General features: G+C 53.2%; 54 protein-coding genes and 1 pseudogene (1 of these 55 only partly in view). 30 read left to right on the forward strand and 25 right to left on the reverse strand.

Features of this window, described 5'->3' with window-relative positions; all coding sequences use genetic code 11:
- Positions 1–40: 40 nt before the first annotated feature.
- The 4 genes from treY to LBW88_RS14390 form a co-directional block, all read right to left on the reverse strand.
- The gene (gene treY / locus LBW88_RS14375) at positions 41–2536 is read right to left on the reverse strand and encodes a malto-oligosyltrehalose synthase (RefSeq protein ID WP_224932946.1); all 2496 of its coding nucleotides are present in this window, start codon (positions 2534–2536) and stop codon (positions 41–43) included.
- Positions 2533–4317, reverse strand: coding sequence for a malto-oligosyltrehalose trehalohydrolase (treZ, locus tag LBW88_RS14380; RefSeq protein WP_224932947.1), 1785 nt, complete (start codon positions 4315–4317; stop codon positions 2533–2535). The genes treY and treZ overlap by 4 nt, the downstream gene beginning before the upstream one ends.
- A gap of 245 nt (positions 4318–4562) precedes the next feature.
- Positions 4563–6002, reverse strand: a complete 1440-nt coding sequence (gene proP / locus LBW88_RS14385) for a glycine betaine/L-proline transporter ProP (protein WP_224932948.1) — start codon at positions 6000–6002, stop codon at positions 4563–4565.
- Between the two features lie 333 nt (positions 6003–6335).
- The gene (locus LBW88_RS14390) at positions 6336–6578 is read right to left on the reverse strand and encodes a hypothetical protein (RefSeq protein WP_224932949.1); all 243 of its coding nucleotides are present in this window, start codon (positions 6576–6578) and stop codon (positions 6336–6338) included.
- Between the two features lie 191 nt (positions 6579–6769).
- Here LBW88_RS14390 and LBW88_RS14395 point away from each other — a divergent pair, with 191 nt between their 5' ends.
- Positions 6770–7243 carry a DUF1203 domain-containing protein gene (locus LBW88_RS14395; RefSeq protein ID WP_224932950.1) on the forward strand — a complete coding sequence of 158 codons (474 nt, stop codon included), beginning with the start codon at positions 6770–6772 and terminating at the stop codon, positions 7241–7243.
- Between the two features lie 327 nt (positions 7244–7570).
- Positions 7571–8911, forward strand: a complete 1341-nt coding sequence (locus tag LBW88_RS14400; protein ID WP_224932951.1) for an MFS transporter — start codon at positions 7571–7573, stop codon at positions 8909–8911.
- Positions 8912–8974: 63 nt separating this feature from the next.
- Here LBW88_RS14400 and LBW88_RS14405 read toward each other — a convergent pair whose 3' ends face one another.
- Positions 8975–9706 carry an IclR family transcriptional regulator gene (locus LBW88_RS14405; protein ID WP_224932952.1) on the reverse strand — a complete coding sequence of 244 codons (732 nt, stop codon included), beginning with the start codon at positions 9704–9706 and terminating at the stop codon, positions 8975–8977.
- A gap of 168 nt (positions 9707–9874) precedes the next feature.
- On the opposite strand from LBW88_RS14405, the gene LBW88_RS14410 reads away from it, so the two are divergent.
- The 4 genes from LBW88_RS14410 to LBW88_RS14425 all read left to right on the forward strand — a co-directional run bounded on the left by LBW88_RS14410 (position 9875) and on the right by LBW88_RS14425 (position 13829).
- The gene (locus tag LBW88_RS14410) at positions 9875–10567 is read left to right on the forward strand and encodes an RraA family protein (RefSeq protein WP_224932953.1); all 693 of its coding nucleotides are present in this window, start codon (positions 9875–9877) and stop codon (positions 10565–10567) included.
- Positions 10567–11517 (forward strand): hydroxyacid dehydrogenase, encoded by a 951-nt coding sequence (locus tag LBW88_RS14415; protein WP_224932954.1) that lies wholly within the window; start codon positions 10567–10569, stop codon positions 11515–11517. The genes LBW88_RS14410 and LBW88_RS14415 overlap by 1 nt, the downstream gene beginning before the upstream one ends.
- Positions 11514–12446 (forward strand): SMP-30/gluconolactonase/LRE family protein, encoded by a 933-nt coding sequence (locus LBW88_RS14420; protein WP_224932955.1) that lies wholly within the window; start codon positions 11514–11516, stop codon positions 12444–12446. The genes LBW88_RS14415 and LBW88_RS14420 overlap by 4 nt, the downstream gene beginning before the upstream one ends.
- A 63-nt stretch (positions 12447–12509) precedes the next feature.
- Positions 12510–13829: an MFS transporter gene (locus LBW88_RS14425; protein ID WP_414004088.1), complete on the forward strand. Its 1320-nt coding sequence runs from the start codon at positions 12510–12512 to the stop codon at positions 13827–13829.
- A 43-nt stretch (positions 13830–13872) separates the two neighbouring features.
- On the opposite strand, the gene LBW88_RS14430 is transcribed toward LBW88_RS14425, so the two are convergent.
- The 7 genes from LBW88_RS14430 to LBW88_RS14460 form a co-directional block, all read right to left on the reverse strand.
- Positions 13873–14547 (reverse strand): fimbrial assembly chaperone, encoded by a 675-nt coding sequence (locus LBW88_RS14430; RefSeq protein ID WP_224932957.1) that lies wholly within the window; start codon positions 14545–14547, stop codon positions 13873–13875.
- 10 nt (positions 14548–14557) lie between these two features.
- Positions 14558–15844, reverse strand: coding sequence for a fimbrial usher protein StbD (stbD, locus tag LBW88_RS14435; protein ID WP_414004089.1), 1287 nt, complete (start codon positions 15842–15844; stop codon positions 14558–14560).
- A gap of 36 nt (positions 15845–15880) precedes the next feature.
- Positions 15881–18445 carry a fimbrial outer membrane usher protein gene (locus tag LBW88_RS14440; protein ID WP_414004084.1) on the reverse strand — a complete coding sequence of 855 codons (2565 nt, stop codon included), beginning with the start codon at positions 18443–18445 and terminating at the stop codon, positions 15881–15883.
- Positions 18417–19154 carry a fimbria/pilus periplasmic chaperone gene (locus LBW88_RS14445; protein ID WP_224932959.1) on the reverse strand — a complete coding sequence of 246 codons (738 nt, stop codon included), beginning with the start codon at positions 19152–19154 and terminating at the stop codon, positions 18417–18419. The genes LBW88_RS14440 and LBW88_RS14445 overlap by 29 nt, the downstream gene beginning before the upstream one ends.
- Before the next feature lie 60 nt (positions 19155–19214).
- The gene (locus tag LBW88_RS14450; protein WP_224932960.1) at positions 19215–19757 is read right to left on the reverse strand and encodes a fimbrial protein; all 543 of its coding nucleotides are present in this window, start codon (positions 19755–19757) and stop codon (positions 19215–19217) included.
- A 19-nt stretch (positions 19758–19776) separates the two neighbouring features.
- Positions 19777–20475 (reverse strand): LuxR family transcriptional regulator, encoded by a 699-nt coding sequence (locus LBW88_RS14455; protein ID WP_224932961.1) that lies wholly within the window; start codon positions 20473–20475, stop codon positions 19777–19779.
- A gap of 649 nt (positions 20476–21124) precedes the next feature.
- Positions 21125–22024, reverse strand: coding sequence for a LysR family transcriptional regulator (locus LBW88_RS14460; RefSeq protein ID WP_224932962.1), 900 nt, complete (start codon positions 22022–22024; stop codon positions 21125–21127).
- A 146-nt stretch (positions 22025–22170) separates the two neighbouring features.
- Here LBW88_RS14460 and LBW88_RS14465 point away from each other — a divergent pair, with 146 nt between their 5' ends.
- From LBW88_RS14465 to LBW88_RS14485, 5 genes are all read left to right on the forward strand, one after another.
- Positions 22171–22890 (forward strand): CoA transferase subunit A, encoded by a 720-nt coding sequence (locus tag LBW88_RS14465; RefSeq protein ID WP_200572685.1) that lies wholly within the window; start codon positions 22171–22173, stop codon positions 22888–22890.
- Complete coding sequence (locus tag LBW88_RS14470; protein WP_224932963.1) at positions 22877–23545, forward strand: CoA transferase subunit B; 669 nt, start codon at positions 22877–22879, stop codon at positions 23543–23545. Before LBW88_RS14465 ends, LBW88_RS14470 begins: the two co-directional genes overlap by 14 nt.
- On the forward strand, positions 23542–24726 hold the full coding sequence (locus LBW88_RS14475) for an acetyl-CoA C-acetyltransferase (RefSeq protein ID WP_224932964.1): 1185 nt from the start codon (positions 23542–23544) through the stop codon (positions 24724–24726). The genes LBW88_RS14470 and LBW88_RS14475 overlap by 4 nt, the downstream gene beginning before the upstream one ends.
- 66 nt (positions 24727–24792) lie before the next feature.
- Entirely contained in the window at positions 24793–26184 is a 1392-nt protein-coding gene (locus LBW88_RS14480; RefSeq protein ID WP_224932965.1) for a GntP family permease, read from the forward strand.
- Positions 26185–26198: 14 nt separating this feature from the next.
- Positions 26199–26969 carry a 3-hydroxybutyrate dehydrogenase gene (locus LBW88_RS14485; RefSeq protein WP_224932966.1) on the forward strand — a complete coding sequence of 257 codons (771 nt, stop codon included), beginning with the start codon at positions 26199–26201 and terminating at the stop codon, positions 26967–26969.
- A 4-nt stretch (positions 26970–26973) separates the two neighbouring features.
- Here the strand turns inward: LBW88_RS14485 and LBW88_RS14490 are convergent, their stop codons facing one another.
- Positions 26974–27645 (reverse strand): TetR/AcrR family transcriptional regulator, encoded by a 672-nt coding sequence (locus tag LBW88_RS14490; RefSeq protein ID WP_224932967.1) that lies wholly within the window; start codon positions 27643–27645, stop codon positions 26974–26976.
- Between the two features lie 211 nt (positions 27646–27856).
- On the opposite strand from LBW88_RS14490, the gene LBW88_RS14495 reads away from it, so the two are divergent.
- From LBW88_RS14495 to LBW88_RS14520, 6 genes are all read left to right on the forward strand, one after another.
- Positions 27857–29008 carry a Gfo/Idh/MocA family protein gene (locus LBW88_RS14495; RefSeq protein ID WP_034827454.1) on the forward strand — a complete coding sequence of 384 codons (1152 nt, stop codon included), beginning with the start codon at positions 27857–27859 and terminating at the stop codon, positions 29006–29008.
- A 10-nt stretch (positions 29009–29018) separates the two neighbouring features.
- Entirely contained in the window at positions 29019–29852 is an 834-nt protein-coding gene (locus tag LBW88_RS14500) for a sugar phosphate isomerase/epimerase family protein (protein WP_224932968.1), read from the forward strand.
- Positions 29853–29911: 59 nt separating this feature from the next.
- Positions 29912–31153: an MFS transporter gene (locus LBW88_RS14505; protein WP_224932969.1), complete on the forward strand. Its 1242-nt coding sequence runs from the start codon at positions 29912–29914 to the stop codon at positions 31151–31153.
- Between the two features lie 16 nt (positions 31154–31169).
- Positions 31170–32339 (forward strand): dihydrodipicolinate synthase family protein, encoded by a 1170-nt coding sequence (locus LBW88_RS14510; protein WP_224932970.1) that lies wholly within the window; start codon positions 31170–31172, stop codon positions 32337–32339.
- Between the two features lie 273 nt (positions 32340–32612).
- The gene (locus LBW88_RS14515) at positions 32613–32903 is read left to right on the forward strand and encodes a DUF1778 domain-containing protein (protein ID WP_224932971.1); all 291 of its coding nucleotides are present in this window, start codon (positions 32613–32615) and stop codon (positions 32901–32903) included.
- Positions 32891–33415, forward strand: coding sequence for a GNAT family N-acetyltransferase (locus LBW88_RS14520; protein ID WP_224932972.1), 525 nt, complete (start codon positions 32891–32893; stop codon positions 33413–33415). Before LBW88_RS14515 ends, LBW88_RS14520 begins: the two co-directional genes overlap by 13 nt.
- 78 nt (positions 33416–33493) lie before the next feature.
- On the opposite strand, the gene LBW88_RS14525 is transcribed toward LBW88_RS14520, so the two are convergent.
- On the reverse strand, positions 33494–34384 hold the full coding sequence (locus tag LBW88_RS14525) for an oxidoreductase (protein ID WP_224932973.1): 891 nt from the start codon (positions 34382–34384) through the stop codon (positions 33494–33496).
- Between the two features lie 154 nt (positions 34385–34538).
- Positions 34539–35288, reverse strand: coding sequence for a DeoR/GlpR family DNA-binding transcription regulator (locus tag LBW88_RS14530; RefSeq protein ID WP_224932974.1), 750 nt, complete (start codon positions 35286–35288; stop codon positions 34539–34541).
- Between the two features lie 82 nt (positions 35289–35370).
- On the opposite strand from LBW88_RS14530, the gene LBW88_RS14535 reads away from it, so the two are divergent.
- The 5 genes from LBW88_RS14535 (at position 35371) to LBW88_RS14555 (ending at position 38787) form a co-directional block, all read left to right on the forward strand.
- Positions 35371–35961, forward strand: coding sequence for an NUDIX domain-containing protein (locus LBW88_RS14535; RefSeq protein WP_224932975.1), 591 nt, complete (start codon positions 35371–35373; stop codon positions 35959–35961).
- The gene (locus tag LBW88_RS14540; RefSeq protein WP_224932976.1) at positions 35958–36317 is read left to right on the forward strand and encodes an NUDIX hydrolase; all 360 of its coding nucleotides are present in this window, start codon (positions 35958–35960) and stop codon (positions 36315–36317) included. Before LBW88_RS14535 ends, LBW88_RS14540 begins: the two co-directional genes overlap by 4 nt.
- A gap of 199 nt (positions 36318–36516) precedes the next feature.
- Complete coding sequence (locus LBW88_RS14545) at positions 36517–37218, forward strand: transcriptional regulator (protein WP_224932977.1); 702 nt, start codon at positions 36517–36519, stop codon at positions 37216–37218.
- Positions 37205–38125, forward strand: coding sequence for a pyridoxal-phosphate dependent enzyme (locus LBW88_RS14550; protein WP_224932978.1), 921 nt, complete (start codon positions 37205–37207; stop codon positions 38123–38125). The genes LBW88_RS14545 and LBW88_RS14550 overlap by 14 nt, the downstream gene beginning before the upstream one ends.
- Before the next feature lie 14 nt (positions 38126–38139).
- Positions 38140–38787 carry an alanyl-tRNA editing protein gene (locus LBW88_RS14555; RefSeq protein WP_224932979.1) on the forward strand — a complete coding sequence of 216 codons (648 nt, stop codon included), beginning with the start codon at positions 38140–38142 and terminating at the stop codon, positions 38785–38787.
- Between the two features lie 13 nt (positions 38788–38800).
- Here the strand turns inward: LBW88_RS14555 and LBW88_RS14560 are convergent, their stop codons facing one another.
- Together LBW88_RS14560 and LBW88_RS14565 are read right to left on the reverse strand one after the other, a co-directional pair.
- Positions 38801–39343: a carbapenem self-resistance protein CarG family protein gene (locus LBW88_RS14560; RefSeq protein WP_224932980.1), complete on the reverse strand. Its 543-nt coding sequence runs from the start codon at positions 39341–39343 to the stop codon at positions 38801–38803.
- A gap of 271 nt (positions 39344–39614) precedes the next feature.
- Positions 39615–40364: an SDR family oxidoreductase gene (locus LBW88_RS14565; protein WP_224932981.1), complete on the reverse strand. Its 750-nt coding sequence runs from the start codon at positions 40362–40364 to the stop codon at positions 39615–39617.
- A gap of 132 nt (positions 40365–40496) precedes the next feature.
- Here LBW88_RS14565 and LBW88_RS14570 point away from each other — a divergent pair, with 132 nt between their 5' ends.
- Positions 40497–41402 (forward strand): LysR family transcriptional regulator, encoded by a 906-nt coding sequence (locus LBW88_RS14570; RefSeq protein WP_224932982.1) that lies wholly within the window; start codon positions 40497–40499, stop codon positions 41400–41402.
- 209 nt (positions 41403–41611) lie between these two features.
- Positions 41612–42484, forward strand: a complete 873-nt coding sequence (locus LBW88_RS14575; protein WP_224933015.1) for a DMT family transporter — start codon at positions 41612–41614, stop codon at positions 42482–42484.
- 43 nt (positions 42485–42527) lie between these two features.
- Here the strand turns inward: LBW88_RS14575 and LBW88_RS14580 are convergent, their stop codons facing one another.
- The 4 genes from LBW88_RS14580 to LBW88_RS14595 form a co-directional block, all read right to left on the reverse strand.
- Positions 42528–43421, reverse strand: coding sequence for an SDR family oxidoreductase (locus LBW88_RS14580; protein WP_224932983.1), 894 nt, complete (start codon positions 43419–43421; stop codon positions 42528–42530).
- A gap of 269 nt (positions 43422–43690) precedes the next feature.
- Positions 43691–43861, reverse strand: a complete 171-nt coding sequence (locus tag LBW88_RS14585; RefSeq protein ID WP_034827492.1) for a KGG domain-containing protein — start codon at positions 43859–43861, stop codon at positions 43691–43693.
- A gap of 236 nt (positions 43862–44097) precedes the next feature.
- Entirely contained in the window at positions 44098–45198 is a 1101-nt protein-coding gene (locus LBW88_RS14590) for an ABC transporter substrate-binding protein (RefSeq protein WP_224933016.1), read from the reverse strand.
- 49 nt (positions 45199–45247) lie between these two features.
- A complete protein-coding gene (locus LBW88_RS14595) occupies positions 45248–47377 on the reverse strand; it encodes a TonB-dependent siderophore receptor (protein ID WP_224932984.1) in 2130 nt (709 codons plus the stop codon).
- 418 nt (positions 47378–47795) lie between these two features.
- On the opposite strand from LBW88_RS14595, the gene LBW88_RS14600 reads away from it, so the two are divergent.
- Entirely contained in the window at positions 47796–48683 is an 888-nt protein-coding gene (locus LBW88_RS14600; RefSeq protein ID WP_224932985.1) for a MurR/RpiR family transcriptional regulator, read from the forward strand.
- A 2-nt stretch (positions 48684–48685) separates the two neighbouring features.
- Here the strand turns inward: LBW88_RS14600 and LBW88_RS14605 are convergent, their stop codons facing one another.
- Positions 48686–49603 carry a DMT family transporter gene (locus LBW88_RS14605; RefSeq protein WP_224932986.1) on the reverse strand — a complete coding sequence of 306 codons (918 nt, stop codon included), beginning with the start codon at positions 49601–49603 and terminating at the stop codon, positions 48686–48688.
- A 118-nt stretch (positions 49604–49721) separates the two neighbouring features.
- On the opposite strand from LBW88_RS14605, the gene LBW88_RS14610 reads away from it, so the two are divergent.
- The 3 genes from LBW88_RS14610 to LBW88_RS14620 all read left to right on the forward strand — a co-directional run bounded on the left by LBW88_RS14610 (position 49722) and on the right by LBW88_RS14620 (position 51827).
- A complete protein-coding gene (locus LBW88_RS14610; protein WP_224932987.1) occupies positions 49722–50267 on the forward strand; it encodes a GNAT family N-acetyltransferase in 546 nt (181 codons plus the stop codon).
- On the forward strand, positions 50251–50694 hold the full coding sequence (locus LBW88_RS14615) for a GNAT family N-acetyltransferase (protein ID WP_224932988.1): 444 nt from the start codon (positions 50251–50253) through the stop codon (positions 50692–50694). The genes LBW88_RS14610 and LBW88_RS14615 overlap by 17 nt, the downstream gene beginning before the upstream one ends.
- Before the next feature lie 218 nt (positions 50695–50912).
- Positions 50913–51827, forward strand: coding sequence for an alpha/beta fold hydrolase (locus LBW88_RS14620; RefSeq protein WP_224932989.1), 915 nt, complete (start codon positions 50913–50915; stop codon positions 51825–51827).
- Here the strand turns inward: LBW88_RS14620 and LBW88_RS14625 are convergent.
- The 3 genes from LBW88_RS14625 to LBW88_RS14635 all read right to left on the reverse strand — a co-directional run bounded on the left by LBW88_RS14625 (position 51824) and on the right by LBW88_RS14635 (position 56324).
- Positions 51824–53005: a Gfo/Idh/MocA family protein gene (locus LBW88_RS14625; RefSeq protein ID WP_224932990.1), complete on the reverse strand. Its 1182-nt coding sequence runs from the start codon at positions 53003–53005 to the stop codon at positions 51824–51826. The two genes, LBW88_RS14620 and LBW88_RS14625, sit on opposite strands and share 4 nt — an antisense overlap.
- Before the next feature lie 10 nt (positions 53006–53015).
- Complete coding sequence (gene iolE / locus LBW88_RS14630; RefSeq protein WP_224932991.1) at positions 53016–53939, reverse strand: myo-inosose-2 dehydratase; 924 nt, start codon at positions 53937–53939, stop codon at positions 53016–53018.
- A gap of 204 nt (positions 53940–54143) precedes the next feature.
- The gene (locus tag LBW88_RS14635) at positions 54144–56324 is read right to left on the reverse strand and encodes a TonB-dependent siderophore receptor (RefSeq protein WP_320442534.1); all 2181 of its coding nucleotides are present in this window, start codon (positions 56322–56324) and stop codon (positions 54144–54146) included.
- A gap of 329 nt (positions 56325–56653) precedes the next feature.
- On the opposite strand from LBW88_RS14635, the gene LBW88_RS14640 reads away from it, so the two are divergent.
- Positions 56654–57064, forward strand: a complete 411-nt coding sequence (locus LBW88_RS14640; RefSeq protein ID WP_224932992.1) for a hypothetical protein — start codon at positions 56654–56656, stop codon at positions 57062–57064.
- A gap of 27 nt (positions 57065–57091) precedes the next feature.
- Positions 57092–57109 (forward strand): annotated as a pseudogene (locus LBW88_RS14645) (glycoside hydrolase family 5 protein); its annotated part runs 735 nt beyond the window's last position; the annotation flags it as partial.

A 57109-nucleotide genomic window follows, 5' to 3' on the forward strand; every position in this document is an offset into this window, starting at 1 on the left:
GATCCCTCTCCATCCCATGAACAGAAATACAGGCTTGTTATTAACTGGCAATCAGCACCAGTGGCGCGTAAGGCGGTAAGTTATCTAATGAAAGTTGTTCGTTAAGCGCTAAGGTTTCACCACTCAACAGATTGCGATAATGCCGATGGGCCAGCGACTCAGGCAGGGGTATGGATGTTTCAGCCCAGGATGTGCCTTCGAGCATCAACCGAGGCGCTACAACGATAAGGCTGTTTTCACTGTCCTGTCGCGCATAGGCAATCAGATGCTCTGGATGCGTGCCTGTGGCGTACAACGGTTGATACTCGCCCAAACGGAATAGCTGCGGCTTATCCAGACGCAGGTGTAATAAGGTCGCAATCACCTGCTGTTTCAGTTTACCGCTGCGCCAGTCAGAGGGCTGAGTGAAATCAGGACGGCTGCGATCAACGAGTTGTGCATCCAGCGTGGCGAAATCAGGCTCGCGGCGGTTATCGGGATCGACAAGGCTGAAATCCAGCGCTTCGCTGCCCTGATAAATATCCGGTACGCCTGGCGCGGTAAGTTTGATCACGGTCTGGGTCAGGCTATTGATCAGTCCGGCATCCACGAACGGTTGGATGGCCGCGCAGAAGTCGGTCAGGAATGCCTGATTTTCGGCTGATAGCAGATGTTGTGCATATTCTAGTACCGCCTGTTCGTAAGCTTCATCGCCTTCAGCCCAGTTAGTGCGCAGCTTGGCTTCACGCAGCGCTTTCTCCACGAAGGGTATAAAACGCGTTTCAAGGGCACGCAATCCATCGCTGTCGTTTGGCTGTAACGTGGTGGGCCACGCGCCTGCCAGCGCTTGATACAGCATCCATTCTACCGCCGGTTCGGGTGCCGGGCCTTCGTTCAGGGTGAGCACTTTGGATTGATTCAGCTCCCGCCAGCGCGTGACATTCTCTGCCCAAAGTGCGGGCGCTTCACTCAACGTATACAGTCGGGCACGGGCATCTTCCCCGCGTTTGGTATCGTGTGTTGACGTCGTCGAGAGTGCGTCGGGTTGATGATGCAACCGGGTTTGCATCTGCTGGTGGAAGTGTTCCACAGAGAAAGGATGCGGCAGCGGCTCTGCGCCCACTTCGTTGATGGCCAGAATGGCGTGATTACGGAAGAACAGCGTGTCTTCAACGGATTTTGCCATCAACGGTCCGGTGAGCTGCTGGAAGCGCGTGCGGAATTCAGCGGCATCCTGTTCACTTTGTTCCGATAGCGCGCCGAGTAAAATGGCCTGCAGGAAACTGAGTGCAGGTGGGGAGGCACTGAACTTCACCATTTCCAGCACTTGCTGGAGAAGTGCCTCACCGCCCAGTGGCATACCCGCCGATCGGCCATAAGTGCGGTAAACCGGGAAGGCGATCAACATCTCGCGCAGCGCGACATGCAGTTCTGCTTCGCCAAAATTGCGCTGCTCTGAATGCGCCACGTCAGTCGCTATCGCCAGCAGGCGTGAGAATTCACCGGCAAAATTACGATCAACCATCAATTCACGGGCGGCGCGCAGTCCGGCACTGACATCATTCCGTTCTTCGGTAACGGCTTCATAGGCCAGATGCAACGCATCAATCTGGGTATCGTCGATCAGCGCATGTGAAAGCGCGGCGATAAACTCATAGCCGGTGGTGCCGGAAATCGGCCATTCAGACGGAATTTGCTCCTCTTCCGCCAGAATCTTCTCCACCGTGATATAGCAATCCTCACCTGCGGCTCTGCGTAAACGCTGAAGATACCCCTGCGGATCGGCCAGGCCATCAACGTGATCGACACGCAAACCACTTACTGCACCGCTGTGAACCAGCTCCAGAATCAGTGCGTGCGATGCGTTGAATACCGCTTCATCCTCGACGCGAACGCCGACCAGCCCGGTGATTTCAAAGAAGCGTCGGTAGGAAAGGTCTTTACGCGCATCGCGCCAGTTGATCAGCTGCCAGGGCTGCTGTTGATGCAATTCAGCAATCGCTGCGCGATCGTCGATGGCCAGCACCTCATCGGCGCGCCCTTGCCAACTGGCCGGCGTCAGCGGATAAAAGCTGTCGTAGTAAGCCAGCGCCGGATGCCCGGTTTCTGGATGGGGCTTAATGCTCAATTCGTCGTTTTGCAGGACGCGCTCAAAGTCATCGCCGAGGAACGGTAACGTCAGGCGACGCGACCAGTCGATATCGAAATAGCGCGCATACTGACTGCTCTCGCCATGCTCGATCACATCACGCCACCACACATTTTCCAGTGAAGCCGCCATATGGTTTGGCACGATATCCAGAATTAAACCGAGATTGGCCTGCTGTAACGCTGCTGACAGGCGGTTGAAGCCTTCACGTCCGCCCAGCGCAGGGTCGATCTCGTTGGCATTGGTGACATCATAGCCGTGCGTAGAGTCCGTGGTGGCAGTGAAAATAGGCGAGGCATAGAGATGGCTGATACCGAGCCGCTGCAAATAAGGCAGCAGACTGATGGCGCGATCAAAGGTCATGCCGTTGCGGAACTGAATACGATAGGTCGCTGAAGGAATCGTCATGCTTTTTCTCCCTGTGCCAGACGCACCACAATGGCATGTTGCGGCAACACATCGTTCTCCTGTGGCCAGGCAAAGAGCGTTTTGCCTGGCATGGTTGGCAGAGGCTGCGCCTGCTTACTGATATTCAGCGCTAACGAGAGTTCACCCTGCGGGAACTGCCAGCTCACCGCGATAAAACCTTTGGCGGTTTTCAGCACTTTGCCACTGTGACCGCCTGCCGTGGCGAGCAGCGGCACAATGTGGCGCTGACGCAATGCTAGCAATTGCTGGGTGAACGCCAGCCAGGCTTTACCTTCTTCACTTTCCAGCTTGCTCCAGTCGAGTTTCGAGCGGTTAAACGTTTCTTCCGCATTGGGGTCGGGCACACTGTCGTCATGGCCCGCATGGCCGGTAAACTCGCGTGCGCGTCCTTCACGTACCGCGTTAGCCAGATCGCCGTGGAAATCGGTGAAGAACAGGAACGGGTTGGTTTCGCCATACTCCTCGCCCATAAACATCAGCGGGATATGCGGTGACAGTAACAGCGTGGCCAGCAGCACTTTGGTGCGGTCGGCGCCTGCCAGCGTAATCAAGCGATCGCCTTGCGCGCGGTTGCCCACCTGATCGTGGTTCTGAATGAAGTCGACAAAAGCAACCGGTGGTTGTGCTGCACTGGGCACGCCACGCCGTTGACCGCTCTGTGGCGAGATCTCTCCCTGATAAGCAAAGCCTTCAGTCAGGATGCGCGCGATGAGCTTTTCAGGCACCTCGGCGAAATCCTGGTAGTAGGCATGGGTTTCACCGGTAGCAAACACATGAATGGCATTGTGAAAATCGTCATTCCATTCGCCGGTAAACAGCGGCGCATGGCCCTGTTTGTCACGCGGGTGCAGGAAAGTGACATTACGCGAATCTTCAGTGGTGAGATGGATAGGGCGATCTGTAATCTCACGGCGGATGCGTTCAGCGATCTCAATCAACGCATGTGTGCTGGAGGTATCTTCGATCTGATCGATGGCGTCAAAGCGCAGGCCATCAAGATGATACTCCTGCACCCAGTAAAGTGGCGCTTCCACAATGTAACGACGTGCGGCATCAACATCATAAGCGATGCCCGCGCCCCAGGGCGTCATGCGTTCCTTATGGAAAAATTCGGGCGCCAGCAGCGGCAGATAATTTCCTTCCGGGCCAAAGTGATTAAGCACAATGTCGAGCACCACCGACAGGCCATGTCCATGTGCGGCATCAACAAAGGCTTTGAAATCATCCGGCGAGCCGTAAGCGGAATGAGGTGCATACAACAGCACGCCGTCGTAGCCCCAACCGCGATTCCCCCCAAACTGCGAGACCGGAAGCACCTCAATCATAGTGATGCCGAGTGCCTGCAAATGCGGCAATCTGGCAATGGCGGACTGAAAAGTGCCTTCGGAGGTAAAAGTACCGATATGCAGTTCGTACACCACCGTTTCTTGCCAGGCGTGCCCGCGCCAATCCGTGTGCTGCCACGCATAATGACGAGGATCGATCACCACTGAAGGGCCATTGACCTCGGATTGCTGCGCGCGCGCGGCAGGGTCAGGCACTTCCGTGCCATCCGCCAGGACAAAATGGTATGTCGCTCCGGGTTGTATGCCGCCCAGTTGCAGTTGATACCAGCCATCGTCGGAGGCTGACATAGGTTGATCGCCATCGGCGAGACGCAAGGTAATCTGTTGCTGACCCGGTGCCCACAAGCGGAATAGCACGCTGCCATCTGCCTGAATCTCAGCTCCCCAGGATTTCTCAAATGATCTGAATTCCATTCAATTGCCTCGTTTAACCCTCGCAAGGGCAATGGACGACATCAAGCGGTACACGTTCCGTTTAAAGATGCAGGCTGAGTACGATTTACAGTGGGACGACACGAAAAGACTGAGAACAGATCATAGTCGATATTTTGGTCTTTTCTGGCGCGAACAGATGGGTTTAGGAAATTATCGACGCCTTGCGCTTCGCTAATCAGCGGGAAGTAAAGAAGAGAAGGGCGGCCTGATGGCCGCCCTCGAGCTTACGCAGGTTTGTGTTGCTGGGCCTTGCGGCCGCGCTGCTTACGCAGTCTATCTATCAGTTTGTGGGCTTCTGCTTTGGTGGCGACAGCAGGAGACGAGCCTTTCAACGGCTTACGCGCCGTTTCACTCAGCGTTAACACGGTAATCAGGCCTACAACCCCGGCGCCCATCATGTAATAAGCGGGCATCATGGCATTGTGCGTGGTGTCCACCAGCCAGGCAGTGATCAACGGTGTGGTTCCGCCAAACAACGACACTGACAAGTTAAAGCCAATCGCTAATGCGCTGTAGCGAATATCGGTGACAAAAAGCGCCGGTAACGTTGCAGGCATGGTGCCGCTAAAGCAGGTATGCAATAAACCTAATACGGCCAACCCGGCAAATACCAGCATCATATTGCCGGATCCAATGAGCATATAGCTGGGAATAGCCAGTAAGATTAAGCCCAATGCACCCAAACCAATCACCGGCTTACGACCAATACGGTCGGTTAAATGTCCCCACATTAAGGTTAATGGCATCATAATAAACATAATTACCATCACCAACATGAGCCCTGACAATTCACTCATGCCCAATACGCCGGTTAAATAACTTGGCATATAAGCCGTTAACATATAATTAGAAACGTTAAATAACAGTACCAGACCAATACATTTCAGCAGCGGTTTGCTTTGCACACGCAGCATTTTGAGCAAAGTTAACTGCGGCTTATTGTGCTCAAGCTCTTCGCGCTTATCCATATGCTCTTTAAACGCCGGTGTTTCTTCGAGTTTCAGGCGAATATAGAGGCCAAATAAACCTAAGGGTGCAGCCAGGAAAAAGGGAATACGCCAGCCCCAATCCATCATTGCCTGATGCGGTAATAGCGCAATCATGCCGGTCACCAGGCTCGCACCGAGCAGGTAACCCGCGAGTGTGCCGAATTCCAGGAAGCTGCCCATAAAGCCACGACGCTTATCGGTGGAGTATTCCGCGATAAAGGTTGCTGCACCACCGTATTCGCCGCCGGTGGAGAAACCCTGCAGCAGGCGCGCGGCCAGCAACAGGATCGGCGCGGCAATACCAATGCTGGCATAGCTGGGAATCAGGCCGATACAGAAGGTTCCGATGGACATCATGATCATGGTGAAGGCGAGAACCTTCTGCCGTCCAAAGCGATCGCCTAATGGCCCAAATACCATGCCGCCAATTGGACGCACTAAAAACGCAGCAGCAAAAGTACCGAAAGAGGCGATTAATTGCGCGGTATTACTGGCACCAGGAAAAAAGACCTGGCCAATAATCACGGCAAGATAGCTATATACGCCAAAATCGAACCATTCCATGGTGTTGCCTAATGCAGCAGCACCGACGGCGCGTTTTAGTAATTTTTTATCTATAACCGTAATATCATCAACGGTTAAGTCAGATTGTTTAGAAATCGTTCCGGTGCTCATAAACCTCCATGAGTAAAATTAGAGCGATCTTATAGCTTTCGCAGCCGAACAATTCACCAATGGAAATGAAAGCTATAAGAGGCTGAAAGGCGGACACCTTAGGAAATATTTTAAAGATGTGCAAGTTTGTGACATATATCCTTGCATAAAAGCGTAGCGATGAAGGTATATTCTGTCAAAGTGCTCTTGAGGTGAAATAATTGATTGTGTCGTGATGGGCGGGGTTGGTTTTATTCTGCACCATATTATGCGGTGACAGTTAGTCAACCAGGTAATTATGCTGCAGCAATTCACGCCGCATCAACTTCAGCGGCGGAACTCAGGGTGAGTCAATCATTTGAACAAGGCACTGACGATTGAGCTTAATACCGAACCCGTGACGAAAGCATGATGCGTGACGTTGTCTTGATTTTGTATATCCGCTAACCGTTTTAACGCCGCTTCCGGACTTGCCGCTTCGACTTCTTCATCTAACTTCTTATAGCCTTTTGAAATCAACAAGACGGCGCTCTCGACATCGTTTCTTTCGACAGTGGCGACGACCTGATCATTTCGATAGAAGATGTAATCTGGCATGGTCATTTTCCCTATAAGCAAGCACATACTGCATTTCAAAGTTGTCTACTGTATCAAATCCTGCTTCAGGACGTTAAGGCGGTAATCACAATTGCGGCTATGAAACATAATCCACTGTCCGTTTCCAGCGAGCAACGATTTGCGCGATCGCGTTTACTGCAGAACGACCCATATTTTAAGCAGGAGACGGTATGCACTATGTCATTAGCGGATTGAAAAGCAGCGATTTTGCCCATTTGTACGGCCGGGATGATGAATATCTGGCACAGCACAACGCACGACGGGTGCTAGCCAGTCCTGACTCCGCTTTACCTGACCGTATTGGGTTGAAAGATGTGCCCTCGGGCGAGAATGCAATCTTGCTCAATCACACTTATCAACCTGCGCAATCGCCTTACCATGGGCAGCACGCCATCTTCATTCATGAAGGTTGTATAAAGTCTGGCCTCTTCTACAACGAGATCCCGGAGTATCTCGCCAAGCGTCAACTCTCACTGCGAGCATTCAATATTGAGCATTGCATTATCGCGGCGGAGTTGGCGACAGGTGAAGATATCGAGCCTATGGTGTTAACGCTGTTGCAGATGCCTGAAACGGCTTATATCCATGCCCACACTGCGCGGTACGGCTGCTATCTGGCGGCGATTCGTAAGCAAGAGGGTTAACTTATTCTTTAGAGGCCTATTTTTATATTTTTAGCGCTAAACCTGTTGTGGCGTAGCCGAAAGCCAATAGCATTTTCCGCCCTTACCCGCAGTGCCGACCTGCTTAGCCTTCCAAAGGAGTGAAGCAGGTTTTTTCGTTTTAAAGACCTGCCTTCGATCACAATTCAATCTACAGTCATCGGCGATTTTGTGATTCGCTCCTCATCCCAGGTTACGGGGCAGTTTGCTTTGCAGCGTTTCTGATAGTTTATATTGTACAACCTGGTTTTACACAATAAAACAAAGCGTCTTTTCCTGATAATCCTAATCAGCCCCTGCGAGGAAAGAATGACTGAACAAACACTGAAACAGACGCCGGTCTCGGCGCTGGAACGCGAAACCATGCGGCGAGTAATCTGGCGCATCTTGCCGTTCCTGGTGGTGAGCTATCTGGTGTCCATTATCGATCGCGGCAATATCGGCATGGCCGCGCTACAGATGAACGAAGATCTTGGCCTAAGCAAAGCCGCCTTTGGTTTTGCCAGTAGTCTGTACTTCGTGGCGTATTTCCTGTTTGAGGTACCCAGTAACCTGGCGATGCAGAAAGTCGGCGCGCGTTTGTGGATCCCGCGCATCATGATTAGCTGGGGCATCGTGTCAATGTGCATGGCGCTGGTGGAGACCTCTTCCTCATTGTATGTGCTGCGTTTTTTACTCGGTGCCGCCGAAGCTGGATTCTTCCCTGGCGTGGTGTTGTATCTGACCTGGTGGATCCCTGCGCGTTATCGCGCGCGTATTATTGCCTCGTTTATGGTGGCGATCCCGCTGGCAAACTTTATCGGTTCACCACTTTCTGGATTGATACTCACACTCGACGGATGGATGGGACTGCGCGGCTGGCATCTGCTGTTCATCATTGAAGGATTGCCTGCCGTATTGCTCGGCATTGCCGCTTATTTTGTCCTGAGCAATCGCCCACACGAAGCGCGTTGGCTCAGCGGTGAGCAGAAGCAGTGGCTGGAAGGCACGCTGCAGGCCGAACGTCAGCAGCAAAAAAACATCGGTCATATCTCAACCTGGCAGTTGCTAAAGCACAAGCATATCTGGCTGATGGCACTGATCTACTCAGGCGCGTCTGCGGCCGGCACGACGCTCAGCGTCTGGTCACCTCAGCTGCTGAAGTCATTCCAGCTCGATAATCTCACCACCGGGATGCTCAATGCGATCCCCTATGGCCTGGCGTCGGTATTGATGGTTGTGTGGGGACGTAGCTCGGATCGTACTGGCGAACGACGCTGGCACACGGCGTTAACGTTGTTCATGATCGCTGGAGGTATTTTCGCCGCCTTTATCAGCCTGTCGTTACCAGCAACCATCATTATCATGAGCCTGATTCTGGTCGGTGCTTATTCCATGAAAGGGCCATTCTGGGCACTGGCGGCAGGATGGATGAGCAGTCAATCCGCTGCAGCAGGGCTGGCGGCGATAGGGGCGATCGCCAATCTGATTGGTGGTGCGGTGATGGTGAATGCTTACGGCATCATCAATGAAAAGACCGGTAGTCATACTTTGGCACTGTTGCCTTTGGCCGCGCTGTGTCTGGCGGGAGGGATTGCCGTGGTGATCATGGGGCGTAATCTTTCGCAGGGCCAGAAGGCGGAAGGTAGCTTGTCGAGTCACTCATCCTGAACTGACTCAATGTGAGACTTCCGGGCACACTGTGGTGAGCCCGGAAGCTATCTGTCACAACCATCAGTTATCGGTTGTCAGTACGTCCTCACCGTATTGCGCACTGCAAAACAACTTTGATGCACCTAATTTCAAAGAGAGTCGCGCGGCACTCTGGCTCATTTGCTGGGTCAGGCCATCGTCACGGCGCGATTCAATCAGGCGCGAGGCCGGGCCGGTTAACGCTAGGGCTGCAATCAATTTATCGTTCACGCCGAATACCGGCATCGCGAAGGCGGCAGTGTGGGGATCGCGTGCGCCAGAGGTATACAACGGCAGGCGCGGATTCTCATCAAACACGGCTTCGTTCTGTCCCCAGTAGCGCAGCACCTGGCTAATCGCAGACTGATCGAGCGGAAATATCGTGCCAGGCAAACGACTGTGCCGCAAACCTTCCGAAGCCTCGGCGCGGAATAAGCACATGCGTTGACCACCTTCAATCACATACCAACTGGCGCTCTCATGGGTAGCCAACGCCAGTTGCTGCAACTCGGGCTGCACCACACTAGCCAGATGGAAAGATTGCTCATACAACTTGCCCAGATAAAGCAAGCGTGGCCCCAGTCCATAGCTACCGTTTTCATGGCGCACCACGTAGTTCATTCGTTCGAGAGAATTCATCAGGCGATAAACCGTGGTTTTGTGGTAACCCGACGCCTGCGACAACGCAGTCAGCGTCAGGCTATCGTCGCCTGGACGGAAACAGTCCAGCAGCGCTAACGCCTTTTCCACCGCAATAACGCCTTCATTTCCCATGCATTCCTCCTGTTTTGAACGACAACGAGTGTACCTGAATTTTTGTGAGTCACCTCGTGTTTACGTCACAAACGCCGTTAAGGCTATGGCTAAATCTGCCTCGCCCTGGCTATAGTTGTTTTATATTGTACACATGTGTTTTACACAGTAAAACAAAGCGAGGAAGAGATGAGCATTCACACTACTGCAATGATCCAACGAAATATCAGCCGCGTGACCCCGGAAGAAGTGCAACAAGCTGCTGAGTATCAGGCGGCGATACTGGCGGATGTTGCCGGGCGTCGCGGCACGCTGCACGGCAGAATCAAACCGCTCTCACCGCAAATGAAAGTGGCGGGTCCGGCCATCACCGTTGAGGTACGTCCGGGTGACAATCTGGCCATTCATGCTGCACTGGCCATTGCCCAACCTGGCGATGTGATTGTGGTGGATGGCAAGGGCGACCTCAGTTGCGCGTTGCTAGGGGAGATTATGGCGACCCAGGCAGAGGCTTCCGGTATTGCAGGCATCATCATTGATGGTGCAGTGCGTGATGCCGACATGCTGAGCAAACAACCCTATCCAGTGTTCGCTGCAGGGTTGAATCCTTGTGGCCCCACCAAACTGATTCCGGGCCGCGTCAATCATCCTATTTCCGTTGCCGGGGCACAGATTCAGGCCGGTGATTTGGTGGTGGGTGATGTTGATGGCGTAGTGGTGATCCCACGTGATGAAGTGCAGGCCATCATTGCCTTAGCGAAGAAAAAGCTGGACGGCGAAACCCAGCGCATTGCTGCCATCCGTGCCGGTGATACGCGCGCGCCATGGCTTGAGAACGCACTGCGCCAGGCGGGCATGCTGGCAGAAGGGGAGACGCTGTGATGGTGAAACCACCGGTCATTCTGATTACCGGCAGCGATCTCGCTGCCGAAGCGGTAGCCATACTCCGTGGATTTGAGTTGGTATATGCGGGTAAACAACCCACAGAAACGCAGTTGATTGCCCTGTGCCACCAGCACAATCCGGTGGCGATTTTGGTGCGTTACGGAAAAATCAACGCAGCAGTGATGGATGCCGCCCCGGCCTTGCGGGTGATCTCCAAACACGGCAGTGGTATTGATGTCATTGACCAGCAAGCCGCCGCCGCACGCCAGATACGTGTCTGTTCTGCGCCGGGTGCTAACGCCGCGGCCGTAGCAGAACACACCTGGGCATTGATCCTGGCCTGTGCCAAATCGGTGTTGCCGCTGGATGCGCGCCTGCGTGCAGGCTTTTGGGATAAATCGACACACAAATCGATTGAACTGGAAGGGCGAGTATTAGGGTTAATTGGTTTGGGGGCGATCGGCAGTCGCGTGGCTCGGATCGGGAATGCATTGGGCATGCGGGTCGTGGCTTATGATCCTTTCGCGCGTGAATTACCACCGGCCTGTGAATCGGTTAATAGCCTTGAAACCCTGCTGGCGCAGGCTGATGTGGTGTCGCTGCACTGCCCACTGACAGAGTCCAATCGTGAAATGATCAATGCCGATACGCTGGCGAAGTGCAAGCCCGGCGCAATCCTGGTTAACACCGCGCGAGGCGGGTTAATCAACGAGGCGGCGCTCGCTGATGCGCTGCAGTCCGGCAGGTTACATTGGGCAGCATTGGACAGTTTCAGCGTTGAGCCGTTGACAGCACCGCACCGCTGGCAGGGCATCAGTAACGTGATCCTTTCTCCACATATTGGTGGCGTGAGCGATGCCTCCTACATCCGCATGGGAACGGTGGCGGCACAGAATATTTTGCAGGCGCTGGCAGATACGCCGCTGGAAGAGGGTGTGTCACCATGATCAGCCTGACTCAACCGGAAATCCGCCAGGCCGAGGTGTTCAGCCGCTTGCCCGACCATTTCAGAAAACCCGATCCGGCGAATGCCTGGTCAGCAGCCAATCGCGGTGGTCAGGCTGTTGACTCCTTTCTGGAAGGGCCTGTCTGGCATCCTTCAGGCTGTCTTTACCTCACCGATATCCCCTACGGCAGAATCTTTCGGGTGGATATGCAGGGCGAGTGGGAGTTGATCGTTCAGTATCAGGGCGAACCCAACGGCATGAAGTTGCTGGATGAAGACACGTTGCTGATCACTGATTACCAAAACGGATTGATGAAACTTTCTCTCATCGACCGAACCGTCACGCCATGGCTGACGCGTCGCAACAGCGAAAGTTTCAAAGGCGTCAACGATCTGACGTTTGACCGTCAAGGCAATCTCTATTTCACCGATCAGGGGCAAACGGGTCTGCATGATCCTACCGGACGCGTGTACCGCTTATCGGTGGAAGGTCGTCTCGATTTGTTGCTGGATAATTGCCCAAGCCCAAACGGACTGGTGTTATCACCGGATGAGAGTCTGCTGTATGTGGCGATGACGCGCGGAAATTGTATCTGGCGCGTACCGCTGCAAAACGACGGTTCGGTTAGCAAGGTCGGGCAGTTCTTCACTTCACATGGCCCGAGCGGACCCGATGGACTCGCCATCAATACCGAAGGCGAATTGCTGATTGCCAATCCCGGGTTAGGCCGCCTGTGGTTATTGAATGCGCTCGCGGAACCCATCCAAATCATTACCAGCCCAGCGGGGCGCTCGACCACCAATGTCTGTTACGGCGGTGCCGAGCGCCGGCAGCTGTTTATCACCGAGTCGGTCACCGGCTCAATCCTGACCTGCGACATGGCCCATCCCGGTGCAGTGCTGTCAGGCCGTTCCACTCCAGCAAGCTAACAATAACAGGTGCCACAGAGCACCATGGAGCATCACATGACCCTGCATACCTTACCTGATGCCATGCCAGGCGCGCCCGCTGCGCCTGAGAAAACCCTGAATCCCCAAGAGATGGATCGCAGCGAACACGCGGCGGCCAAAGCATTCAGGCGAATTCTGCCGTTCATTTTCATCTGTTATGTGATCAGTTACCTGGACAGAACCAATGTTAGCTTTGCCGCGCTGGGTATGAATGCCGATCTAGGGATAACGGCGGAGCAGTTTGGTTTTGGCGCAGGGATGTTCTTTATCGGTTATTTCCTGTTTGAGATCCCCAGTAATTTGATAATGCAAAAAACCGGGGCTCGCATCTGGATTGCCCGCATCATGATTTCGTGGGGATTGATTTCGATGGCGACGGCGTTCGTGACCGGCCCAACCAGCTTTGCCGTCGCGCGTTTTTGTCTCGGCATGGCCGAGGCAGGCTTTACGCCAGGCATCTATCTGTTTTTCACTTACTGGTTTCCTGGTACCTGGCGTGCAAAAATCACCGCCGCATTTTTGGTGGGCATCCCGGTGGCAAACATCATTGGCGCCCCTATATCGGGTGCAATCATGCAGATTACCAGCCATGAATATATTCGTAACTGGCAGTGGCTGCTTTTGATTGAAGGTGTGCCAGCCGTGTTACTCGGCATAGCCTGTTTGTTTTTCCTCGACGACAAACCGGCTAAGGCAAAATGGCTGACTGACGATGAAAAAAGCCTGTTGCAACGCCGACTGGATGAAGAACAGCAGCGCATCGCCGCCAAACATGGCGCCACTATGCGTCACGCAATGCGTAATCCGCTGCTGTGGCTGCTGGCATTGATCAACTTTTGCGGGATCGTCGGTTCGATTGGAGTCGGCTTATGGATGCCACAGATCATCAAACAGATGGGCGTCAGTCACACAGCGACGGGTTTTCTCACCGCGTTGCCCTACGTTTGCGGGGCACTGAGTATGTTGTTCTGGGCACGAAGAGCAAACCATTCGCCGCATCGCATTCGTTGGATCAGTGGCGCATTAGTGATCGCTGCCATTGCGTTATCTTGCAGCGCGGTGGTGTCAGAGCCGGTGCTAAAAATGCTGGCACTTTGCATCACTGTCAGCGGCATTCTGGCCTTTCAGGCGTCGTTCTGGGCGCTGCCATCTGGTTTTCTGACCGGCAATGCCGCAGCGGCTGGGTTAGCCGTGATTGTTTCGGTGGGCAATCTGGGCGGCTTCTTTGGCCCATCTTTGATTGGTTACGTTAAACAGATGTCAGGCGGCTTTATGTGGGCACTGTTAGCGGTATCGGTAATATTGCTCTTTGGCGCACTGGCGGTATCTCAGGTTCGCGATCCATACAAAAACGCTGCGTGAATGACGCAACATTGCCGTGCCCATCAGGGCACGGCAATCTAACTTATATGCCGGTATGGCTCTGATAACTCACCGGGTTACCGTTATCGTCAAACACCTCGTACGTGACGCTTTCACCCACCTTAACCGGTTGCGTTAAGGGGAGGGTGAACGAACCAAACGGCGCCACCATCACATCATCCACCTTAACCTTATTGGCAATATTCAATCGCAGGCTCATAGACCACGCCGTCGGATTCTCCACCTTGAGCTGACGATCGTGCACCACAAAACGCAGCTTCTGAACATCTTCAGGCTGGGGTGCACCCAGCGCAGCAGGTCGAACAAAAACCTTAAGCCGCAACCGCAGCGGCAACAGAATTTTTTGTTCAGCGCCGCCGGTGTGCCGGGTTAAGGCGGGAATCTGATAAATATTCAGCCAGTAAAGGCTTTCACGATCTTCGGGCAACGACTGCCGCGAAGTGAGCACCAGACGAATCGCACGTTGCTCATCGGGAGCGAGTTTCATCATCGGCGGCATGGCAAAAATGGGCGCAGTACTCAGTTCCGGAGACTGCATCAAATCTCCGTCATCGCTCCAGATCTGCACCACGGAGGGATATTCCGCACCATTTTTTAAATTCAGCGTCTGGTTGCTTTCACCGGCATTAAAAACGATACGTGTTCTATCCACATTCACCACGGCCAGGGCGTGAGCAGCGAATAACAGGCTGCTCATTGCCAACGCGCTACTGAAAACTGACCACAACTTGCAACTGCGCATTGACTGTCCCTGCTGTTACTGTTTGTCCACTTAAGGCTTCGAGCGAAGCCAAAAAATCACCGCTGTAAATATTGCTGCTGCCGGAAGAAACCAGCGAGGTGAGATCCGTATAGGCATACCAGCCGCGTGTATTCCCGGTGCCGGTGCTGGCGAGGTTAGGCAATAAGTTAATGGCAGCACCACTGGCGTTATAAATTTTGATGCCCACACCCGAGGCCACGCCGCTGCTGCCATAATGATTATCCAGCAGCCAGGTCAGTCCGCCGCCGCTGGTGGTCAAACCCAACTGCGTCGCCTGTGACACCGCATTGGGCTGATTCACCAGCAAGCCCATCGCGACATTGGCGGCACTGCTGGTGGAGGTGCTGGTACTGGATCGCGCGCCCGATTCGCACTGCAATGAGATGGAAAACGGCACCTGACTGCTGCCGCCTGCTTTGAGCGCGTTCACGCTGATGGTTGGCAGCAGCACCACAGAAGGGTAGTTCTGGACTTCACAGAGCGCGCCTCGCACATAGGTCACGTTACGATACGTACTCCAGGCGGCGGGCCAGTTACCGTAAAACCCGTACCAATAGCTGGCGCTGTCTTGTCCCACTGCCAGACTGTTGGTATCCAGACCTGGGCCTTTGAAAGCAATGTAGCCGCGCGGCTGCGTCCAGAGATCGCTGTAACGGTTATCGCCATTGGCGTAATAGCTGGTTGAACTGATTTTGAACATCTCGTACAGCACGTTGCTAAACGCGCTGGCCGGAATATAAATGTAGGTGCCGTCGGAGTACCAACTGTCAGCGGTAAACTGGCGTGACTTCCAGTAGCGGCTGTAATACTCGCCGGTGGTTAGATTGGTCATGCGCACTGCCACGTTTTTCGCCACATCGTAATAAGCGCCGCTAACCTCACTGCTGGCATACATGCCAGCATAAGCACTGTCACCGTTGGTGGCGTACATCTCATACAAACTGCCTGCATCCGCCACCGCACAGCGGTAGAGGATTTGATTCGGGCTGTAAGCGGTGTTGCTGGCGGCGCTGAGAAACGAACCTACCGAGCTCGCCAGCAACGATCCTGCAGGCTGAAAGGATGTCCCGCTATTAATGCTGATCACCGAAGGCAAGCCCAGATTGCCGGAGCAGGTATCACAGGCACCCGCCCAGGATGATGCGGTATAGCCTGCTGCCAGTGCGGCAGCAGAGAGTGATGAGGTGCTGGTGACTTTGATGCAGTTTGCCCATAACGTCAGCGGCAGCATCAGCAGCACAACTAGGAGATATTTAATTTTCACGAGTTATAGCGTCCTGCAAATACCATTGAGGAGGATAAGCGCCTGTTGCGACTTTCCGGTGATTTGATAAGTGACGGCACAGCGTTGGGCATGACCATCCCAACTGATTTGCAGAGTGCCGGAGTCATGGGGAACGCGCGCATACAGTTGGCTTCCCTGACCCACAATGCCGATCACCGTGTTGGAGGCATCGCGCACTTCAGCGCCCATCGGCGGTGCCAGACCTGCGGTGGTATCTAGTGAAATCAACACGGCAGTGCCGCGTAAGGTGGCAAAGCTTATCTGACTCACGGCACCAGCATAGGGAACCACACGCTGACTTCCGCCGTTTAATTCGGCATCAGCGCGCATGTGTAGCGTATCAAGGCTGACGGTGTTTTCACGATAAGGGGTGAGCGAAGGCAGCAGTGCATAACCATTGCCGTCAATCACTGCGCCTTGTCCGTTTTGCACCGCCGCACCTTGCGCGCCCTCAGCATGGATCAACGCGAACGTATCGCTGGTGTAAGGACCTGCGGTGAGACCACCTCGATGCAGCAGTAACGTTCCCGAAGTGCCTAAACCGACTTGTCGATAGTGATCCCCCTGGCCGTAGTTGGCGCGGATGGCGCCGAAACGGGTGTTTTGCTGCAGGTTGCCACCAAAAGAGTTAGCTTCTCCGCTGATGCCATTGCGGTAGTGTTCGGTTCCGCCATAAAGCGAATAAGAGAAATCACGCTGTTCACCGGCTGACCCCGTCAGTGAAACCATCGAAGACTGACTCTGCTTCGACTGGTTATAGTTGTAGGCCACAGACGAAAGACCCGCGCCCCAGTTAAGCGGCACAGAAATATTGAATGACAGGGTATTTTCGCTGTATCGCTGTTGGCGGCTGCTGTCGACATTATCGTTGACGCTCACGTTGCCTTGCTGGGTATTCCACCAGGTGCGTTGACGCGCCACGTTGATACCGTAACTAATATTGCGCCAGCTGTTGGTATAGCCGAGCTGCAGTTGGGTGATGCGCGACTGATTATTGTAATAGTCGGCGGTGCTGGCGCTTAAACTCACCAGACCATATTCATCCAGTGATTGGCTGAGGGTGGCCGATAAGCGATTACGTTGATTAAGCGAATCAGAGTAGTAACTAATGCCCGCTTGCTGCTGACGCCGTACTCCAAATACATCCTGCAGGTCGCGAAAACCACGGGTGGAATAACGATAGGCGGCCAGCACCAGATTGGTGCCGGTCTGAAAGGTTTTGCTGTAACTCAACTCCGCACGCCAGCCGGAGGTGCGCTGATCATTTTCAGCCTTAGCCTGCGAAAACGTGGTGTTCAGACCCACCGCACCGATTCCGGAAGCCCAGACGCCGCCCAGTAGCCAGGCCTGGTAATTTTCTGCCAGCCGTGAGCCGACGGTTGCCGTCAAGCTGTTGCTTACGCCGCGCTGCATCACGCCCTCAAAAAAAGCGTTATTCACGGCGTAATATTGGCGCACACGGCCCAGCGCCAGCGAGTAATGCCAGTTGCCCGGACGCACCGAATCAGGAACCGAGGAGTAGGGTACCGTAAAGGTAGCAATTTTACCGTTGGCTTCAATCACCTCGACGTCAAAATCCCCCTGGCTGCGGGTATTGTTCAGATCATCAATGATAAAGGGGCCAGGCGGCACCACGGTTTCATAGATCACCTTATTCAACTGTTTCACCACGACACGGGCGTTAGAGGAGGCGATACCACGAATTTCCGGGGCGTAACCGCGTCTGCCTTGCGGCCACATACGTTCGTCAGTGGCGAGTTTAATGCCATTAAACGGCAGGCTGCCAAACAGCGAACTGTCCGTGTAGCTATCGCCAAGGGAAAGCTGGCTATTGATCGACGTCAATGGGCGTTGCACCCAGGTTCTTACCTTGTTGTAGCGATAGCTGCTGCCACCCACACTGCTGCTGAGATAGCGTAGATTGCCCTGATGACGTAACTGCCAGTTGGCGACGTTGGTGCCTGCGGTGATCCCACTCCACAAATATTGATAGCGGTAGGCGGCCGCGCTGTTTTCCGTCCAGGTGTAGTTGGTGTTGTGCCGCAGAAATAACGCGGTCATCCCGTCATCCCACTGTTCGGGCGGAATATAACCGCGCGGCGTGCGGTTAAGCGCTGACATGGGCAGCGTGATATTCAGGCGTAACGCGGCGGCATCAAAATTCCAGTTCCCATGTGGCGTCCAGTCAGCAAGCGGGGCGCACTCGCGATCTTTTGGCTGCGTTGGAACATTTTTTAATTGCAGCATTTTAACCAGCGAAAAGGGTAAGCATGGCTCGACCTCTTTTCCTTGTGCCGGGGGCAAAAATTCCAGCTTCACGCTGGATGACACCAGTGCATTATTGACATAAACATCGACCAGATAATGACCCGCCGGCAAGTCGCTTTGGTTAAATTGCGCAATGTTCTGACCGAAGGCGGATCCTTTAAATAGCGAGGGATCGAAATAATATTCTTCGCTATACACGGGTGTTGAGAAATAGAATGAAACGGTCAAAAAGAATAAGGGGAGTTTCAATTCACTGGGAGTTGATGGGGTAACTTTCACTTATTCTGGCTCCCTGATCGTTAATGGCGTCGAGATTGACGCTGCCTACACCCTGTAAGCGTTGTTTTGTATGGCTGAACCAGCAGGTGTGCGTTGAAAAGGGGGCTACCATTACGGGTTCACACACATAATTCTTTCCCATCATGCGCATCGATATGGCGACGAATGAAGCATGCCAGGGTTGTTTATTATCGATCTGTAATCCGCCGCCTTTATGGGGATCGAACAGCGTGCGGACTTTAATATTCGATAAAATATTGCCCGGTTTACCTATCGCGGCAGGACGGTAAAACAATTTCACCCGGTTGCGTAGCATCACCGTCATGGCATTTTTGTCTGTGGCGGCCTGTGATGTGGGTGGAATTTGCAGCATGTTAAACCAGTAAACGGACTCTCGATCCTGAGGCAATTTGTCTGTTTGGCTGACCACAATGCGCGCGACCTGTCCGGATTTCGGCTGAATACGAAATACTGGTGGCGTAGTAATAAATGGCACGTGATTAATCTGCTGTGGTTTGGCATCCATATCGCCATCATCAAACCAGGTCTGGATAACATAGGGGATGCTATCGTCATTTTTAAATTGAATATTGATGGAGCTGGCGGGGGCCGGATAGATAATCCGACTCCCCAACAGCGTGACGCTTGCTGCCGCCGTCGCTGACATCGCGCAAAGCAATAAAGCACCAAGGGTATTGCGTAAATACATACAGATTGTCTCGTGAAATTCAAAGCACGCCCGGATAGCCGGACGTACCTTGATTATTTATTACTGGTAAGTCACCGCATATTGTAATGAAGCAGCCACGGTCCCGGCGGCCGCTACCCCATTGGCATAATATTGTGCGTTATAGGTCGCTGAGGATTCAGTTTCATCCGCGGCAAGGGTCAGGTCGCCATCACCGGTATAACCGCCCGTCAGGTTAATCACCGCGTCTTTACTGTCCACCAGCTGAACTTCAACGTTTTGCGCCGTGCCGGTATTCGCCAGGTTCCCATTGGCCGTCACGTTATTGCCGACGAACACCGTTGAAATCTTCGTCGCTGAAGCCGAGTTACCGGTACACCCGGTCAGACCTACAGTGAAGGCAGTTTGCCCGGCGACATCACCGCTGGCAGCCAGATCGGATTTGCTCACGGTTGGCATCAGTACCACCGGTGAGGCAGCATTGCCATTCACCGAGATGGAACAGGTTTCATCAGCCACTTCACCCTGGAAGTTAATGGTGTTATCGGAGGCTGCAACCGCAGAGGCTGAGAACAGGGCACCGGTGATAACCAGTGAAAGCAGTGTTTTATGTGTTTGCGTCATTTCGTGTAATCCTTTTTACTTAGTGACCCGAGATCAGCTGATTAAGGCTGGTACCGGTCTTTCGTCGAATTGAATCTTTGATGTTGTAAATCTTTTTCATCTCATGGTTCATTGCTATCGAAATGGCAGAGAGTGAATTACCTTTTAAGGCTAAATCCAGAAAGGTCACTTCTTCATTTGACAGTGCATTAACTCTCCTTGTTGCTCCTCCTTTTAAACCATAATAGGTACTGTTAATCACTTTCTTGATATCTTCTAACCGGTCTTCACAATAAATAACGGAGTGGATTCCCTCTCTCTTTATCCAGTGTGCAGCCAGAGCGGCCAGCGCGCGATCGGAGACCAGCACAATCGTTAGCCCGGTGGATTTCAGATAATCAACCCAGTGCTTGTTGGTGAGATAACGTAAGTTTTCTCGTGAAAAATCAACGAATATACATCCCCGGCAAAACACACTTTCATAGCGACCCGCCACTAATGACAGCACGCCTTTAATCAGGAAATGATTGTTCCCCGGCCAAATCGCAATTTTTTGTATCGGGCAGCGATTAAGAATATCGTTGTTTCGGTTCGTCAGCTGGCAGCCATATTTACAACTGGCACAGCGTAATTCCTCTCGTGTTGTATTTTTCATAACAAACTCATCCGCTCCTGTAAGAGCTGCGGATATCCTGGCAGGATAATTGTTCTTATTCAACGAGTTAAGAAAATCAGTCATTTCCTATCCTCAGAAAAGTCTTAGGTTGCACTGGATAGTGTTTTTAAAAATGTCATTGTCTTTTCTCAACTTGGCATGCAAGTCATCGCTTCATACCTCTATAGAGTTAAGAAATTTCTAGATCAACCAGGATTAATGATGAAAATCAGCCGCCAGGATCAAAAAATAGATAGCATTAATTGCTAAATAATTTAATGTTCGTCAGCGTTTAGTCTGATTATCTCGGGTGTAATAATTGATTTTTCAGCGTGCTAATTTGAATTTAATGTAATGAAAACTGCCTCTAATCTGTGGGGTAAAGTGCAACGAAGTAATTTATTAACGAAGTTCACCTTGCGGAGGGGGGGTATTTATCCCTGTTAAGATTATTCTTACACCTAATGCGGGGCGGATTTGATCTTAAAATGTCCCCTCAGATAAATCCTTTTACATGTCATTAGCAATCTTGTACCAAATTTGGTTAGTTTAATTAATCAAAGCGAGTATGGATTTGACCCATTCACAATGATTTAACTACGGATTATTTTTTCGGGATAAATCGATTGTTAATGGCGGATGTTTGTTTAATTCATCAGTGTTTGCATCAGCGCTTGAACCGACGGTGCAGGAAACAGGGTTCGGTTGAGGTTAGGTTGTGATTAAACCGGCTTTACAAGTCGGGCCAGCGACATTCGTCACTCATGGTTTGCGCCAAAGCGGCAGCAGCGTGCGAGAGTTGATGCTGCTTCAATCGCAAAATGCCCACACGCCGCTCAATCTGTGGCGCGACCAGCGGCACACAGACCGCGCCCAACTCACGCATCTGCTGAATACAAAGCGCAGGCACCGCGCTGGCCCCCAAACCACTGGCAACCATTTTGCCCACGGTGACCAATTGGTGACTCTCGTAAGCGACGTCAAGTCTTCTGCCTGCCTGTGCCAGTGACTGCTCAAGCAACAGACGCACCGCTGAAGGGCGTTGCAAGGTAATGAAATCCAGATGCAGTAATTCACGCCAGCTCAACTGTGACTTTTTTGCTAGCGGGCTATCGGCGGGCACCACGGCAACGAAGCGGTCGCTGCCGAGCGGTGTGAAGTGCAGCGCATCAGCCAGTTCGGGTTCGAAGGCCACACCCATCTCCACGCGTCCCTCCTGCACCATCTCCAGCACCGTTTCATTGATCACGTCATGCACCGCGATATTGACGCCAGGATAGCGCTGGCGAAAGACCCTGAGAACCGCAGGCAGCAGGTTGCCAGCAAAAGAGGGCATGGCGGCAATCGACACTTTCCCCAGTTGCAGCGTAAAACGCAGATGCATCGCCTCTTCGGCATTTTCCCAATCCGCCAGCAGCCGTCGCGCCAGCGGAAAAAAGATCTCACCTTCCGGCGTCAGTGATACGTGGCGGGTGGTGCGCATAAACAACGGCCCGCCTAACGCTTCTTCTAATCCGCTGATTGCCAGGCTCAATGCCGGTTGCGAAATCGCCAGGCGTTCGCTGGCCTGGGCAAAACTCAAAGTGTGAGCGACCGCTAAGAACGCGCGTAACTGCTTGATAGTCATTTTCATTTTTGAATTTGTTAACTTTATGTAAAACAATGATTAACGGAATACTAATAAAAAAAACAAATGAAAGGCCAATAAAAACAAAATTAACAAATCATTTTTGTGACGCGAGGATGGCTTTATTCAGTGAGCTGAGGAGATGTACAGCAATGGCAGGATTAGACAAACGCGTCACCAGTTATCAGCAGGCGCTGGCTGGATTGCAAGACGACATGACGCTGCTGGCGGGGGGATTTGGCCTGTGCGGCATTCCAGAAAACCTCATCGCTGAGATTCGTCAGCAGGGGACAAAGGGACTGACCGTGGTCTCGAACAACTGCGGCGTGGACGGATTTGGTCTCGGTCTGCTGCTGGAGAATCGGCAGATCAAAACCATGATCGCCTCTTATGTCGGTGAAAACGCGCTGTTCGAGCAGCAGATGCTCAGCGGTGAACTGGAAGTGATCCTCACGCCGCAGGGCACGCTGGCGGAAAAAGTGCGCGCTGGCGGTGCCGGTATCCCCGCATTCTACACCGCTACGGGTTATGGGACGCCCGTGGCAGAAGGCAAAGAAGTCAGAGAATTCGACGGGCGGCATTACATCCTTGAACAGGCGATCCGCGGTGACTTCGCCATCGTGAAAGGCTGGAAAGCGGACTGGTACGGCAATGTGATCTATCGCCACACCGCGCAGAATTTCAACCCACTGATGGCAATGGCAGCGCGCGTCACCGTTGTTGAAGTTGAAGAGATTGTGGCGCCAGGTGAGCTGGATCCAGCAGCTATTCATACACCGGGCATTTATGTCGATCGCCTGATCCAGGGCAATTTCGAGAAACGCATTGAGAAACGCACCCTGAGTGAAGGAGGTGCGCATGCTCACGCGTGAACAGATGGCGCAGCGCGTGGCACAGGAGCTGCGCGACGGCGATTACGTCAATCTTGGCATTGGCATGCCGACGCTGGTGGCCAACTACGTGCCCGAGGGCATGGACGTGATGATGCAGTCGGAAAACGGTTTATTAGGCATGGGGGCGTTTCCCACTGAAGCCGAACTGGATGCCGACATGATCAACGCCGGCAAACAGACGGTGACCGCAAGAAAGGGTGCGGCAATCTTCGATTCGGCGCAGTCGTTCGCGATGATTCGTGGCGGCCATGTTGATCTGACCGTGCTGGGCGCGCTGGAAGTGGACGTCAGCGGCAATATTGCATCGTGGATGATCCCCGGAAAAATGGTTAAAGGCATGGGCGGTGCGATGGATCTGGTGGCGGGTGCGGAAAACATCATCGTGATGATGACGCACGCTTCTAAACATGGTGAATCAAAGCTGCTGTCCGAATGCACCTTGCCGCTGACGGGTGTCGGTTGTATTCGCAAAGTCATTACTGAACTCGGCTGGCTGGAGATTGAAGAGGGCGCTTTTGTGCTGCGTGAGTACGCGCCGGGCGTCACGATCGATGAAATCCGTGCAAAAACGGCCGGGCAATTACGCATCGCTGATGATGTCCGTGAAATGCATTTTTCAAAGGAGGCACCATGAACGAATGTGTGATTGTGGCAGCCACCCGCACGCCAATCGGCCGTTTTCACGGTGCGCTGGCGTCTCTTACTGCAGCAGAACTGGGCCAGCAGGTGATCGCCACACTGCTGAAACAAACCTCGCTCGATCCCATGCTGATCGATGAGGTCATCATGGGGCAGGTGCTCACCGCCGGATGCGGGCAAAACCCTGCGCGCCAGGCGGCTATCGCGGCGGGTGTGCCTTATAGCGTGCCAGCCAGCACGCTAAACATGGTGTGTGGCTCGGGGCTCAAAGCGGTGATTCAGGCCGCACAAGCAATTCAAAGCGGTGCCGCTGACATCATCATCGCAGGCGGTCAGGAGAGCATGAGCCAATCTCCTTATCTGCTGCCGGATGCGCGTGGCGGCTGTCGTTTGGGTCACAGTCAACTGGTGGACAGCGTGATCCACGATGGTCTGTGGGATGCGTTTAACGACTACCACATGGGGATTACTGCCGAGAATCTGGCCGATGAATACCACATCAGCCGTGCCGATCAGGATGCCTTTGCCTTGCAATCCCAACAGAAAGCGGTGGCGGCACAGCAACAGGGCGCCTTCCGTGCCGAAATCACGCCCGTCACGGTGGCGCAGGCTAAAGGCGAGACATTGGTGATCGGTGAAGATGAACAACCTCGCGCGGACAGTTCAGCAGAGCGGCTGGCACGCCTGCATCCGGCGTTCAAAAAGGACGGCAGCGTGACCGCAGGCAACGCTTCCAGCCTGAATGATGGCGCGGCCGCTGTGCTGTTGATGTCAGCATCACGCGCCGCTGCTTTAGGGCTGCCGGTGCTGGCGCGATTGACCGGAAGCGGCATTGCCGGTGTGGATCCGGCGGTCATGGGTATTGGCCCAGTGGCTGCAACCAACAAAGCCCTAAAACAGGCAGGTTGGGCGCTGGATGAAGTGGATTTGATCGAAGCTAATGAAGCCTTTGCCGCGCAGGCTCTGGCGGTAGGCAAAGCGCTTGAATGGCAGGCGGAACGGGTCAATGTCAATGGCGGTGCCATTGCGCTCGGCCATCCGATTGGTGCTTCCGGCTGCCGCATTCTGGTGACGCTCATTCATGCCTTGCAGCAGCGTGAGCTGAAGCGCGGTCTGGCCACGCTGTGTGTTGGCGGCGGCATGGGCGTCGCCCTGGCGGTTGAACGCCCGGATTGAGGCGGACCGATTCAAATTTTTGGCAATGTCTTTACCTTCAACCCTACAAAATAATAAGGAAGCAACATGAGTGTCGTTATTGCCCTCGCTGCGCTTGGGTTGCTGATGTTAGCCGCCTATCGCGGCTATAGCGTAATTTTGTTCGCCCCGATTGCCGCGCTGTTAGCGGTGCTGTTAACCGAACCGGCTGCGGTCGCGCCGGTGTTCAGCGGTCTGTTTATGGAAAAGATGGTGGGCTTTGTGAAGCTCTACTTCCCGGTATTTCTGCTGGGGGCCATCTTTGGCAAATTGATTGAGCTGTCCGGCTTCTCACGCTCGATCGTCTCGGCGGCGATTGCGCTGCTGGGGCGTCGCCATGCCATCCCGGTTATTGTGCTGGTGTGCGCACTGCTGACTTACGGCGGCGTGTCGCTGTTTGTGGTGGCGTTCGCCGTTTATCCGTTTGCCGCCGAACTGTTTCGTCAGAGCAATATCCCTAAGCGCTTGATCCCGGCCACGGTGGCGCTCGGTGCGTTTTCCTTCACCATGGATGCACTGCCCGGTACGCCACAAATCCAGAACATCATTCCCGGCAGTTTCTTCGGCACTAACGCCTGGGCCGCGCCGTGGCTGGGATTGATCGGATCGCTGTTTATTATTGTGGTGGGCTTACTGTGGCTGGATCGTCAACGTCGTCGAGCACAGGCCAACCAGGAACCTTATGGCAAAGACCTGAAGAATGAGCCAGAAACGGCGGAAGATATCCGTTTGCCGCATCCGCTGATCGCCATTCTGCCGCTGATTCTGGTCGGGGTACTCAATCTCTGCTTCACCTGGTGGATCCCGTCGTGGTACGGCGCACAGAGCAGCGTCACACTGCCGGGAAATCCCACGCCGATCCTCACCGATATTAAGAAAACCACCGCGATTTGGGCGGTACAGGCTGCGTTGCTTAGCGGCATTCTGGTAGTGCTGATCTTTGGCTGGCGCAACATTCGCGGTCGTCTGGCAGAAGGCAGCCGCACAGCGGTGGCCGGTGCCTTACTGGCGGCGATGAATACTGCATCCGAATACGGTTTTGGAGCGGTGATCGCCGCGTTGCCAGGCTTTGTGGTGTTGTCTGGCGTGCTGCAGGCGATCCCCAATCCACTGCTCAATGAAGCGATCAGTATTACCGTGCTGGCGGGGATCACCGGTTCGGCATCGGGCGGGATGAGTATTGCGCTGGCAGCGATGGCAGAACACTTCGTGCAAGCGGCGCAGGCCACGGGTATTCCAATGGAAGTGCTGCACCGCGTGGCGGCAATGGCCAGCGGCGGGATGGACACACTGCCACACAACGGCGCAGTGATTACCCTGCTGGCGATCACGGGGTTAACGCATAAAGAAGCGTATGGTGGCATCTTCGCCATCACCATTATCAAAAGTCTGGCCGTGCTGTTTGTGATTGGGGTGTTTTACCTCACCGGCATTGTCTGAAGGAGGATGAATCGATGCAATTAGCGGGAAAAGTGGCACTGGTAACAGGATCCACCAGCGGGATAGGATTAGGCATCGCTGAGCAACTGGCACTTGCGGGCGCTACGGTGATTCTGAATGGTTTCGGTGAAGTGGAACACGCGAAAGCGGCTATCGCGGCCACCGGGGCAACAGTGGATTATCACGCGGCGGATATGTCCGATCCGCAGCAAATCGCCGCGATGATTGAGTGGGCGGAAGCGAACTATGGTGCGGTAGATATTCTGGTGAACAACGCCGGTATTCAGTACACCGCGCCGGTGGAGTCATTTCCAGTGGATAAATGGGATGCGATTATTGGCATCAATCTCTCCTCGGTGTTCCACACCAGTCGCGCCGCCTTGCCCGGCATGCAGGCACGTCACTGGGGGCGCATCATTAATATCGCTTCCGTGCATGGCCTGGTAGCATCGAAAGAGAAAGCCGCCTATGTCGCCGCGAAGCATGGGGTGGTGGGGCTGACAAAAGTGATTGCGCTGGAGAACGCTCAATCACCGATCACCTGTAACGCCATCTGTCCGGGCTGGGTGCTAACGCCGCTAGTGCAACAGCAGATCGATAAACGCATTGCGGCTGGCGAGGATGCCGAAACCGCGCGCCTGGCATTATTGTCTGAGAAACAACCTGCTCAGGCGTTTGTTACGCCAGAGCAGTTAGGTGCATTGGTGCTGTTTCTCTGCAGTGAAGGCGGTGCGCAGGTACGCGGTGCGGCCTGGAATATGGATGGCGGCTGGCTGGCGCAGTAATGCGTCACGGCTTTATCCACGCCGCAATACACTCTTTCATCACGCGCAGGCGCTCATCCAGCGCCGCTTTGGCACTCAGATCCTGCTGGTAGATAATCGACAGCGTTGACTGATTGATCAGATAGAAGAAGCCCAGCGCGGAGATATTGATGTTGAGTTGCATCACATCGATATCCTCGCGCACGCTTCCTTCGGCGCGTCCTCGTTGCAGCAATTGCTGAGTGATACTGCTCCAGCTCTGATTGATCTGCACGGTGATGTCAGAATCTTTAAGATGCCGCGCTTTTAGCTGATTCTCGCTGTTAAGCAGGCGAATGAACTCGGGGTTTTTCAGGTAATAGTGCCAGGTAAACTCCACCAGCTGCAAAATAGCCTGATCGGCGGGGAGGTGATCGAGTTGTAACGCCGCTTCCTGCTCGCGAATGTCACGATACGCTTCTTCCAGCACGCGGGTAAACAGAATGTCTTTGTTGGTGAAGTAGTAGTAAATCAGCTGCTTATTGGCATGAGCGCGTTCGGCGATGCTATCGACGCGTGCACCGTCGAATCCTTTCTCAGCGAACTCGGCGCGCGCGGCCATCAGTATCCGCACCTGCTTATCCGTTACATCCTCAATGTTACTCGCGACACGATCAACCAAAGCAGAACCCTCACACATCACTGTTTTTCTGAGCATTATAGTGCCCCTTTTTGCGCATAAAACAAGGGCGAAAGATTTTCAACTAACTAGTTGGTTATGTGAATTCGATCAAAGTCAGGTCTCTTTCTGCCCACTATAGTGACGTCATCAACCAGTTAGTTGATTGATTATGAATCAGCGAACGGTGAAGCGTTGAAATAGATGTTGAGCGTGTTACTTCCATCACAAACGACTTTGAGGTGAATACATGGCGCAGATTCCAGTGGGCATCATTATGCACGGCGTGACCGGGCGAATGGGTAAAAACCAACATCTCATCCGCTCGATTGTGCAGATTCGGCAGCAAGGCGGTGTCGCGCTGGCCAATGGCGATCGATTGATGCCCGATCCGATTCTGATTGGCCGCAACGCGGAAAAAATGGCTGCGCTGGCGCGAGAGTTTGGTATCGAACGCTGGGGGACCAACATTGATGAAGCACTGAATAATCCGCATGACATCATCTTTTTTGATGCAGCCACCACCCAGGCACGTCCGGCACTGCTGAAGAAAGCCATCAGCAAGGGGAAACACGTTTATTCGGAAAAGCCGGTCGCGATGGGGCTGGATGATGCGCTGGATTTGTACCATTTCGCACAAGAAAAAGGCGTGTGTCACGGCGTGGTACAGGACAAGCTGTGGCTGCCGGGTCTGCAAAAGCTGCGTTTACTGAATGAATCCGGCTTCTTTGGTCGCGTGTTATCGGTGCGCGGTGAATTTGGTTACTGGGTATTTGAGGGCGATCGCCAACCGGCCCAGCGTCCATCCTGGAACTACCGCAGCGAAGATGGCGGCGGCATTATCCTCGACATGATTTGCCACTGGCGCTACGTCATTGACAACCTGTTCGGTGAAATTAAAAGCCTGAGTTGTATCGGCGCAACCCACATTCCGCAGCGCTGGGATGAACAGCAGCAACCTTATGACGCCACGGCAGACGACGCGGTGTACGCCACCTTCGAGCTGCACAACGGCGCGATTGTACAAATCAACAGCTCCTGGTGCGTGCGTGTGCGCCGTGACGATCTGGTGACATTCCAGGTTGACGGCGTAAACGGTTCAGCGGTGGCTGGTCTCAGCGATTGCTTTACGCAGGCTAGCGTCAATACGCCGAAGCCGGTGTGGAATCCAGATATACGTCAGACTCATAACTTCTTTGATGACTGGGCCAGCGTGCCGGACACCCAGGTCTACGACAACGCATTCAAAGTGCAGTGGGAGCTGTTTTTACGCCACGTCTGGGGCGAAGGGGAATACCGCTGGGATCTGCTGGAAGGAGCAAAAGGTCTGCAACTGGTCGATCTGGCATTGAAAAGCTGGAAAGAGCGTCGCTGGGTTGATGTGCCATCGCTGGAACGCTAAGGAGCCGAACATGAGTCGACCTCATTCCGAACAACTTTCGCTAAACACCGCGACCGTGCGCCAGCAGTGGGACTTGCGGCAAATCATTGAAGGTTGTGCGCGCCATGAGATTCGCGGCATCTCTCCGTGGCGCGATCAGGTTGCAAGTATCGGCTTAGCTGAAGCGGTACGGCTGATTCGTCACCACGGTCTGGCGGTGAGTGGCTACTGCCGAGGTGGCATGTTTCCCGGCGTTGATAATCAGGCGCGACAGGCAACCTTAACCGATAACCAGCGAGCGGTGGATGAAGCGCTGGAACTGGGCGCACAGTGCCTGGTGCTGGTGGTCGGCGGGCTGCCGCCAGGTTCAAAGGATCTGCCGGGGGCGCGACAGCAAGTGCGTGATGGACTCAGCGCTCTGCTGGAGTACGCCCGGGCGGGTGGCATGCCGTTGGCGATTGAGCCGCTGCATCCCATGTATGCGGCGGATCGCGCCTGCATCAATACGCTAAAACAGGCTAACGATCTTTGCGATGAGCTGGGCGATGACGGATTAGGGATTGCCGTCGATGTCTATCACACCTGGTGGGACGCGCAGTTTTATCAGGAAATCACGCGTGCGGGTCGTAAGCGGCTACTGGCGTTTCATATCTGCGACTGGCTGTCGCCCACGCGGGACCTGCTGGAAGATCGCGGCATGATGGGCGATGGCGTTATCGATATCCGCGCCATGCGGGAAGCGGTAGAAGCACAGGGTTATCGCGGATTGCATGAAGTGGAAATTTTCTCCCGCCTGAACTGGTGGACCCAGAATCCTGATGAGGTGCTTAAGACCTGCAAGGCTCGCCATCTGGCGCACGGTTAACCGTATCTGACAGAGCTGAAAAGCTGTTTTCGTCGGTCACAGACATTGTCGAGGAAAAGATGAATACAGATACCCGCAAAATGATTCTGGTCACCGTGCTGTGCGGCCTTGGCTACATGATGTACTCGGTGGATCGCATGACGGTGTCATCAGCCATTGGGCTGATCGCCGGAGAGTTCGGTCTCGGTAAAGCGGAGAGTGGCATTCTGCTCTCCTCCTTCTTCTTTGGCTTCATCGTCTTTCTGTTCATTTCCGGCATTATCGCCGACAAGTTAAGCGGCAAACCGGTGCTGATTCTCGGCCTGATGATGTTTTCACTGGCGACGCTATTAACCGGTGTCGCCGGTAGCATGACCAGCCTGATTTTCTACCGCGTGATGACAGGAGTGGGTGAGGGTATCTTCTGGCCGGCTGCCTCGCTCGAAGTGGCTAACGTGACCAGCGAAAAACAGCGCACCACGGTGATGTCACTCTATTGGATGGGGTATCCGATAGGCGGATTCCTTGGCACCTGGATGGGCGCCATGCTCGGTCCGATCTTTGGCTGGCGCGTGGTGTTCTACGTGGCGGGCGCGATGGGCATGCTGGTGGCGCTGTTGTATCTGGTGCTGGTGAAAAATGACCGCAAACCTGCCGAGCTGATTGCGCGTCAGGCGGCGGAGAAAGTGCCATTAAGAACGCTGTTCCGTCATGCGCCGGTGTTATTGATGGCAGCCTTCTATTTCGTGCTGCTGGCAGGCTGGTGGATTGTGCTGCTGTGGGCACCGAGCTATTTGATGCAGGTGAAAAATCTGTCGATGGGTACAGCAGGCACCATCGCCAGCTTGCTGGGTATTACCGGTGCGCTGGGCGGTTTTGTTCTGGGCCGCTACTGCGATAAAGGCGATTTCAAACGTCGTCGCACCATTCTGATGACCATTACTTTTATCAGCGGGCTGGTGATGGCGGCGATGGCTTTCAATCTCTCCGTGCCGTTGGTGATTGTGCTGGTGCTGATCCTCGGCTTTCTTGGCTATCCAATTACACCCATTGTTCTCTCTCTTACTGCTGAACTGGTGCCGCCATCACTGCGTGGTTCGGCCATCGGCTTCGTGATGAATATGGGGATGGCGGCGGGCGGCATCTCACCGATAGTCGCGGGTTATTACGCGCAGCATTACACCTTGCAGCCGGTCTGGCTGGTCGCCGCCTGCGTCATCATTTGCAGCAGCGTGGTGCTGCTGGGTGTGCGTCGCCTGCCTATCGGAAGCCACAACAGTTCGCAGAATGTGATGCCGTCCGGGCATCTGGCAAAACACTGAAATAAGGAACGGAACCATGTCTGTGAGCAATAAAGTGCGTTTACTGGATCGCAACGGTCAGCCCTACAGTTACACCCTGCAGGGTGAGCGTCACTGGAGCGTGCCGGCAAAACCGGTATTTAACCGCGACGTGTATGCCGCTGCGCATGTGGTTGCCGATCCGCAGCGGATGCACAATCCGCATAGCGATATGGCGATTGACTGGGATAGCACGCTGGAATATCGCCGTCATTTAATGTCGCTGGGATTGGGCATCGCGGAAGCCATGGATACCGCCCAACGCGGCATGGGGCTGGACTGGCCCACCGCGCTGGAGCTTATCAAACGCAGCGTAGAACAAGCGAAAGCTTATCCGGGGGCACGGGTCGCCAGCGGGGCTGGCACCGATCATCTGACGGACTTTTCCCAACTGACCTTACAGGATGTGATTGCCGCGTATGAGCAGCAAATCTCAGCAATCGAAGCCTGTGGTGGCCGTATTATCTTAATGGCCAGCCGCGCGCTCGCCGCTATCGCAAAAGGGCCAGAGGATTACATCACCGTTTACAGCACGCTTCTGCGTCAGGTGCGTGAGCCGGTTATTTTGCACTGGCTGGGAGACATGTTTGATCCGGCGCTACGCGGTTATTGGGGCGGCGCGACCATTGACAGTGCGATGGAGGTTTGCCTTGCGGTGATTCGCGAAAATCAGGCAAAAGTAGAGGGGATAAAAATCTCTCTGCTGGATAAAGATCGAGAAATTGAGATGCGCCGACAGCTGCCGGCATCCGTCAAAATGTATACCGGCGATGACTTTAACTATCCCGAACTGATCGCCGGAGATGAGCAAGGTTTCTCGCACGCATTACTGGGCATTCTCGACGGCATTGCACCTGCCGCCACCAGCGCGCTGCATGCATTGGCGCAGGGCGATCGCGCCACCTTCGAAAGGATACTGGCTCCCACAGTGCCGCTGGCACGCCATTTGTTCTCGGCACCCACTCAGTATTACAAGTCGGGCATCGTGTTTCTGGCCTGGTTGAATGGCCATCAGAAGCATTTCACCTTGCTTGGCGGCATGCAGAGTGCGCGCAGTCTGACGCACTACTCTGAAGCGTTTAGGCTGGCGGATGAGGCTGGTTTGCTGAACAACGCGGATGTGGCTGCTGAACGTATGTGGCTGCTGGCGAAGTTGCACGGTATTTGACGTTCGTCTACGGACGCGATGCGCGACAGGGGCGTGGCACGTATTTGACAGGTTTTTTCGGAAATAGCTCACATACTGCTTAACCACCTTAAATCATGGCTATTATCCAGCGCATCTATACCGTAGTTTTAGATGGCTAATGTGACATGGATGAACGTAATGGAAATGTTTAAGCAACTACTTTGTACGGAATGGTTCCGTACAAAGTGTTAAGCTGATACTCTTTAACATCGACAGTTTTGGTCATGACGAGATACAGCAAGAGAAACTATTATGCCCACTTTAGCGAAAACAGAACGTCTTGAGCTGCGTATTAGTCCAGATGTTAAAAGTGAAATTGAAACCGCAGCGCAATTGAGCCGCGTCAGCGTCTCCCAGTTTATTGCAGATTCTGCTGCACAACGCGCGGAATCCGTTATCAGTGAACATAGTCGTATCAAGCTGACCGAAGAATCATGGAATGCAGTTATGTCAGCGCTTGAGAATCCACCGGTGCCAGCTGAACGTCTTCGCCGGGCGGCCGAACTCAGTCGCGAGGAGTCAACCTGGGAATGGGAAAGGTAAAATTAGAGATAGTAAAGTTTTCACCAGAGAAGCCATTCGATGTTGAAAACTTCTACTGTGGGCGACCGGAATTAGATCATTTCCTCAAGAAACAACTCGCGGCTCAACATGCGGCAAATGTCCTCAAAGCGTATCTACTGGTCACAGATGACGATATCCCTGAAGTGATGGGTTTTTACACTATTGCTGGGGGTAGTTACGCTAAATCGACCATGACACGCCAGTATCAAAAGCAAGTGCCTCACCGTGAAACGGCCTGTATAACGCTCGGCCGTCTGGCGGTTGATAAACGTATTGCGGGCAGAGGGATGGGTACTCAACTTGTCCTTCATGCCCTCCGCATTGCATATGCTGCTGCTGATGCAGTCGGAATCTATGCTGTCATGGTGGAAGCGAAAGACGAAACACTCGTCCCTTTTTACCGCGACAAGATGGGATTCATGCCGTTAAAAACGGAAACCGGGGAATATCAATTTTTCATCCCCGTCACCAGTATTGCGGCTCTGCTTTGAACTCTTCATGCAGTTAAATGAAGCTCATCCTGAATTAAATTGACCAATCTGGCGTAAATATGCCAACTTTCGCACGCTTCAACCCGGCCCATCACTCCCCGCCGCCAGCAGTGGAACAACCACATCACTGATCGGTGTCGCGATGCCTTGCGCTTTGCCACGTCGCTGCACCACGCCGTTGCGGATATCCCATTCAAGCGGGCGATCGGCCTGACGATCCGCCAGGATCGAAGTGCCTAAATCCGCCGGGGCGCGATGGAAGCCAGCCATAATCTCCTGTGGCACATTGTCGCTCAGGTTGGCTCCTTCAGCACGCGCCACGGCCTGACATTCCCGCAGGTAGGCCAGGCCCAACGCGGTGATATCTTCACGCTGAAACATCCCAGCGCGGCGATTGGCCAGCACCATCAAACCCGCGACGGCGTTTTGCAACAGTTTGCGCCAGGCGACGGTGAGGAAATCTACTTCCAGTTCGACGGTACAGCGCGAGTCTTGCAACACTTGCACAATCCGCTGTGCTTGCTCGACATCAGGTAAGGTCAGGCGCGGTTTCGCGCGCAACCACACCGATGAGTCAGGTTGGCGCTGGGCTGGAAACCACACCACAGATGGCAGCACCGTTGCGCCATTGACCAACGGCGACAACTGCTCGACTTGCTCCACACCATTTTGCAGTGCGCATACCACCGTATTTTCATCGCATAACACCGCCAGCCAGGGGGCAATTTCCGCAACCTGGGTGGTTTTGACTGCCACAAACACCAAATCATAGGGTGTAGCAATGTCTGCGGGATTGTTCAGCACCGGGCCAGGCACCACAATCTCACCGTCTTCGTGGCGCAGCAGCAATTGCGCATGCGCCGTACGTCCGCACAGTTGTGGCGTGCGATTCACTTCATGCAGCGCGGCTGCCACAGTGGTGCCGATGGCGCCGGGTCCGACAAGGGCAATGGTTGGAAACTCAGACATGCGGCTATTCTCCTGTTTATCCTGTGCTGACTTCGGTTCATCGAAAACTCACTATTACATCCTGGCATTGTGACCGAATGATGAGGATGCCATCGGCCATAAACAGAAATGGCATCGCGGGACAGTGACTTCATGCCTGCCTGAACAGGGTGAATTACAGCAAGGCTATCTGTTTCTGTTGCAGCAGTTGCTGCATCTCGGCGTCAGGTTCCCCGTCAACGATCAGCGTGCTGGCCAGTGTCAAATCGCCAATGGCAAACGCCGATGCTGAATTGAGCTTCTCTTTCGATACCATCACTACCGTTTCTGCCGCACGCGCCGCCAGGGCACGCTTCACACCCGCTTCTTCGTAGTTACCCGTGGTTAACCCTGCCGTTTTGTGCACGCCGGTGACACCCATAAAGAACAGATCGGCATTGATGCGCGCAATGGCTTCAAGCACCGCTGATCCCACGGCCACCACCGAGTGACGATACAGTTGGCCGCCAATCATGATCACCTCAACCAACGGGAAATCAACCAGTGCGACCGCAATACTCGGACTGTGCGTCACCACGGTAAAGGCCAGTTCTTTGGGCAGCAGTTGCACCATTTCCGCTGTGGTCGTACCGCCATCGATGATCACCACTTGCCCCGGCTGGATCAGTTGAACCGCTTTTTGCGCGATAAGGCGCTTAGAACTTATTTGCACGTTTTTGCGTGTTTCGAAAGGCGCGATAGCGGCAGAAACCGGCAGCGCGCCACCGTGTACGCGCTGCAGTAATCCCTCACTGGCTAACTCCCTTAAGTCACGGCGTATAGAGTCCTCAGAGACGTTAAAGCGCTGGCTAAGTTCGCTTGACATCACTTGCTGCTCATCGGCAAGTATCGTCAATATCTGTTGTTTACGTTGGCTTGAAAGCATGAGTTTCTCGTTCGTGTTTTTGCTTGTATGTGCACGATTGTGCATGATAACGTTTGTTTTGTCAGCCATCGGGAGGTTAATCATGCAGCAAAAAGTGCGCAATATTCGTGAGCAATTGTTATCTGATAACTGGTACACCTTAAAGAAGTACACCTTCGAGTTACAGCGTGCCGACGGCAGTTGGCAAGAACAAAGTCGTGAAGCTTACGACCGTGGCAATGGGGCGGTGATCTTACTTTATAACCGCCAAAAACAGACGGTGGTTCTGACCCGGCAGTTCCGCTTTCCTATTTATATCAATGGACATGATGGCTATTTGATTGAGGCAGCTGCGGGTTTACTGGATAACGCTTCGCCGGAAAATCGCATTATTGCCGAAGCAGAGGAAGAAACAGGTTACACCGTCACAAATGTCGAGAAGGTGATGGAGGCCTACATGAGTCCGGGATCGGTGACGGAGAAGCTGTTTTTCTTTATCGCGGAGTATAGCGATGGCGACAGGAAGCATGTGGGCGGCGGTCTTGAGGAAGAGGGTGAAGATATCGAAGTGCTGGAGTGGCCTTTCTCACGTGCCATGGACGCGATTCGAAACGGCGAAATCCAGGATGCTAAGACCATCATGTTGCTGCAACACCTGGCGTTAAACAGACAATTTGAGGAGCACGCACAATGATGATTTTGATTGCAGGCCCGGTTCGCAGTGGTACAGATGGCGACAGGCAACTGATCGAGCGAAACATGCAGAAACTCGATCAAATGGCGTTACAGGTTTATCAAAAAGGTCACACGCCCGTGATTGGCGAATGGCTGGCGTTACCGCTCGCGAGTGCAGCGGGTTCGCAAGAGATCGGGGATGAAATTAGTGAAGCCTTTCTTTATCCCGTCGCACATCGTTTGATTCAAAGCTGTGATGCCATTTTACGCATGCCTGGCGCCTCAACAGGCGCGGATAAGGATGTGCAAGTGGGTAGGGCTTTGGGGCTGAGCATATTCAGCGATATTGATGAGATCCCAGAATCCCACGTCTGACCAGTGAACATTCGTGCAGATACGCTAACAGTAAATCGTTCATCGGGTTTCTACTCTTTGGGATGTCGGCATGAATTGTGTCCGCCATCCGGGTATGGCGTTTTTAACCCAAGGTTGCAGACCTGTTAGTCAACAAAAAGTTGATCATTGATATCATCAATGCTATTTTTCTACAAAATGTAGAGTTAATGGTGCCAGGATGTCTTCAATTACCGACGAGCAATATGTTGCCGACTTAATGCGCATGCTGGCTGGCGCAGTCAAGGTCATCGGCAGCGTCATCCAGCGTAATGCTGAGGTGGTGCTGCATGATCTGCGTCAGCCAGAATATTCCATTGCTGAGATCGTGAATGCAGAGGTGACAGGACGTAAACGGGGTGATTCCGTTTTAGCTGGATTACGCACCGACCGGGCATTTATCAGTGCGATGGAGCGCAAAGATGAAGCCATTTCCCTGCTGCTGGACTATCCCACTTTTACTCGCGAGGGCAAGCCGCTCCGCAGTAGCACTGCCATCTATCGCGATCGCCACGGAGTGCCTTTTGCCGCACTCTGTATCAACGTCGATAACGCAGACATTGAGCAGGCGCTGCGCGTGCTGCAATCGATGACCGCAATGGGTCAACCCGATGTGCAGATCGCTGCAGCCGAACCGGCAGCGGAAACCCAGCATGACACTATCGAAGATCTGATGAGCGATATCATCAACACCACCTCCGCACAGCATCCCGGAAACAATCGCAATGACACCAAGCGGGCCAATTTGCTCGCGGTGAAGCATATGCAGGAGAAGGGGTTGTTTCTGATTAAAGGTGGAGTTGAGAAAGCCGCTGCGGCGCTCGGCGTGACGCGTTACACCATCTACAACTATCTGGATGAAATCAAAAATGAAAACAGCTGAGTCGCTGAGCATTAAAACGCCGTTGCTTGAGTCTTTGCCACTCGGCCAGCTCAATCAAACCCGCGTGTGGCTGAAGATGGAAGCGATGCAGCCTTCCGGTTCCTTCAAAATCCGCGGTATCGGATTTGCCTGTCAGCAGCATGCTGCGCGCGGGATGAAGCGATTTATCTCTTCATCGGGCGGAAACGCAGGATTGGCGGTGGCCTTTGCAGGTCGTCAATTGGGTGTACCGGCGGTGGTAGTGGTCCCGGAATCGACGTCTCAATATGCGCTACATCTGCTGGCGCTGGAAGGGGCAGAGGTGAAAGTCCACGGTAAAACCTGGGCGGACGCCAATCAACTGGCGCAGTCGCTGGTGACAGAACAGGACGCATTTATCCATCCTTTTGATGATGCGCTGTTGTGGCAGGGCATTGCGACCTTGATCGATGAAGTCATGGAAGACGGTATTCGACCCGATGCTGTGGTGCTCTCGGTGGGTGGCGGCAGTTTACTGTCTGGAGTTGATCAAGGATTAACGCAGCACGGATTACATCAGGTACCGATTTATATCGCTGAAACGACAGGCATGGCGTCTTATCACGCGGCGCTGGCTGCAGGACATCCCATTGCGGTGGAAAATCTCAGCGGTATCGCGACGTCATTGGGGGCGCGTCAGGTGTGCCAGCGCGCGTTTGAAGTCAGTAAAACCCGTCAGCTGGTAGCCACGCGCGTTAGCGATCGGGAAGCCGTTGATGCCTGTCTGGCATTTCTTCATGACCATCGCACGTTGGTCGAACCGGCATGTGGTGCGGCACTGGCTCTGCTTTACGGGCAAAAATTGCCGTTGACGGATGTGGAAAACGTGCTGGTTATCGTCTGTGGCGGTTCCACGGCAACCCTCAGCACGCTGCAAGCATTTAAGTGATTATTGGAGTCGAGATGACGGAAAGAACCTACTATTTCAGCGACCTGCTGGAAATGGACACGGAAGTGGTGCGTTGTGAAGCGCAGGAAGACGGCCAGTTTCGTGTGCAATTGGTGGCAACACTGTTCCATCCGCAAGGCGGTGGGCAACCCGCTGACCGGGGCACGATAGGCGAGGCCAACGTGCTTCAGCTCATCCAGCAAGAGGGTGAATTAATCCATATCACTGACCGCGAAGTGGCGCTGGGTCGTGTGAATATCCAAATTGATGCGGCACTGCGCACATTGCACACGCGTTACCATTCTGCGGGGCATCTGATTGCTTACGCCGGAGAGAAGTTTGGCTGGTTAGGTTACAAAGGCGATCATCGGCCCGGCAATGGGCGTATCGTTTTTAAACCGCAGGGCGAACCACAAGCCGTAGATGAAGCGGTCATCGCTGAAGGTGTAAATGCGCTGGTGGCGCAGGATTTAGCGCGCGTGCTGCGGGATGATGCCGGACGCAGAATGGTCAGCTGGGGCGATCTCGCACCCTATGCCTGCGGTGGCACGCATGTGCAACGCACCGGAGACGTTGGCGATATCGTCATTACCCGCGTGAAAGAGAAGAAGGGTGAACTTTCGGTGCAGTATGAAGTGCGTATTGATGAGCAGGCGAATTAACGCCTGCACTGCGCTATTTAAATTCACCCACGTTTAATTGTGCGAAAGCCTGATCAACATCGCTATACGTTTGTGAGGTGGTATAACTGCCAGACAGCTGCCAATAAAAAACGGGAGCGCCAGGCTCTTCGCTGCTTTCCGCCACTCGATAGCGTGAGAATTTTATTTGCGCGGCTTCAGTCAGATCATCATTATCCTGATTTGACGAGAATTTCATTGCGCGGATCAGGTAATAAACGCCCTGGATATTGTGCAGTTCAAAACCAATGATTTTGTCAGCAGAACCCGCAAGACGAAAATCCGACCAGGTAAATCCATCGTCATCCGGAACGGGTAAGACATACCAGTTGCCGTTTTTATTGATGAAGGCAGATAGCGTCTGGCTGGGATGCGAGGTGTTATTGTCAAAGGTCGCTGAGACCAGCAAATCCGGGACGCCATCATGGTTAATATCGATAGTATTTGCCCCTGTCTGCAACTCGACCCGCGTAGCAGCCTGAGCGCCGAAAACGGTGCAAAATGACAGAACGATAAACGCAAAAGTCTTTAACTTCACTGCACGCTTTCCTTACTGGTTTAAGACAATAGAAGGTATCAAAACCTCAATATTGAAAGACAGCATGGGATCGCTGCCTGATAGCCTTACTGGCGTATTCTAAAACTGCATACTCTCCAATAACGCTGAATTATGTGTGTTTTTACGGGGATGTGAAAGGGTGAAGGGATTAATTCGATTCAAATGGATTAACTGACGAAGCGCGTCATCCATTACGCACCTCGCCGCAGGAATACTTATTTAGTAATGACGTCTTTCCCTCACTCTCAACTCATACCTGCGCCATGCCGCCATCCACGAACAGTTCGGTGGCATTAATAAAGCTCGAAGCATCGGACGCAAGAAACGCGACCACCTGACCAATCTCACCGGGTTCTCCCAGGCGGCCCAATGGCACCTGCGCGGCAAGCGCATCGAATAATACCTGACGCTGATCTTCAGGTACCAAATCGCCCAAACCAGGCGTGCGAACCGGACCAGGGCTAACGACGTTGACACGAATACCGCGATCTTTCACATCCAACGCCCATGAACGAGCAAAGTTGCGCACGGCGGCTTTACTGGCGCTGTAAACACTGAATCCTGCAGTGCCTTTAACCGAAGTGGTGGACGAGGTCAAAATCACCGAGGCTTTGTCGCTCAGCAGCGGCAGCGCTTTCTGCACGGTGAACAACACGCCACGCACGTTGGTGCCAAAGATACGGTCAAAGTGCTCTTCAGTAATAGCACCGAGCGGTAACATATCGCCGCCGCCAGCATTGGCGAACAGAATATCCAGACGGCCCGCCTGGCGTGCAATCTGCGCATACACCGCGTCCAGATCGCTCAGCACAGAAGCATCAGCGCGGATGCCGGTTGCCTGTGCACCGATAAGCGTGACGGCGGCATCCAGTTCTGGCTGGCGACGACCGGTGATAAACACGCGTGCGCCCTGCGCCGCTAGCGCCTGGGCAGAAGCTAAACCAATCCCGCTGGTGCCGCCGGTGACTAACGCAATTTTACCGTTTAATGAAGTGTTCATCTGTGTTCTCCCAAAATGGATTTAAGTGTGTGATGACTGCGTTGCAGTGCATGGGAGGCAATGTAACCCTGCGCGGTTTAGTGATAAATGGTGTAAAATCGAAATCACTATTCCTGTGTATGGATAATCAGTATGGACCAACTGTTGGCAATACGGGCCTTCGCGCGCGTGGTGGAGGCGGGGAATTTCACCCGCGCGGCCGATTCACTGGATATGCCCAATGCCACGTTGAGTAAACTGGTACAGGAGCTTGAGGGTCATCTGGGTGTACGTCTGTTACAGCGCACCACACGCCGCGTGACCGTCACGCCTGAAGGACGTGATTATTACGACAAAGCGCTGCGCATCGTGCGTGACCTGGAAGATATCGACGGTGCTTTTAACGTGGTAAATGGCACGCCGCGCGGGCATCTGCGCGTTGATATTGGCGGTTCAACGGCGCGAGAGGTGCTCATCCCCCTGTTACCTGATTTCGTCGCGCGATTTCCTGAAATTCGCCTCGACCTCGGCGTGTCGGACCGGGCTGTGGATCTGATTAGCGATAATGTCGATTGCGTGATTCGTGGCGGGCCGCTGGGTGATTCATCGCTGGTGGCGCGTCATCTTGGTGATGCAGAGATGATCACCTGCGCGGCACCCGGTTATCTCAAAACCTACGGCGTGCCAGCTTATCCGCAGGAGCTAAAAAATGGGCATCGCTGGATCAGCTATTTATCCCCGCAAAGCGGACGCGCTTTTCCGCTGCGCTTTATGCAGGGGAATGAGAAACAGGAAATGAAAATCGATCATCGCATTGGGATTAATGAGAGTAATGCCCACCAGGCGGCGGCAGTGGCGGGATTAGGCATCATTCAGACATTCCGTTACGCAGCAGCCGCAGATTTAGCGTCAGGCGCGCTGGTCGAAATACTGAAGGACTGGCGGCCCGCCAGCTATCCGTTTCACGTGGTGTATCCGCAAAATCGCCATCTGACCCAGCGTCTACGCGTGTTTATCGAATGGTTGCGTGAGGTATTCCCTGCTCGACTCAATGGATGACAAGCACGAAGCTATCTGTTAACTTTTTGTTTCTTAACTCCCCATTTTCACTACAGGCCTGCGTAAATGACACTTTCAGCCGCACTATCCCCGTCATACGAACATGGCCTGTATGCGATCTGCTGTCCGCCACCGCCTCCTGCATTCGTTGTGGTTCGCTAAGAACCGGAAGTCTTAACGCTTAAATTTACAACGTCTGTTTTAGGAGCATTTTCATGCGTTCTTCGTCTTTGACGTCGCAAGCGGCGACGTCGGGTTTCGTGCTGCTGTGGGGCAGTGCGGCCATCTTCTCTCGCCTGGGTTTAGACAATGCCTCACCGATGGCGCTGTTGATCGTGCGCTTCAGTGTGGCGCTTGCCGCATTAATGCTGGTGGGCATTTTTCGACGTCGCTGGTTGCCCGATGCGGGCAGCCGAAAAACAGTGATGTTGACCGGGCTGATTTTGATTGGTGCCTATTCGGTATGTTACTTCCAGGCGATGGCCGAGGGAGTAACGCCTGGTTTGATTGCCACCATCATGGGCATACAACCAATCCTGACGCTTTGCATCGTGGAAAGGCGCATGCAGGGCACGCGATTACTGGGATTACTGATCGCCTTAGCGGGATTGATTTTACTGGTGTGGCGTAGTCTGGCGGCGTCGCAGTTGCCGTTGAGCGGCATAGTCTTCGCTCTCGGCGCACTGCTGTGTATGACGTTTGGTGCCATCATGCAGAAAAAAGTGTCCCAGCATCCGGCACAGGTGTTGCCGCTTCAATACGCAGTGAGCCTGGCGCTATGTGCGCTGCTGCTACCAGTCAAGGCCTTCCATATCGACTTTACGTTGCACTTCTGGATTTCCGTGCTGTTTCTTGGGGTGATGATCTCTGTGGTGGCGCAGCTGCTGCTGTATCGGCTGCTGAGTGCGGGAAGCATCGTTAACGTCACCAGTTTGTTTTATCTGGTTCCGGTGATAACGGCAGTGCTGGATTACCTGTTGTTAGGTAATACGCTACCGTGGTCGGGTGTAATGGGAATGTTGGCTATTCTGCTCGGCATTATGCTGGTGTTCCGCAAATCGCGCCTGAAAACGTCGGGGTAAGATCGAATAGGGCGCACCAAAATGGATGCGCCCTTAATCGCAGTTAAACCGTACCGGTGCCGCCATCAGAACACCAAACCTGTCCGGAGGTGAAGCTGTTGGTGGTTTCCGCAAAAGTCACGTAGAGCGGCGCAATTTCAGCGGGCTGACCGGGCCGACCCAGTGGCGCGGAAGCACCAAATTTCTCCACTTTCTCCTGCGGCTGCCCGCCACAAACCTGAAGCGCAGTCCAGTAAGGGCCCGGCGCCACGGCGTTTACGCGGATGTGGTCTTTACCCAGTTGCTTGGCTAAAGCTTTAGTAAAGGCCGCAATGGACGCTTTGGTCTGAGCGTAATCCAGCAGGATCGCGCTGGGATCGTACGCCTGCACTGACGAGGTGTTAATGATCGATGAACCCGCCGGTAAATACTCCAGCGCCGCTTTGGTTATCCAAAACATGGCATAAACGTTAGTCTTAAACGTCGCATCAAAATCTTCCGTCGAGAGGGTACGAATCGATTCATTGAACTGCTGACGTCCGGCGTTGTTGACCAAAATATCCAGACCATCAAGTTTCGTTGCCGCTTCCTTCACCAGTTGTTGGCAAAATGATTCGGAACGAATGTCACCCGGAATGGCAATCGCCTTGCGACCTTCCGCTTCAATCAGTTTGATCACCTCTGCCGCATCCTGTTCTTCATCGGGCAGGTAATTTATCGCCACGTCGGCGCCTTCTCGCGCGTAAGCAATGGCCACTGCACGACCAATACCGGAATCGCCGCCGGTAATCAGCGCCTTACGACCGGTTAAACGGCCGGTGCCACGATAGCTGGTTTCACCATGATCCGGACGTGGTTCCATTTTGGCGGCCAGTCCAGGGAATTCCTGTAATTGTTTTTTGAAAGGAGGTGTCGGATATTGATGGGTGAGCAGCGTTTTGTTAGTAAATGAACTCATTGTAATCTCCATGTTCTTCGCTATAGATAAATTAAGCCTGGCATAAATGTGATATATGTCACGTCAAAAAGTGACCAATTGAAATTTTGCAGATTAAGCGAGCCGTTATTATCACTACGGCGATGTGAATAAAACGCATGATGGGAAAGAGAAGAAGAGTACAGAATAAGCGCAAGACGTCAGTCATATATCGTCATTGCACTTATTCTTTTGCCAGTGGGACGGATCAGCATCCTTGTCGGTGGGGCGACTAGCGCGCCCGGTGCGGATTAAGAGCCTTTGTTACTACTTTTTCCGCCTTTTTTGCCGGCTTCAGAAGCTTTCTCGGGGTTGTCTTTAAAACTACCACCGCCACTGCTTTGTCCGCCTTTTTTACCCGCTTCAGATGCTTTTTGTTTATCATCTGCGAAGTTACCTGAACCGCCTCTATGCTCGGCCATAAAATGTCCTCATTAATGCATTGCGATTACATAATCGTGGATAAACTCACACGTTATGTCCAGACTGCAAATTAAGGTTAGTGCCACTGTGAATATTAACAAGCGCGGCGGCAGTGTAATGAGGGATTAAAGCTGCTGATCTCAACTTTAAATTTTTAAGCGAATGAATTGTGGGGATTAAAAATAAATAAATATAATCTAAGCGTAATTAACGCTTCGATGAACCGTAAGTTCGATTATCTTGCAGGAATTTGGGCGAAATAGGTCCCGCTGTAAGGTATGGGCAGGAAATCATGGAAGATTTGCTTTAACGTTTGTTCGGGTTCGACATCCGCGAACAGCTGCGGATAGAGTGTTTTCGCCATAAATTCTGTCGCCGCGATGTGCCACGGGCTGAGATAAAAGTTCATCCAGATAACAGCGGAGTGGCCGTTGCGTAGTGCGGCTAATTCACGCAAACCGTTTTGCTGCGCAGTCAGTTGTGCAAAGCTACTTTGCACCGCAGGCAGCGCCACTTCAGGCCCCAGCTTCAGCAAACCCTGCGCATCGTTATCGCCAAATCCGGTGGCGAAATAGTAATTCGGCTGTGCCGCGATCACCATTTCTTCACTTAAGCGACCGAAAACGCCGTGCTGCGTTTGAGCGGCGATATTGTCGCCGCCCGCGGCATTTAACAGTTCGCCCAGGCTGCCGTTGATTGCGGTGACACAACATTCATTCCGGCGGCCAAGGTGCAACTGCAACAATACCGAAGGCTTAGCGCCGTGATAACTGGCCAGCCTGTCACGAATCACCTGCATATGCGCGTCATAAAAGCGGTTAAACGCCTGCGCGCGAGCCTGTTGATTCAGCACTTCACCGAAAATTTCCACGCTGCGACGGGTATTCTTCAGAAGATGCACACGCAGATCGATCTTCACCACGGGAATATGCGCGGCTTTTAACATACTCACCAGGCGCAGATCGGCATCATCGTAACGCGCCAGGCTTGGCAGGATCACCACATCGGGTTTGAGTGCCAGGATCTGCTCAGGATTGATGGCATTCGGGCCACCCGAGCCCAGCGAAGGGATTTTCAACATTTGCGGGAACTGGCGAGCAAAGCTGTTCCATGTCTGGCTATCGTACTTTTTCAAATCCTGTGGCCAGGCAACGATGTGCTGAAAAGGATTGCCAGGCTCCAGCAGCGCCAGCGTGTAGAGCATGCGACTTTCGCCGAGTACAATGCGCTGCGGATGGTCAGGAATATCCACCTGATTACCGTCAATATCCGTGACGGTTTTTGCCAGCGCGGCACTGCTCAGCACCAGCAAGAAGCAGGCCAGCACCATCAGCATCGGTCCCAAAAGGGAAGGGGCGCGCCGGGCGCCCGCTTTAACAAAGGAATCAGAACTCAACGCTGGCCTCGACCATCAGGTTACGGGTTTCACCCTCACGCACGCGCAGATTGCCGCCGCTGGAGGTGTAATAGTGTTTGTTGAACAGGTTGTTAAGGTTCAGCTTAAGCTGCGTTTTTTCGCCAAACAGCTGATTGTTCCAGGCGATAAAGCTGTCCGCCACCACATAATCCGGCATGGTGAAGCTGTTTTCAGGATCGCCCGCGCGCGAGCCGACATAGCGAGCACCGCCTCCGACGCGGAAATCACCGGGAATGCCGTTGATGCTGAGATTGTGGCTTAAATAAAGTGCGCCAGAATGACGCGGCGCATTTTGCAGCCGATTGCCATTATTGGCAGAATTTACGCCATCATCGACGATCTCAGCTTTATCGTAACTGTAGTTGGCGCTGAGATCCCAACCCGGCAGCACTTCGCCGTTCAGCTCAAACTCTGCGCCGCTCGAACGCGCTTTATCAATCGCCCGTGTCGTGCCGTTAATGCTGAGCGACATGTCACGTTCATCAATGCGGTACAGCGCGACGCTGGCAAACAGCTTTGGTGAGATTTGCCATTTGCTGCCGACTTCCCAGGTGGTGCCCTGTTCCGGTTTACCGACGTTGCCGTCATCGTCCACATCGGTGGAGGGGGTAAAGGATTTGCTAACGCTGGTGTAAAGCGACACATCCGGCGTGATTTTATAGATCAGGCCCGCCTGCGGCAGGAATTTATTGCCTTCGCTATTCAGTGTTTCCACCACCGGATCGAAGCCTTTGGACGCGCGCTGCTCGTAATGCTGATAGCGTCCGCCAAGTACCGCAATCCACTGTTCCGTGAGTGAAATGCTGTCTTTGGCGTAAACCGAACGGCTATGAATGCGGTTCAGGTTATTGGCGTTGGCGGTATTTTCCGTTGTGCTGTTGGTGACCGGCGACAGGATATCGTATTGCGGATCGGTAAAGTTAAAGCCGGTATTGGATTTCCCTTGATACTGATGCGCACGGTAAGTCTGGTTCATCTCGTAATCAGTACCGATCACCACATCGTGGGTCATGCCCAACAACTGTTGTGAACCGAGCAGATCCCATGAAACGTATTTCGTTTTGTGGTTGAAACCACGGTTAGCATCGGCACGACGCGTGACGACGCCGGTGGTTGGGTTGATGGCGGTGACGCGCACTTCATTATTGTCATATTGGCGCTGATTCCAGCCAAAAGTGACGCGCGTGCTCCAGTCATCATTGAACTGCCAGTCATAATGCACATTAAGGGTTTTGTTGTGGCCCCAGGCGTGATTGGCCTTGTCGTCGAGACGATCCTTGTAGCCAATATCCAGCGGCTTGCCGTTGATGAAAGCGGTGCCACGATCGTAAGGAATATCGTATTGATAATCTTCATAGCTCACGAGGAAGCTGGCTTTTTCACCGTACCACTGTAACGAGGGCGCTATCAGCGTATGTTTGTCACTGCCAAAATTGCGCCAGTAATCCTGATTCTGCTTTTCGGCAATAAGGCGAAAGGCAAAGCCGTTGCCCAGCGGGCCGGTCACATCGACGGTGCCAGCGCCGCCACCTTCACTGGAGGAACGGCCGCTGACTTTGGTGTGCCAGTCATATTGCGGTTTTTTGCTCACCAGGTTGATCACGCCACCTGGATTTTGAATGCCATAGAGCAGGGAGGCAGAGCCCTTCAGCACTTCTACACGTTCGGTAGTGGCATCGAAATTCAATCCCTGGCTGCTGCGAATGCCGTCTCGATAGATCGAACCATCCGAGTTGCTGCCAAATCCGCGACGCACAAAGCCATCTTCAGTGCCTGCCAGGGTATTGCCCTCTGTGACACCACTGACAAAGCGCATCGCATCGGTGAGACTGGCGGCCTGATAATCCTCGAGTTGTTGTTGAGTTACCACACTCACCGATTGCGCTTCGTTCAGACGCGAGGTGGGCGTTTTACTGGCGACCGAACTGCTGGTGGCGTTATAGCCTTGTGGGCTATTTTCCTGCGCGGAGACCGTCAGGGTATTACTGCTTTCCGCTGCCAGACTGCCTGCTGCGGTGAAAACGCTGAAACCGTATATTGCGGCGATAATGGCCGGATGGCATTGTGCTTTAACAGCGAAACTCTTGTTGTTATTCATTTAAATAAACCTGGTGTTGGTGCGGAATTAATTTCGTCCATGAAACGAAGCTGACGTTAAATTTTTTTTAGCGGAGAAAAGTGCAAGAAATATCCTTTCTCTGCGCATCATGCTGCGTAAAATCAGGTTGCGTGATGTTATTGAGAATCATTCAAACATGAAAGAATGTAGTAGTAAACGGAAATAATGGCGTGAATACTACAGAAAAAATCTCTTCAGTGAGTGTCACCTTTCACAATGCTTTGATTGTATAAAGTGTTATAAATACAATCATATAAATTGATTTTTGGTTGGACTTTTATGCGCGATTTTGCAGAAGGGGTGCCAAACGGAGAGCTGGATTATCATGAAAAAATTACTACAATGCGATGCTTGAGATTGATACAAAATTGCACCCTGAAGACAAACAGGTAAAAAGATGGCCGTAAATAAAATAAAAAATCGAGTTGATGTATTAGGTGAACGCTATCGCGCACGTGTGCCGTCATTATCATCCAGTCTTCAATCGGTCGCGCGATATATCCACGACAATCGTGAGGCAATATTAGATGCCACCGCGATGGAAATAGCCGATGCCACTCACACTTCGGATGCCACCGTGGTGCGTGCCGTTCAGGCGTTAGGATTTGCCGGTTTGCGTGATTTGAAAACCACGCTGAAAGCCTGGTTTGGCCCGGCGATGAATTCAGAAGAGAAGATGAGTGCCACCGTCAGCGAGCTGTCGTGTGACATCAATTCGGGGATCGATTTTGTGCTGGGTGGCCATAAACGCGCCTGCGATGCCCTCTCGGAGCCCCAGAATCGGCAAGCGGTGGCACAGGCTGTCGCGATGTTAATCGACGCGCGTCAGGTGGCGCTATTTGGCATCAATGCCTCAGGAATTCTGGCGGATTACAGCGCCCGCCTGTTCACGCGCATTGGCATTCCTGCCGTCACGCTCAATCGCTCGGGCATCGCCCTCGCCGAACAGCTGATCACCCTGCAGCGTGGGGATGTGCTGATCATGATGGCGCAGAAGTCTGCTCACAAAGAAGGGCTGACTACCCTGAAGGAGGCGAAGCGGCTGGGGATGCCGGTGATTTTACTGACCAACGCCTTAGATTCAGCCTTTGCCAAAGAAGCGGATGTGATTATTAATGTGCCGCGCGGTGGGGAGAATGGCCGCATGCCGCTGCATGGCACCGTACTGGTGTGTCTGGAGATGTTGATTTTGTCGGTGGCTTCAGCGACTTCATCGCGCACGGTAAAAACCATGAAACGCATTCAGGATCTTAATCGTTCGCTGAAACCCACCAGTAAAAAATAGCGCTATTGACTGCCAGTGGTGCTCGGTGTGGCGGCTTTGACCATTCTGCTGCGCGTAACAAGCCATACCGCCAGTACAATTAATAATGCACCGCCCATAAAGCCCTGGTTGATCTGCTCGTCCAGCACCAACCAGCCCCAAAGGATGCCAAAAGGCGGGATCAGGAAGGTGACGGTGAGGGTGCGCAGTGGGCCAATATCGGCCAGCAGGCGGAAGTAGATGATATAAGCCAGCGCGGTGCAAATAAAACCGACGGCCAGGATGCAGGCCCAGACTTCAGGAATTTGCCAGTTCGCTGCAGACGTTTGCGGCGCAGTAAAGGCAAAGAAAGGCAGCAGGAACAGCGAGGCACCTAACTGGCTGCCGAATGCCACTTTCGTGGCATCGAGCCCGCCGCGCGATCCAATCCAGCGTCTGGCCAGAAAGCCGGCAAAACCATAACAGGCGGTGGCAACCAGACAAGCCGCAATGCCGAGTATCAGCGTGTGCGATAGCTCCCCTTCACCAGTGGTACTGATCAACATTATGCCAACAAAACCGGCCAGCATGCCCAGCACTTTACTCACGGTAAGTTGTTCATTGAAGAACGCCGCACCAATCACGACGCCCATCAATGGCGTGGTGGCGTTGAGTATCGCGGAATAGCCTGCGGGCAAGACGCGAGCGGCCAGGCAATACATCAGGAAAGGTAATCCAGAGTTAATCACCCCCAGCAACATCGCCCAGCCTAATTTGCCCTCGAAACGGCGTGGAATGCGCAGCACTGCCATCACGACAATTAGACCCAACGCGCCGAATAACACGCGCAAAAAAGCGGTATTCACCGCACCCAGAGCAGGAACGGCAATGCGCATAAATAGAAAACTGGCTCCCCAGATAGCCGCCAGCAGCAGAAGTCGCAACGAGTCCGATGTTCGCATGGTTCAGATTCAATCATTAGAAAGATGGGGTGACATCATAGCAAAAATTCTTAACACTCAAAGTGATGTCGCGGTGCTATGTTACTTCGCTGGATAACAAAATAAGGCGAGGGATTGAATGCATTGGGAGTCTGAGAGGTTGCTGTATCGGCCGGTTGAGCGCATGGATTTGCAGGCGCTTTTTCGCATCTATGGCGATGCGAGAACACATCAATTTAACCCGCGCGGGCCATATCCCAATATTGATCATGCGCGAGAAGTGTTACTACGCAGAATCAAAGATCGCGCCATTCATGGTTTCGATGACTGGGCCATCATGGAGAAAAGCAATCCGCAGCATGTGATCGGTTTCGGTGGCGTGTTTGTCAGCGAATTCAACGGGCGCAGAACCAATAATCTGGGTTACCGTTTTGAACCGGATGCCTGGGGAAAAGGCTACGCGACCGAACTCGCGCATCGCGCCATCCGCCACGGTTTTGAAGACCTGAAGCTGAGAGAAATCGTCGGTGTGGTGCGCGAGAATCACGGCGCATCGCGCCGCGTACTGGAAAAGGTCGGGATGACTTTCCTCGAAAGGGTATTTAATCCGCAAGATCCGCCCGCCAGTTTAATGTTCAACATCACGCGCCAACAATGGAGAGAAAGAAATGGAACAGGTGATTAGAAAGCTCACTGCAGAGGATTACGCACAGTGGAAATCGCTGTGGTTGGGCTATCTCGACTTTTATGTCAGTGAAGTCACGGAAGAAGTCACTCAAACGACATTCCAACGATTGCTTGCGGAAGGCGAGCCGATGCATTGTCTGGTGGCGGAAGAGCAGGGCAAATTGACTGGGCTGGTGCATTTTATTTGCCATCGCAGTACCTGGACCCTGGGTGACTATTGTTACCTGCAGGATCTGTTCGTCAGCCCAGACGGGCGCAAACAAGGCACGGGTCGTGCGTTGATCGCAGCGGTGAATGCTGCCGCTGAGGCGTTGAACTGCTCGAAAGTGTATTGGATGACGCGTGAGAATAATTACCGTGCACGAGCACTGTATGATCAGGTGGCAACCAAGACTGATTTTATCCAGTATCGTGTTACGCCTTAATCCGGGATCTCACTAGCACCGCTTGCCAAGCCTTCATCCCATCCTGTACCATTTAGGAATTAATCATTTCCTAAATGGTGTTTTCCCTACCGCAAACAATATCTCTACACGAGCACGCGGCCACCCATGCCAGTCCAGGAACGATGATGTTTTGAACCTAACCGACTAAAATTTTAATTAATTAGGAAGTAATCATTTCCAATTTTTAGGAGAAACCGATGAACGCCTCAGAATTGAAATCAACATCACGCTGGTCGCAACCCGTTGCCGGCCTGCCTGATTTTTTCCATCACTACGCCACGGTGGACGGAGTCCGATTGCATTACGTCAGCGGCGGCAACCCGCAGGGTGAAACGCTGGTGCTGTTAGCCGGGTTCCCGCAAAGCTGGTTTGCATGGCGCAAGGTGATGGCTCTGCTTGGCGATCGTTACTCCATTATCGCGCCTGATCTGCCTGGCCAGGGGGATTCTGACAAGCCTTACGGCAGTTACGACACCACTTCTCTGGCTGAGAAAGTACAAGGCCTGCTGCTGCAACTGAACATTCATCACTATTATCTTGCTGCGCATGATGTTGGCGCGTGGGTGGCGTGGCCGTTTGCCATGCACTATGCCAATCAGATCAAGAAACTGGCACTGCTGGATGCGGGCATTCCGGGTGTGACCTTGCCGGATGCACTGCCTGCCACGCCCGATAAGGCCTGGAAAACCTGGCATTTTGCCTTCCATCTGCTGCCGGATCTGCCTGAAGCCTTGATTGCCGGGCGCGAAGAGATCTATCTGGAGTGGTTTCTGAAACGCAAAGCCGTCAGTCCCATGGTTTTTGACGCGGAAGATATGACGGAATATACGCGGTTGTTGCAACAGAACGGGGCATTGCGCGCAGGCATGGCGGCGTATCGCGAAGTGAGCATCTCTGCCGAACAAAACCGTGCATTGCTGCGTGATAACGGCAAACTCTCGGTGCCGTTGCTGGCGGTGAGTGCCGATCAAGGCTCGATCCCCGATATGGCTATCCCGCTCAAAGAGTTTGCGGCACAGGTCTCAGGCATCAAAATCGCGCACTGCGGTCACTTCATCCCGGATGAGCAACCGCAGGCGCTGGCTGAAGCACTGCGCGAGTTTTTTAGTTAGTTGCGCAGACTGGCGATCTCCACGCGTTCACCGCTGGCAGAGGAGCGCACCATCGCTTCGATGATTTGCTGATTCTCCAGGCCAAAGCGGAAGTCCGGGAAGCACCCGGCTTCACTGCTGAGGCCTTTAATCAGATCATAGATTTCAATCACTTTCACATCGAAGTATCCCAGACCACCGCCAGCGAAATCGAAGCCAAAGAAGCCTCCGAATTGTTCGACCTGAGAACCGGCATAGATGGTTTTAAAGCCACGGTCGTGCTTAGCATCGCCATAGCGTGCGATCTTCAGTTCGTTAAAGCGCTCACCGTCCATGATGATGGTGCCTTCGGTGCCCGATATTTCCCATGCAATGCCGAACACTTTACCTGCGGAAATGCGTGAAGATTCAATCACGCCACCGGCGCGGCTCTCGAAAGTCACCAGCGCCTGGAACTGATCGTCGTTTTCCACTTTCAAACGCGCAGCCTGCTTATCCGCCTGGGCACCATAGCCTGAGCCGCCGCCCGCAGCAGGACGCGTTTCAATAAACAACTGCTCCTGTCCTACCACGCTCTTGATCGGTCCCATCAAATATTGCGCCACACTCACCACGTGTGAGCCTAAGTCACCGAGCGAGCCGGAACCGGCCTGTTCACGCGAGCAGCGCCAGCTCCACGGCAGCTCAGGATCGTTGAAAAATCCCTGATCGAACCAGCCACGGAAGCGGGTCGGTGTGCCGATATCACCGCGATCAATCATCTGCTTCGCCAACTGCGCTGCGGGCGTTTTGATGTTATTGAACGCCATGATGGTTTTCACGCCAGCGCGCTCGGCTTCCTGCGTCAGGGTTTGCGCTTCCTGCAGCGAAACGGTGAGCGGCTTTTCGCAGTAAACGTGTTTACCCGCACGAATCGCGGCCAACGCCATGTCGAAGTGCATGCTGTTAGGCGTGGTGATATCAACAATATCTATTTCAGGGTTGTTCACCATCGACTGCCAGTCCGCCGTGCTGTGTTGAAAGCCGTAGCGGCGAGCCGCTTCTTCGGCCAGCGCGGGCGTGACATCTGCTAGCGTATGCAGAACGGGTTGCAGCGCCAGGTTGCGATACAGTAAACCCGCGCGACGCCACGCATCGGCATGTGCCTGACCCATAAAGCCTGAACCGATCAGGCCAACATTCAGTGTTTTTCCAGCCATCATCGGCTCCTTAAGCGTTTACAGGTAAAATGTGTTGGGCAACAAAACGTTGTGCGCGGGTCACGGTCTCTAATGGCGGGGCTTTCGCCGGATCCTGCTCGGCTTCCACCACCATCCAGCCCTGATAACCGCTGCGAGCGATAAACTCCGCCAGCGGCCGATAATCAATGCCGCCGTCACCCGGCACGGTGAACATCCCCGCGAGCACCGCTTCGTTGAAGGTCATGCCGGTGGCTCGCACCTGTTGCAGACGATCCAGTCGCACATCCTTCAGATGGATATGGCAAATGCGATCGGCAAATTCATCAATCAGTTGCGTATAGGAGAAGCCAGCGGCGGTGGCGTGACCGGTATCGAGCAACAGGCCAACGGCGGGCGAACAGGCACCCATCAGCGCACGGATTTCCGGCAGCGTTTCGGCCACCATCATCAGGTGGTGGTGGTAGGCAAGGCGTAAACCGTATTGGTCAAACAGCGCTTCGGCAAAGCGGGAGAGGCGATCGGCATAGGCGGCGACCTGATTCTCCGGCAGCAAACGCCGGGTGCTCAGCGGCACATCCAAAGCGTTTTCAGCCATCCAGCCACATTCACCGTACACCATGACTTTGGCACCGTTTTCCTGTAGCAGGGCGGCATGGTTGTGTACCGCATCCAATTCCTGCTCAACGCTGCGTTCGGTGAGGAATCCGTCGTGCCAGCCTGACACCAGTTGTAAGTGATGTTGTGCCAGCAGCTGCTTCAATGCACCCGGTTCACGCGGGAATATGCGGCTCAATTCGACGCCCTGAAATCCGGCTTGTCTGGCCTCGCTTAAACAGGTCTGTGCGGAAGTGCCTGCGCCGAGATAATGCAGCACTTCGTTCACCCAGGAGAGCGGGCTGACGCCAAGTTGAGGAGCGGGATGCCCCGAGCGGTAAAACGCATCTTTAATCATCGGTTATATCCTGTAGGGGAGATAGCGATGAAATTAGCGGATGCGATGTGCAGCGGCGAGCGGTTATTTGACGTAAAACCATCAAAATTTGCAGGCTAAACGTCAAAATAATATTGATGTGATTTTGGATGGAAATTGATGAGTTAACAGGGAGATAGGAAAGCAAATAAATAGGGCGGCCTTGAGAAGGCCACCCATCAGGACTTAGAACGACATGGTGACGCCAGCGTAATAGGCGCGGCCCGGTTCGTTGTAAGTCGATGCACCTTCATCTTCACGATAAATGCGCTTATCAAACAGGTTGTTAATACCTGCATTAGCACGCAAATTTTTAGTGATGTCGTAATTGAGGTTTAAGCCGACAATTGAATATGGCTTGATTTCACGTTGTGAAAGACCCCCAGGTCTTCCCTCAATAACTGTTTCTGCATTTTGGCGCGGTTTTTGGCGTCCATACTGCGTCCAGTTGATATTGGCGCTAAGGCTATCAGTTGCTTGCCACTCTAATTGTGAGTTGATAGTAAATTCAGGAATGACCGATAGAGGATTTCCGGTCTTCTTGCTTTCTGAACGGAACATGTAAGTAGCATTAGACCGCCACTCAAGTGTGTCCGCAATCAATGGAATAGTAAGGTTACCTTCCAGCCCCTCTACTATTGCTTTGCCTCCATTCTCCCACTGAAGCACGTTGTAGGTACCATTGGTGTAGACAACATCAGTACCGGATACAATTTTGTTTTTGTAATCGTTACGGAAGTAGGTGATACCAGCGACATAACCCGCGTGGTTGAACTCTAGTCCCACTTCTTTGTTGACGCTCACTTCAGGATCGAGATTGTCATTCCCTAACAAATAACATTGACTTAGGCCAATTGGGCAGCCATTGCCACGTGTTGATAGCAGGTAGCCGGGAGTGGATTGATATAAGTTAGGTGCCTTGAATGCCCTTGCAATACCAGCTTTGAGCGTAAAATAGTCGCCCAATCCTTGCGAAATATTCAGGCTTGGACTCCAGTTAGCCCCGAAAGCATCGTGATAGTCAAAGCGCAAACCCGGAATAATTTCAGTGCTGTCAGTGGCGGCAATATTATCTTCAAAATAAAGAGAACTTATCGTGGCGGAGTTAGTACTGCTGCGCTGAGACGGATCGCCTGAACTACCTGGCAAGTAAAAGTTTGTACTTGCAGATTGCATTGAAGCAGGGTCATCAAGCTCATCACGGTTCCATTCCGCTCCCAACGTCACGGTTTGGTCCACCAATAATTCCAGTGGGAAGTTTATTTCTCCGCCAGCACGATAACTTTCAAGACGACTGGTCGAATAAACATCACTGTTGATCATCCCTTCAACACTTCCGGCAGTGCCTTCTTTCAAGCGAGTGTTATTGGTCTTCTCGTAGTTGAAATTAAGTTTGGATGTGCCCCAATCCCAGATACCGTTATGAGTGACGCCATAGGTCTGACGATATAAACGGTTGGTTTCATCGCCATACAGAGATTCAACTAAACCTCCGGCACTGCTATTTCCATTACTGTTCTGAGTGTCGCCCGCATAGATATTACCCTGACGGCTATAGCCGTAAGAGAAATCAACGATCTGAGTCGGGGTGATTTTCCATGACAGCACACCGTTGATATCTTTATTACGTACCCCTTCCCGTCCCGCAGCATAAGAGCCGTTTTGAGCGGTATTGATATCATAAGCATCCGCATCAGTGCGGTTGATGTTGCCATACAGACGCATAGTTAACGCATCGCCTGCCAGCGGGCCACTTAAATTGAAGTTGGCGCGACGCGTGTCACCTTCTTTATCGTTCTCAGGCTGGTTGGTGAACAGTGACAGCGAGCCATGCCAGTCATTGGTCGGACGCTTGGTAATGATGTTAATCACGCCACCCGCTGCACCCGAACCATAACGCGCGGCCGCTGGGCCACGAATCACTTCAATACGTTCGACCATTTCGGCGGGCACCCAGTTGGTGTCACCACGAGAATCGCGCTCGCCACGCCAGCTATAGCGTACAGAGTTACGCGAACTCACCGGCACGCCATCGATCATGATTAAGGTGTTTTCCGGGCCCATGCCACGAATATCAATCTGACGGTTGTTACCACGGCTGCCGCTGGCACCGTTACCGGTCAGGTTCACGCCCGGCATTTTGCGGATGATATCGGAGAGATCGTTAACCGGTGGACTTTTCTTGATGTCTTCAGCGGTAATGGTGGAAACGCCAGGCTGCTGTTTCAAACCCTGTTCCGCAGTGACGATCATCGATTCATCGTCAGCCAGTTTTTCCGTGGGTTCCGCGGCATAAGCAGGTGAGGTAAGCAAGGCCGCCACAATCAGCGCAAGAGGGCGCCTCCTGACATATAAAGTTACATTCACTTAAATCTTCTCCCTGAAGTATTAACATATGTAAGCAAATGCGCATGATAATGAGAATGTTTCTCATTGTATATGCGCTAAATCAGCCTCTCCATTTTTTCTCCATGATTGGTGCTAAATGCGTGCAAAGCGTGAAGAAACGTAAAGCAAGGGTGAGGTAGGCGGATAAAAATGTGGCGAAGGAAAAGCGTTCATCAAAGCGTCATCAAATCCTTACAAATCAGCCAGCTAAAATCAGTGATAACGCACGGTAACTATATGAGAACCAGTTTAGTTTCGAGCCTGCACCAAAAAGAGTGCTAAGGACTCGCATAAATTAAGGAGAAAGTGTGCGCCGGATCATACAAACCTTTACATTCCTGCTGCTGTTTTTGATGATTAACCCGGAGGTAAGGGCCACCGAAAAGATGGATTTCTGGCTTAAACCTCAGCATGGCGGTAATAGCTTTAATCGTATTCCACCCGACATCGCCTATTTCAACGCTCTACACACCTACGGTGCTTCCTGGGTTCGACTCTCCTGGGATAAATGGCCAACGCAGCAGCGAGATTTCCTGCTCGGCAGTGCCGACGAGTATCAAGGGTTGGTCACAGAGGACATTGCGACGCTGAAGAAAGTGCTGGATAGCGTACAGGCAGCAAATCTAAAAGTGGTAATAACGCCACTGTCGTTGCCAGGCATGCGCTGGTCGCAGAACAACGGTGGCCAGTTCGACGATCGTTTGTGGCAGGACAAATAATTCTGGCAGCAGAGCGCGCGCTACTGGCGCGATTTGGCCACCGCG

This window comes from Pantoea sp. alder81 (genome assembly GCF_020179835.1).
Classification (GTDB): Bacteria; Pseudomonadota; Gammaproteobacteria; order Enterobacterales; family Enterobacteriaceae; genus Pantoea.

Bases quoted from the DNA above. Each gene is read 5' to 3' on its own strand.
- treY (WP_224932946.1), bottom strand. From the start codon at position 2,536: ATGACGATTCCTTCAGCGACCTATCGTATTCAGTTCCGCAACGGCATG.
- treZ (WP_224932947.1), bottom strand. From the start codon at position 4,317: ATGGAATTCAGATCATTTGAGAAATCCTGGGGAGCTGAGATTCAGGCA.
- proP (WP_224932948.1), bottom strand. From the start codon at position 6,002: ATGAGCACCGGAACGATTTCTAAACAATCTGACTTAACCGTTGATGAT.
- LBW88_RS14390 (WP_224932949.1), bottom strand. From the start codon at position 6,578: ATGCCAGATTACATCTTCTATCGAAATGATCAGGTCGTCGCCACTGTC.
- LBW88_RS14395 (WP_224932950.1), top strand. From the start codon at position 6,770: ATGCACTATGTCATTAGCGGATTGAAAAGCAGCGATTTTGCCCATTTG.
- LBW88_RS14400 (WP_224932951.1), top strand. From the start codon at position 7,571: ATGACTGAACAAACACTGAAACAGACGCCGGTCTCGGCGCTGGAACGC.
- LBW88_RS14405 (WP_224932952.1), bottom strand. From the start codon at position 9,706: ATGGGAAATGAAGGCGTTATTGCGGTGGAAAAGGCGTTAGCGCTGCTG.
- LBW88_RS14410 (WP_224932953.1), top strand. From the start codon at position 9,875: ATGAGCATTCACACTACTGCAATGATCCAACGAAATATCAGCCGCGTG.
- LBW88_RS14415 (WP_224932954.1), top strand. From the start codon at position 10,567: ATGGTGAAACCACCGGTCATTCTGATTACCGGCAGCGATCTCGCTGCC.
- LBW88_RS14420 (WP_224932955.1), top strand. From the start codon at position 11,514: ATGATCAGCCTGACTCAACCGGAAATCCGCCAGGCCGAGGTGTTCAGC.
- LBW88_RS14425 (WP_414004088.1), top strand. From the start codon at position 12,510: ATGCCAGGCGCGCCCGCTGCGCCTGAGAAAACCCTGAATCCCCAAGAG.
- LBW88_RS14430 (WP_224932957.1), bottom strand. From the start codon at position 14,547: ATGAGCAGCCTGTTATTCGCTGCTCACGCCCTGGCCGTGGTGAATGTG.
- stbD (WP_414004089.1), bottom strand. From the start codon at position 15,844: ATGCTGCCGCTGACGTTATGGGCAAACTGCATCAAAGTCACCAGCACC.
- LBW88_RS14445 (WP_224932959.1), bottom strand. From the start codon at position 19,154: ATGTATTTACGCAATACCCTTGGTGCTTTATTGCTTTGCGCGATGTCA.
- LBW88_RS14450 (WP_224932960.1), bottom strand. From the start codon at position 19,757: ATGACGCAAACACATAAAACACTGCTTTCACTGGTTATCACCGGTGCC.
- LBW88_RS14455 (WP_224932961.1), bottom strand. From the start codon at position 20,475: ATGACTGATTTTCTTAACTCGTTGAATAAGAACAATTATCCTGCCAGG.
- LBW88_RS14460 (WP_224932962.1), bottom strand. From the start codon at position 22,024: ATGAAAATGACTATCAAGCAGTTACGCGCGTTCTTAGCGGTCGCTCAC.
- LBW88_RS14465 (WP_200572685.1), top strand. From the start codon at position 22,171: ATGGCAGGATTAGACAAACGCGTCACCAGTTATCAGCAGGCGCTGGCT.
- LBW88_RS14470 (WP_224932963.1), top strand. From the start codon at position 22,877: ATGCTCACGCGTGAACAGATGGCGCAGCGCGTGGCACAGGAGCTGCGC.
- LBW88_RS14475 (WP_224932964.1), top strand. From the start codon at position 23,542: ATGAACGAATGTGTGATTGTGGCAGCCACCCGCACGCCAATCGGCCGT.
- LBW88_RS14480 (WP_224932965.1), top strand. From the start codon at position 24,793: ATGAGTGTCGTTATTGCCCTCGCTGCGCTTGGGTTGCTGATGTTAGCC.
- LBW88_RS14485 (WP_224932966.1), top strand. From the start codon at position 26,199: ATGCAATTAGCGGGAAAAGTGGCACTGGTAACAGGATCCACCAGCGGG.
- LBW88_RS14490 (WP_224932967.1), bottom strand. From the start codon at position 27,645: ATGCTCAGAAAAACAGTGATGTGTGAGGGTTCTGCTTTGGTTGATCGT.
- LBW88_RS14495 (WP_034827454.1), top strand. From the start codon at position 27,857: ATGGCGCAGATTCCAGTGGGCATCATTATGCACGGCGTGACCGGGCGA.
- LBW88_RS14500 (WP_224932968.1), top strand. From the start codon at position 29,019: ATGAGTCGACCTCATTCCGAACAACTTTCGCTAAACACCGCGACCGTG.
- LBW88_RS14505 (WP_224932969.1), top strand. From the start codon at position 29,912: ATGAATACAGATACCCGCAAAATGATTCTGGTCACCGTGCTGTGCGGC.
- LBW88_RS14510 (WP_224932970.1), top strand. From the start codon at position 31,170: ATGTCTGTGAGCAATAAAGTGCGTTTACTGGATCGCAACGGTCAGCCC.
- LBW88_RS14515 (WP_224932971.1), top strand. From the start codon at position 32,613: ATGCCCACTTTAGCGAAAACAGAACGTCTTGAGCTGCGTATTAGTCCA.
- LBW88_RS14520 (WP_224932972.1), top strand. From the start codon at position 32,891: ATGGGAAAGGTAAAATTAGAGATAGTAAAGTTTTCACCAGAGAAGCCA.
- LBW88_RS14525 (WP_224932973.1), bottom strand. From the start codon at position 34,384: ATGTCTGAGTTTCCAACCATTGCCCTTGTCGGACCCGGCGCCATCGGC.
- LBW88_RS14530 (WP_224932974.1), bottom strand. From the start codon at position 35,288: ATGCTTTCAAGCCAACGTAAACAACAGATATTGACGATACTTGCCGAT.
- LBW88_RS14535 (WP_224932975.1), top strand. From the start codon at position 35,371: ATGCAGCAAAAAGTGCGCAATATTCGTGAGCAATTGTTATCTGATAAC.
- LBW88_RS14540 (WP_224932976.1), top strand. From the start codon at position 35,958: ATGATGATTTTGATTGCAGGCCCGGTTCGCAGTGGTACAGATGGCGAC.
- LBW88_RS14545 (WP_224932977.1), top strand. From the start codon at position 36,517: ATGTCTTCAATTACCGACGAGCAATATGTTGCCGACTTAATGCGCATG.
- LBW88_RS14550 (WP_224932978.1), top strand. From the start codon at position 37,205: ATGAAAACAGCTGAGTCGCTGAGCATTAAAACGCCGTTGCTTGAGTCT.
- LBW88_RS14555 (WP_224932979.1), top strand. From the start codon at position 38,140: ATGACGGAAAGAACCTACTATTTCAGCGACCTGCTGGAAATGGACACG.
- LBW88_RS14565 (WP_224932981.1), bottom strand. From the start codon at position 40,364: ATGAACACTTCATTAAACGGTAAAATTGCGTTAGTCACCGGCGGCACC.
- LBW88_RS14570 (WP_224932982.1), top strand. From the start codon at position 40,497: ATGGACCAACTGTTGGCAATACGGGCCTTCGCGCGCGTGGTGGAGGCG.
- LBW88_RS14580 (WP_224932983.1), bottom strand. From the start codon at position 43,421: ATGAGTTCATTTACTAACAAAACGCTGCTCACCCATCAATATCCGACA.
- LBW88_RS14585 (WP_034827492.1), bottom strand. From the start codon at position 43,861: ATGGCCGAGCATAGAGGCGGTTCAGGTAACTTCGCAGATGATAAACAA.
- LBW88_RS14590 (WP_224933016.1), bottom strand. From the start codon at position 45,198: ATGCTGATGGTGCTGGCCTGCTTCTTGCTGGTGCTGAGCAGTGCCGCG.
- LBW88_RS14595 (WP_224932984.1), bottom strand. From the start codon at position 47,377: ATGAATAACAACAAGAGTTTCGCTGTTAAAGCACAATGCCATCCGGCC.
- LBW88_RS14600 (WP_224932985.1), top strand. From the start codon at position 47,796: ATGGCCGTAAATAAAATAAAAAATCGAGTTGATGTATTAGGTGAACGC.
- LBW88_RS14605 (WP_224932986.1), bottom strand. From the start codon at position 49,603: ATGCGAACATCGGACTCGTTGCGACTTCTGCTGCTGGCGGCTATCTGG.
- LBW88_RS14610 (WP_224932987.1), top strand. From the start codon at position 49,722: ATGCATTGGGAGTCTGAGAGGTTGCTGTATCGGCCGGTTGAGCGCATG.
- LBW88_RS14615 (WP_224932988.1), top strand. From the start codon at position 50,251: ATGGAACAGGTGATTAGAAAGCTCACTGCAGAGGATTACGCACAGTGG.
- LBW88_RS14620 (WP_224932989.1), top strand. From the start codon at position 50,913: ATGAACGCCTCAGAATTGAAATCAACATCACGCTGGTCGCAACCCGTT.
- LBW88_RS14625 (WP_224932990.1), bottom strand. From the start codon at position 53,005: ATGGCTGGAAAAACACTGAATGTTGGCCTGATCGGTTCAGGCTTTATG.
- iolE (WP_224932991.1), bottom strand. From the start codon at position 53,939: ATGATTAAAGATGCGTTTTACCGCTCGGGGCATCCCGCTCCTCAACTT.